We start from the raw sequence: 44,039 nt of genomic DNA on the forward strand, positions 1-44,039 counted from the left end.
ATACGTAGATTTTGTGTGTGGTAACCTAAATCTACTTAAAAGGAGGCCCAAAAGCCTCCTTCTTTTATTTACACTTACTTTTTTCCCCGGACACCTGTGGTTTCAAGTTTCAGGTTAGATCCGCTTTTGGGCTTGATGGGCTTCGCTTTTCCTGCCTTCTACATTTAATATTTTGCATTCAATATTTTACATTCCCGAAGGGAGGCCTACATCATCATCTTCACAACCATTTCCTTTAACAGGGCTTCATCCGTTGCCCTTGCGGCATTAACTCCAATGCTTTTGAGGTTGTACTGGTGTAATAGCAGCAATACCTTTTCAACGCCCTCGTATCCATACATGCGGGATGCCTGGGAATAGCTTTTAAAAAAGAAACTGTTAACCCCAATCTGTTTTGCAATGGCATCTTCCGGACCCGATGCCCCAAAGATCATAAAGACCTTGCTGAAGAAAGCATAAAGAGAGGGCAGCACCAACTGGATGGGCGCCGCTTTGGGGTTATCGCCAAAATACCGGATCACCCGTATCGCTTTGGCCAGGTCTTTTGTTGCCACTGCAGTCTGCAGTTCAAAGATGTTAAAGTCTTTGCTGATTCCCACGAAATTTTCGACATCCTCCTCGGTAATGGCGGTCCGGCCTTTCAGATTGATCAGGATCTTCTGGATTTCATTGCCAATACGCGCCAGGTCATTCCCGATATGATCTACCAGCAACATGGTTGCTTTTGGCGAAATGGTGTATCCCAGTTTGGCAACATAGGTAGTTACCCATTCCGGTAAGGCATTGTCATAAAGCTTCTTTGTACTAAAAAACTCCGATCGTTCTTTTACCAGCTTTGCAAACTTTGTGCGGGAATCCAGCTTTTTTTCTTTGTAGGCAACAATAAAAACAGTAGAGCTCAGCGGCTGGTTAAAATAGGCTTCCAGCTTTTCCATCTCTTTTAGTTGCTGGGCTTCTTTAAGGATCACCACCTGCCGGTCTGAGAACATGGGATATTTCCTGCAGGCGTTTATAATATCTGCCCAGGCAGCATCCTTTCCATAAAAAATAGTCAGGTTAAAAGAAGCCTCGCTTTCGGTAAGTATATTAGTTTCGGCATAATCCACCAGCTGATCTATATAATAGTCTTCCTCTCCCTCCAGCCAATAAATTGGTTTGTAACTCTTTTTCTTCCAATCTCCGAGGATTTTTTCCACGCTCATAATGCGCAAGATAAGTTTTTTAACAATTCGTAAATATTATATAAATGCGTATATGTTTTAGCAAAAAAGTCGTTTGGCATAATTTGTGTTTACAATCATAATTGACACCTGATATATATTTATTTCTTTCATATATATTTGGTTATCTTATTCATACACTATAAAAACTATGTAAAATTTAGATGATTATGGCAAATACGAATTACCCTTCAGCTTCTTCTCAAACAACAGGTTCTTCCTCCGGCGCTCCTAACAGCAATAACACCGGCAGGAATGTTTTAATCGGATTATTGGTTGCAGCATTGCTGGGAACCTGGGGCTATATTTTATGGAGCAAGAATGCTCCCGGCGGCTCTGGTACCACCCAGCCGACCAACACGGAGGTAGCCACTGCAATGTCAGAATCGGATTCTCTGCGGCAGATGTTTAATCTTGCAGAAATGCGCCTGGATTCCATTACCGGGGCAAACAATAGTTTACAAGGTGAGAAGACGGCCCTTCAAAAAGAAATTGACGGTCGTAAATCGGAGATCACCCGCATCCTTAATGATAAAAAGGCAACGGCTGCAGATCTTCAGAGAGCCCGTCATTTAATTGGCGAATTAAATGGCCAGATTGGCCGCCTGGAAGCGCAGGTATCGCAACTGAAAGGCGAAAACATGGAGTTGACCGCAAAGAACACACACCTGACGGCGGAGAAAGACATCCTGAGTCAAAACCTTGACACAAGGAGTAAAGAAAATGACGAACTGGCCAGCACTGTAGATGTGGGCAGCACGTTATCAGCTTCCGGCATGTCTATAACCCCGCTGAAAGAAAAACGGAATGGCAAGGAAAAACAAACCAGCTTTGCCCGTAAGGTGGATATGTTAAAGGTTGCATTTAATGTAGAAAACAGGATTACCACTTCCGGCCCCGCTGATCTTTATGTAGTGGTTACAGACCCCAAAGGAACAGTTGTGCAAAACGTACAGCTATCTTCCGGCTCTATGACTACCCGCCAGGACGGCGACCGAAATTTTACTGCAAAAGTACCTGTAGAGTATGAGCAGGGAACACGCAAAGGAGTAGCGTTTCCGATCCGTAACCCCGATGGGTTCACACATGGTGATTATAAAATTGAAGTATATCACAACGGTTTCAAAATTGGTGAAGGGATCCGTAACCTTAGAAAAGGGATCTTTGGTTAATTATTACCCCACCCGCCAAGATCGTAAAAAGCTGTCCGGTTCCCGGGCAGCTTTTTGCATTAAAGATTATACCCCAGGCTGATATAATACAACCCGCCTACCATCGGGTTTCCAAAAGCACTGGAGTAGTATTTGTTCAGCAAATTGGATGCCCCCAGCTTGATACTTGTGTTGATCCGGCTCATTTTATAGGAAACCTGCCCATCCAGCGTGCCGTATGCCGGTACGGGCCCCGACCCGAAAGTGCCTTCCCAATTAACCTTGTCCTGCCAGCGGTACACCAGGTTAAATCCTGTATTCTTTACCACATTTTCATTAGCCAGACTTATATTAAACCGGTATTTGGGCGTATTGAAGAAAGAGATAAACCCTGCGGGCACATCCTCTAACAGGTCGCTCGAAAGATTTCCGCCAAATACATATCCGCCCCTAAAACGATACTCCAGTCCTAACCCCCAGCCATAGGAAGTTACGGCCACATCCGTATTGGTTACAAAAGAATAATTAGTAGAAGTAAAGGGACTGGCCAGATCCACAGCCGCCCTGGCCGGATCGCCGCTGCTTCCTCTTGCTACAGCCACCCGGGCAATAAAGTCCTTAAACGCGCTCCGGTATCCGTACACATCAATCAATAACTCTTTGGTCAGCAATCCCCGGTATCCCAGCTCAAAAGAGCTCATCCGTTCAGGTTTAACGGAGGTAAACTGTGCTGTTTTTAACAAAGCCGGGTTGGGCGTTCCTGCCGCTATAGAGCTGCGGTACGCAGCCACGCTTTCCGAGGTATAAACCGGGTTGGTATCAAAATGGAAATAATTTACAAAGCCCGGATCGCCGCCAATAAGCCGGCTGCCGGGCGTGTTCAGGTTAATCCACTGATCCTGGGTTGAAGGAAACCGGTAGGCCGTTTGGAAAGAAAGACGGATATTATTATCCCTTGCTACCCGTATTACCGCACTGGCCCTGGGCGTAAACCGCTCCTTATAACCATCCCGTTTATCAAAGCGTACCGAACCTGTAAGTTTGAGCACTTCGTTGAATAAACGCTTTTGTAACTGTACATAGCCGCCATATTCGTTTATTTTTATACGGCCGGTTGTATCCGCAAAAATGGTTCCGGCAGAATTGAGCGAATATACCCGGTAGGAAGCGCCCAGTATGGTTTCTACAAATTTTACCTGGTCCGAAAGGTTCAGCTGGCCTTCATAATAAAACAGGTCCGATTTATCGGCAAACCGGGCGCCGCCATCTTTAATGCTGGTGTTTTTTGCCCTTACCAGCGCGCTGTCATAGGCCGGTGTGCCGGGCAGGTACCTGCCGGCATCCGCAGCTGTTCTTGCCGCAGCGTGGGCCGCCTCCTCCGAAGCGCCCTGCAGCCGTGCGGCGGAATAGGTTCCGGAATACAATCCAAACCAATCGGCATCGGAGCGCCATTGGCGGTTCAGATACAGGGCTGCCGTTGTTGCCGTATATGAGTCACCGGAATTTTCCTGGGTGGTGTACGCCTTCAGGAACCAGTTTTTCCCTTTTATTTCTGCCTTATACTGCCCTATCTTAAAATTTAGCAGGGAATAACGATCGGCCCCGGTATATACCGTGGTACCAAGCCCCCAATACCCCAGCAGGGAGGCTTCAATATTATCGGTTATCTTATAATACAGTCCGCCCGATGTTTTAAAACTATATGCGCCATAGTTTACGAGATCTTTTTCATCATAACCCGTGCGGCTCACCAGCTGCCCGCCATAGTATCCTTGTGTAAGACCGTTTGCAAAAATATAGAGGGGGCCGGCAGCCTGGTTGCCGGCATAGTAAGAAAGGATTTCTGCCTGGGTGGGCGGGCGGCCATATTGAGCTGCCAATGCCGTCTGAACGGCTTCCAGTGTGGAGTTAGCCGGCCCAAAGATTGCGGCTTGCGCTATACCTGCCATGCTGGCGCTGGCTTCATCGCCAAAAACGTTTACCCCGTCATAATTAGGATCATTGAGTCGTGTGCCGTTGGGTTTTAAAGAGCTGATCACGTTATTCCGGTTCAGATCGCGGGTATCATTCGCTATCCAGTCCTGTGCTTTCATATACGAGGCCGATAATTTATAGGCAAACTTTTGCCCAAGCTGTTGTCCCCACCGGAGCGACCAGTCGTAAAACGGCCGGGCCTTGCTTTGGGGATCAGCCACGTGCATAACCCCCTGTTTGATGTTTACGCTGAGCCCCTGGTATTTGAACGGGCTTTTACTCGTCATTAGCAAGGTGCCGTTCATACCGCCCGAGCCATATAATGCCGAAGAGGCTCCCGACAGCAATTCGAGGTTATCCACATCCATCTCCGTCATCCCCACCACATTGCCCACGGAAAAGTTCAACGCGGGGGCCTGGTTGTCCATACCATCAACCAGCTGGTTAAACCGCAGGTTTCCGCTACCGTTAAACCCTCTTGTACTTACGGTTTTAAATGTCAGACTCGAAGTGGTCAGATCAACGCCTTTTATGCCTGATAAGGCATCGTAAAAATTGGGGGCAGCCATGCTCTTAATGGCCGCACTGTTGACCCGGTCGATGGTAACCGGCGATTCCAGCATACGCTCTGCCACCCGGCTCGCCGCCACCGCCACCTCCTGCCCCAGGTCGTTTCCGGGCGCCAGAGAAATGGCCACCGGGCCCGCTACAGTAACGGTAACTTCCTGTGTTGTGTAGCCAACGGAAGAAATAACCAGCGTAACCGGATAGCCGGCAACCTTTAGTTCAAAAAAGCCATTGGGTTTGGAATAGGTACCGGTGGAGGTGCCGGATACAAGCACCGAAGCAGCATTTACGGCTTCACCGGTCTCGCTGTTTTTAATGGTGCCGGACACTATTGGTGCTGTTTGGGCAAAACTCCCCGCTGCGCACAGGAAAAGCAGGGACACCGTAGTGAACAGGTAATTCGTAAGTCGCATAAAATTCGAGGTTTTAGAAATTCCAACTCTAAAATAACACTTGTTAGTTGAAAATAAAAATTTAATTTCCGCAGCCACGGGGCTGCCTGGAATTTTTTCTCACCAGCTGGTTGTTCATAACCAAAGGCGAAGTATTTTCGCAGCATGTCAAACTTTAGTTTTCCCGGTCAAACCGCTTTTTATAAGGGTAAAGTAAGAGATGTATATACCATTGATGATGACCGGCTGGTCATGATTGCCTCGGATCGTATTTCTGCTTTTGATGTAATCCTCCCCCGCCCCATCCCCTATAAAGGGCAGGTGCTGAACCAGATTGCAGCATTTATGCTGAATGCAACGCGCGACATCTGTAATAACTGGCTGCAGCAGGTACCCGCTCCCAATGCATCAATAGGCGTTAAATGCATCCCTTTTAAAATTGAAATGGTGGTACGGGGTCATTTAACCGGTCATGCCTGGCGCACGTACGCATCCGGAAAACGGGAGTTGTGCGGCGTAGCTTTGCCGGAAGGCATGCAGGAGAACGAGGCCTTTCCCACGCCCATCATCACCCCCAGCACCAAGGCCGATGAAGGGCATGATGAAGATATAAGCAAGGAAGCAATCATTGCCCAGGAACTGGCCACCGAAACAGAGTGGAGCGAACTGGAACGACTGGCCCTGGCGCTTTTTGCACGCGGCCAGGAACTGGCGGCCCGCCAGGGTCTTATCCTGGTAGACACCAAGTATGAATTTGGGAAAAAAGACGGGGCTATCATCCTCATGGATGAGATTCATACCCCCGACAGTTCCCGCTATTTTTATGCTGATGGTTTTAAAGAACGGCTTGCGGCCGGTGAAAGACAGCAGCAGCTTAGTAAGGAATTTGTGAGGGAATGGCTGATCGCCAACGATTTTATGGGCAAAGAGGGCCAAACCGTTCCGGAAATGAGCGATGAATGGATCGGCACCATTTCTGACCGGTACATTGAGCTGTACGAAAAAGTGATTGGCGCTCCCTTTAAACCCGAGCCGGTGAGTGATGAGGAACTTTACAACCGTATTGCAGCAGCTTTGGCATCATAACCGGATACCGTTTGCCACTGAAACGCAGAAACACAAATGCTTTTAATGCTATAGCCCGTTGTAGTTTATTTCGCGCGGAGACGCAACGGAGCAGAGACGCAGTGTTCCTTTCAACCCCTTCGTGTTTCTTTGAGCCTCCGGGTCTTTGTGGCCTTAATGATTTATTTCAGCCGGAGGCGCTTAACCGCAAGGTTCGCTAAGATTTTAAACCTTTGCGGTTCATGGCGCGCTTTGCGGTTGAGTTTTGCCGCCCGTTGTAGTTTATTTCGCGCGGAGGCGCAACGGCGCAGTGTCCCTTTCAACCTCTTCGTGTTTCTTCGGGTCTTTGTGGCCCCAATGATTTATTTGATTAAAACAGGATGGTTTCTTCGCCGGTATGGATCTCCAGCGCTTGTTTATCATTGGCTTCCACCCTTCCGATCACCCGGGCATCCACACCCAGCGCTGTGGCCACGCCAATAATAGCGTCTGCATCTTTTTCGCTGGTATAGATCTCCAGCCGGGTTCCCATATTAAATACCTGGTACATTTCCCGGGCGTCGGCACCGCTGGCTTTTTGAATGATATCAAAAATTACGGGAGGCGTAAACAGGTTGTCCTTTACAATCTTTACATCATCGGGCACATATTTCATACACTTGGTTTGGCCACCGCCGCTGCAATGGATCAACCCGTTAATAGCCTCAAAATGCTCCTCCAGCAATACTTTCAGCACCGGTGCAAAGGTACGGGTAGGGCTCAGCAGCAGTTTCCCGATCGTTGTTACGGCTCCATCCACCTCAATGGTATCAGTCATTCCATGGGGGCCAATGTATACCACTTCATCCGCCAGGCCCGGCTCAAAGGTTTCGGGATATTTTTTCCCGTATTCCTTCTTCAATACATCATGGCGGGCACTGGTAAGCCCATTGCTGGCCAGCCCGCTGTTATATTCCTGCTCATAGTTTGTTTTACCAAAAGAAGCCAATCCCACGATCACATTTCCTGGTTTTATTTTTTCGTTGGTAACCAGTTTTTTACGGGGCCAGCGCGCTGTCATGGTACCGTTTACGGCAATGGTGCGCACCACATCGCCCACATCGGCCGTCTCGCCTCCCATGTAGGTAATATTAATCCCAAACCCCCGCATGGTATCAAAAAAAGCCTGGCTTCCGTTAATGACTTCCGATAAAACTTCCGCCGGGATAACGGTTTTATTGCGATCGATGGTAGAGGAAAAAGCCAGCTGGTCATAGATTCCCACGCACAAGAGATCGTCCAGGTTCATCACGATGGCATCCTGGGCAATACCGCGCCAAACACTGGCATCGCCCGTTTCCTTCCAGTACAGGTAGGCCAGTATGCTCTTGGTACCGGCTCCATCGGCATGCATTACGTTTGCCCAGGCCGCATCCCCAACCAGTACATCGGGATAAATTTTACAAAATGCTTTTTCGTAAAGGCCTTTATCCAGTTTTTGGGTGGCGGCATGTACTTCTTCTTTTTGCGCAGAAACACCTCTTTTGGAATATAACGACATCAGTTGCTCTTATTTTGTTAAGGCCGCTAAGATAAGACAGGATTTGCTATTTGAGGTTTGAACTTTGGGCTTTGACCGCTAAATTTGTACTTTATGCAAATTCACAGGAATATTGAGGCATTGCCCGGGTTTAAGAATGCCGTTATCACCATTGGAACCTTTGACGGCGTACATGAAGGCCACCGGAAAGTGATCCGGCAGCTGACCGCCAGGGCCCGCGAGGTAAACGGCGAATCGGTGATCATCACTTTTCATCCCCACCCCCGCAAGGTGGTCAACTCTTCCATTCTCGGGCTCCGGCTGATCAATACTCTTGATGAGCGCATTGAGCTGCTGGAGGCGCTTGATGTGGACCACCTGGTCATTATCCCCTTTACCGAGGTGTTTGCCAACCAGCTGCCCGAAGATTATTTGTGCAATTTCCTTATTGAAAAATTCAAACCGCATACGATCATCATCGGTTATGACCACCGGTTTGGGCGCGATCGCATGGGCGACTATAAACTGCTGGAACAGCTTCAGCAAAAATACCAATATGCGCTGCAGGAAATACCCAAACATATTCTTGATAATATTTCCATCAGCTCCACCAAGATCCGCGAAGCCATCCTGAAGGGCGATACAACAACTACCAACCACCTGCTGGGCTACGATTTCTTTTTTGAAGGCGAAGTGGTCCATGGCGATAAGCTGGGTCGCGAGCTGGGTTATCCTACCGCCAACCTAAAAATCATGGATGAAGAAAAGATCATCCCGGGCAATGGTATTTATGCGGTGTATGCCGCCCTTGCAGACAATACCCGGCGTTTTAAGGGGATGATGAGTATTGGATTGCGCCCTACCGTAAATGGCACCAGGCGAACCGTAGAGGTCAATATCTTTGATTTTGATGCCACTATTTACGGGCAATCCCTGCGGGTATATGTAAAACAATTCCTCCGGGAAGAAGTTAAATTCGATTCCCTGGAGGCGATGGTAAAACAGATCGACCAGGACAAGATGGATAGCCTGGCGGTGCTATAGCCCAAGAGAGAAGTTCCAGGTTTAATGTTCAATGTTCCAGGTCAGATCGGGAAACCTTGAATGCCGAACGCATGTATCACGTTTAAAGTTTCAGCCTTTCCGGCCGTCCTCAACCACATTAAACCAATTGAAACCCCTTTTGAAAATTGGACACCAGGTGTGGAAACAGGACCCAACCACAAATCACAAACATCAAACGTCAGACTTAAACCTGAAACCCGAAACGCACCTCTGGTAAGCGCTGGTTTTATCAGAAGAAAATGCTGGCGCCAAACAGCGCACCAACGCCGTTTTCATGATACCTTACCTGCTGTCTCCGATTATCCTTTAACCGGTTATTTGCATATTGCAAACCCAGGTCCAGTGATACGTTCTTATTCACAAAAAAGGATACCCCGGCTTTTCCATTCAGGGTAAGCCCCTGCAGGTCCGCATCCCCGTCAAACACCCACAGATATCCCGCGCCAATACCCAATGTGGGCTTAACCAGGCCGGAAACCGGGATGAAATAGGTAACTGCAGGCAGCACACCTGCAGACCAGGAATGTAAATAACCGGGGGTAGTGCCCGCGGGTGTTAATGTACGATCATACTGAAAGCTGCCGCTGACACCAATGGCCAGATCGTTGGCAACAAAATAGGCAACTGAAGGGTTTGCGTTAAAGCTCCTCGCCTTCACTTCACCGGTTTTTACACTATCCGTAAGCGTTTTGGTGTTGACGGCCAGGAAACTCAGGTTGGTGTTTCCGGAAATGGCAAACCGTCCCTTTTCGGTTTGGGCACGGGCGGGCAAAAGAGCCGCGGCAAGCAGCACAGATAATAAGATCTTTTTCATGATTCAACTTTTTTTTAATGCCGGATAAAAATACATATCTACAAACCACCCGCAAAATATTGACGGGCGCTTCTTTGTTGGTAGCCGGCGTTTATCAGGCCGATGGAAAAAATGCCGCTAAAAAACATCGAAATCAAATCCGGCCCTCTTTGCAGAACGTTTGGCCACCTCCAGCACATAGGAGGCTTTATTGAATGGATGAACCGGAACCGGGGTAACGCGCTTCAGGTCTTCCAGGATCTGTTCCCGCTCCTGCCGGGTCAGTTTTTCGCAGGCCTCATACATACCGCCCTGCTCCTCTTCCAGTATATCATGCTGTTCCATAATATGACGGATCATTTCGATCACCTGCGGGGCGGGAAAACAAACCAGTAAGGATGTAAGGGCGCCATGATCCAATCGTAGTTTTGCCTGCAGGGGAAGCGGCGCTCCGCCGTTTGCTTGCTGGGCAGCTGCAAAAAGGATCTTTTCCTCCATCTTTATATGGGTCAGTAAGCCCACTCTGAACTCATGATACTTTTCCAGGTCAACATTGTTTGTATCCTTTATCGCCTCGGAAAAGATCTTTTCAATACGTCTGTGGTCTGCTGTAAAAAAATCGTAGAGCGGTGCCTGCTGCTTCATATTTCAGTTTCTTACTTTTACCACCCGCACTTTCCAGGTCTCAGGACCTTTCTCAAGATATTCCCACCGGAACGGCTCTTTACTTTCAGCCTCCATCTGATAATACAGGGGTTTGGGATCATGATCATTGATGAATTCAAAAGCTTCGCCCGGCCGGATGTCCGCAAAGGCCTTATAAAACAACTCATGTCTTTCTGCCGGGGGAAACGGCCGCAGATCAAATTCATTCACTACCGAAAAGCCCTCATCCCCCAACCCGCTATCATCCTGTTTGGTGATATGAACCACAAACACGCCCTCTTCTTTCTTTTTATAGATCCATTTGTGCCGGCCTTCAAACTTTTGAATGAAAATATGATGCACTTCAACCGGATCTTCGCTGGCGATCAGTTCCATAGTCGTGTTTTGTTCCATCATCCCATACCGGTGAAAAACAATTTGCTTCCACTCCTTCCTGTCGGCTTTTCTTAAATCAAGCAGGGTCGAAATACCCTCAAATTCCACGCTGCCGGACGCTTCCAGGCGGGTTACCTTCACTTTCCATTCCCTTCCGCCGCGGTTTAGGTAATCCCAACCTACCACATCCCCGTATATGGAACGGAGCTCGTAAAATAACGGCAACGGGTCATGGTCGTTTATAAAAATAAAGCTATCATCCACCGGCAGCTCCTTGAACAGCCGGATCAATAATTCGTGTCTTTTGATCGGGACCAAGACCCTTACATCCATGTCTCCGTCCGCGTTTTTCTCTATTGTCATTTTATAAAATTTATTATATAATATGCTGTAATCCGGGCCTAACCAATCAGGTGGGCCAACCCGTTGGAGACCGCATGACAAAGAAGCCGGACCTTTCTTTCCCGGAAGATCTTTTCCATCAGCTCCCTTGCGATCTTATATTCGTTGTGGATCGGACAGGGATGGGATGCCGAGCATTTGCTCAGTCCCAGCCCGCATTCCTTAAAGATCCCGGCGCCCTCTATTGCTTCCACAATATGAATAACGGGCTGTTCCTGTTGCGCTTCATTCAAATAAAACCCTCCGCCGGGCCCCTTGAGGCTATTGATTATTTTATTCCGGGCCAGCAGCTGCAATATTTTTCCAACAGTGTGTTCACTGGCATTAATATGATCGGATATTTCTCTGATATTGGCTTTTTCGTCTTCTTCGCTTTTGCCCGATAGATAGATGACCGCTTTGATCGCCGTTTTGCAAGTTAAGCTCAGCATATTGATTCTTTTAGTTTAATAAGTTTACCTTCCTAAAAACTCCCTTCCTTCAGGAGAAATCATGTTCCAATTCCAGGGTGGATCAAATGTCAGATTGAGGGTTATTTCCCAATCCGGAAATGCCCGGTTCAGTGAGCTGCGCGTATCTGCTGTAATTGCATCTCCCATGGGGCAAAACTGGGTGGTCAGGGTCATGAGGCATGTCAGGCCTTTGCCTGCTTCATCAAAATACAATTGGTAAACAAGTCCCAGATCCACAATATTCAACCCGATCTCAGGATCATATACATTGTACAGATCCTGTAATGCATACGTACATTTTTCATCATTATTTGTGTGAATGTTCATATCTGTTTTGATTTATGACCGGTGGTGATCAGTACATTATAAACATATAACAGGGCGGCAATCAGCAAAAGCAGGGCGCCTGCTTTTAAGGCAATCTGGCTAAGAAAAACCATGCCCGGGATAAAGACCATAAACCCTCCAAGATAACTATATAACATGATCTTGTAAACGGAATCATTGAAAAGGTCTTTAGGAGCTGGCGTCCGTCCTTTATGAGCTTTGCTGTGGTAAACCTTGTTCCAGACGATAAAAGGCATGGTCTTAAAAGTCATGCCCAGGATGATAGCCGTGATCCAGCCAAAGAAAATACAGAAACCATAGATCATCGCCATCCCCGGAAATTTCCCCTGGGGCAAAAGAGCCAGGGCGATGATCAGCGCTACGAACGGCAGCAGCATTTGGGCTACAGAAATCAGTGAGGTTTGCATTTGCTGGTCTACGCTCTTCCTGAGCCTGACCTTATAAGCCTTATAGCAATGCCTGCCAAAGAATACAACAGCGGTCAATCCGATACCAACCGGGATATAATACCATAATGCTGAAAGGCCCGCAAGATACAATATTGAAAAGCTGATCAGCGCACCATTCAGCAATACAAAAATCAACCACAACACCCTATCATTGGTATATTTGGAAATCAGGAACATGGGGATCAGTCTTGCCCCCACACCCATCACCATCATTACAAACCAGCCAACAATTCCCAGATGCGCATGGATCGATAAATAATCCACCGAATTGCGGGGGAAGATGGGTATGCTGAAATTCAGCACGAGCAACAATCCAAAAATTGTGGTTGCCAATAACCATAAAGTAGCGGCAATCACGTACCAGGCATGCACATTTCGCCGGCTGCTTTTAAAGGAACTGGTCAGGACATTGGCCAGGTAACAGATCAAACCAATATTAATAAGTACAGCACCCGTTTGCAGGGGCCAGCCTGTATTAAACAGGTAGAAACCATAGATCAAAAGAGGAATACCTGCTGCCGTAAAGCCAAAGGTCAGGTAAGCCAACCGGTCACTGGCCAGCTCACCCTCCACCAGCACCGGCAGCAGCTGATGGCTTGCTCCCAGGATAATCATCGTGCCCCATGCCAATGCCATAGTATGCGTAATAGCCAGTATATGCGGGTTGAAATAGTGTGCTTCAATAGCATCCGTGCTGCATAACAGCAGGATCGTACCAAAGAGAAACCCCAGGGAAGCATAGATATAAAATGGCAGCACCACTTTATAATTGGTTGTCTTCTGCAATCCGCCAACTGTTGGAGTTACCATAGCCAATCTATTTACTTTTAAATATTAACAGGTATACCTCACCCTCCTGAATCTCTTTTATCCGGTAATCGAACGCTCTTTCCTTCAATTCCGTAAGGAGGAATACCGGGATTCTTTTGTGATGAACATACAGGGCCTTCCCTTCGGGCAGGATTTCCAGGTTTTCCAGAATCGTCATCATTGGCGCAGGCATTTCCAAATGACGGACATCTATCGTCACCAGCTTATCTTCATATTGCTTCAGCAGGATCTCCCAATCTCCCGCTGTAGCAGGCGCTTCCACCCCCGCACTGGCCTCCTGTGCCGGAGCCTCCCCTGTAACTGTTTTGTAAAAATAGGTTTCGATCGTATCTGCATTGATGTAATGCACATAAGTCTGAAAGCCTTGTTTTTCTAATAATTTTATCAGCGGAACGGGTTCAAAATTGTTGGTAATCACCAAAACCTCTCCGGGGTTTAATGATTTCACCTTTTGCTGTATGGCTTTCAGCGGGTCATTTCCCTCAGCCAGCATGGCCCTTACATCAAAACTGATCTGCTGACCGGGTTGCAGATGCTGCAGGTATTCCGGCCGGGGTTTGTTTTCCGGTGCCGGATCATCCGGAGATGCCTGTAGCGAATGGTCCGTTTCAAAACCAAGGGGCGCCAGGGCCCTGAAAAAATCTTCGGGCTTGCAACCCCCGATTTTTGAGGCCATGGCGATTGTTGTTCTTCCCGCCATTAATGCCCTTAAAACGGGGTTTCTCAGTTTTTTAAAATCAGGACTGAGCCTCACAATGGTTTCCAATGCATCAGGATGCTGTTTCAGCAGTGCCGCGATTTTTGTTCGTTCATTGATCAACATAGTCATTCAACTAAATGTTACCGGTTGGTTCCTTGATCTCCGCATCTCTTTTACTGACCCGGATGTTCCACCACTGCGGGCCCTGCTGCAGATATTCCCAGGTAAAGATGTCGCCATGCATTGCCTGCAGCTGATAATAAACAGGTTTGGGATCATGGTTGTTATGTATGATAAACGCCTCCCCGGGGCTCAGCGTTTCAAACACTTTAAAGATCAGCGCATGTTTTTGCTGGGGTTCAACAGCTGGGATATTCAGGATGATGTCATCTTCACTTTCTGTTGGGATAATGGGCACCTGCCGGGTCACCTTAATATCCCACCACTCCGGCCCCTTTTGCAAATACTCCCAGGAAAAAATATTTCCGCGCATGTTCATCAGTTGATAATAAACCGGCATCGGATCGTGATTGTTATGAATGATCAAATGTTCCCCCTCCCTTAAAGTATTGAACACATCAAATATCGTTTGATGCCTCAACCGGGGTTCGAGCTCCTGAACATTAATGATGGTTGCTGTTTCCATGCGTATAAATTTTAAAAGATTCCTAATCCGGAACAAAGATAATACTAAAACTCAAATAAAAGCATTTAAGTACTTTTATTCTTTTATATCGATCCGGCGTTTTTTCCTATTATAAAATCGAGCGTTATCATATTGAGAACGGGCCGGTCATCAGGATGGGCAAGCGACAGGCTGCATGGTCAGTTTGATGCTGATCATTTATTGTTTAATAAGATATAGTTCTAGTGCTATCCTCCTCATCCCATCTTTTTTCTCAGCCATCTGCGAACCGGCTCATCATACCATTTCAAACAGGCATAGGCCAAAATAATACTACCCATCAGGATCAGCAAGGCATAGGGCCAGGCCTGTACGATGGTAACGCCTTTATGATTGCTGATCCAGGCTGTGTAAATATATACCCATGGAAAATGCACCAGGTATAGCGGATAAGAGATATCCCCCAGGAATTTACAGATCCTGCCTTCCGTGCGGGTATGTATTACGCCGCTGGCCCCCAGGTAAACAATAAGCGGAAAAATAAGGATGATACATACCGATTCATAAACCCCATTCATCCAAAGATGTTCAGCACCGCCAATGCGCGGCATGTACAAAACGAGGGCGACCAGGAGGCTGCACCACAAAACGGCATTCCGGATGCGGGCAGGTTTTGCGATCCGCGAAAGCAGCAAGCCTGCAAAAAAAGGATACATCGTCCGGGTAATACCCACACGTACCTGTTCCCCGTTTAGTGTCCATCCCCCGCTGACATCCCCGTTGGTAATAGCCAGATGAGCGAGTGCTATGGCTGCAATCAGCACCAAGATGCCCAACGCTGTTTTTGAGAACTTCCGGATGCCGATGGCGTAAAGGATATTGGCAATGTATTCGAAGAACAACGACCAGCCTACGCCGTTAAGCGGATGCATTTCTTCCCAGCCCCGGATATCCATCGACACGGGAACGGGCAGTACCGTATAACCGATCAGCATCACCAGCAGCATTTTCCAGATGGGAACGGTGTGGACAAGCGGCCAGATGGCAGAATCGGTGAAATAAAACCCGATGGCCCCAAGGGTCATCCCCAATACTACCATCGGTTGAAGCCGCTCGATCCGGCGCTTAAAAAAAGTACCGGTGCTCATTTTCTGCCAGCGGTCGTCATAAGCATAGCCGATCACAAAGCCGGACAACAGGAAGAAAAAGTCGACCGCCAGGTAGCCGTGATTGACCAGGATATCCAGGTGCCCGGTTCCCAGCGGCTCGGCCAGGTGAAAGGTTACTACAATAATGGCTGCAACACCACGTAACCCATCCAATATCGGGTAGTGTGGTTTTGAGGAAAGGCTATTATTATTCATAGGGCCGTAAAATTAGATAAATGTCTTATTAAATTCAACCTCCCGAACAGGGGTTGAAAAAGGAATGATATGTAGTTTAAGGGATTGAGCATTTAGTATTTTTATACCGGGTTATTCTGAGAAGCTGTTTAAAAATAGAATGATTAAAAACCATTAAGGCATTAAGAATAGTTTAGTAGCCGCAATTCTTAATGGTTTTTGAAGGCCTTAATGTCTGTTATACGGAATTTTAATTGTGAAAATTTAAACAGCATCTTACAATCCGGAACTATATTAAAATCCAAACCTCAGTCCTCCAGCTCCATCAGTTTTGTAAAAATGGCTTCGTAATTTTTTTCCAGCTGCTGATTTTCTTTGGCAGCGGATGCATAATCCTGCTCCGTTTTTACAAACCGTATCCTGTCCGAATAGATCTGCGGATCTGCCAGATCCTTTTCCAGCTGCGCCATCCGGGCTTTATTCTTATTCAATGCCTCTTCGGCTTGCTGAAACAATTTTTGCTGACGCTGGATTTCTTTTTTCAGTTCTTTATTAATAGGGGTGTTGACCACCGGCGGCGGGGCAGGTGCTTCCACGGCTGCCGGTTTTGCTTTTTGTGCAGCGGCCCCCTGTTTTTCGGCAGCACTGTTCTTGCGCATCCGCTCGTTCCAGGCAACCCATTCATCATAAGGACCCTTAAACTCCTTGATCTTCCCGTCTGCGATCTCCCATATTTTATTTGCGGCCTTGGATATAAAATGGCGGTCGTGGCTCACCAGGATCAGCGTACCTTCATACCGGTTCAGCGCACTGATCAGCAGATCCACACTGTGCATATCAAGGTGGTTGGTGGGCTCATCCAGCATCAGGAAATTGGCCTTGCTCACAATGGTTTTGGCCAGCGCCACCCGGGCTTTTTCGCCCCCGCTCAGGATCCGGATTTTTTTATCGGTATCATCTCCGCTGAATAAGAAACAGCCCAGCAACGCCCTGAGTTCCATATCTGTCATCTGGCTTCCGCAGCCCCGCATTTCGTCCAGTATCGTGTTATCAAGGGCCAGGGCCTCCAGCTGGTGCTGCGCGTAAAAACTCTCTTCTACATTATGCCCCCATTTGCGGTTCCCGGTATAGGGTTCGGCATCGGCGATGATCCGCAGGAGGGTCGATTTTCCTTTACCATTGGCGCCAATCAGCGCAATCTTATCGCCCCGCTCAATCTCCGCTTTGGCGTTGCTCAGGATCACATTATCGCCAAAGGCTTTTGAAAGATGATCCAGCTCTACCAATACCCGCCCGGGCACTTTGTCTACCCGGAAATTGATCCGCAGGTCGGGCCGTTCGATGGCAACGTCTTCAATACGTTCCAGCTTATCCAGTTTCTTCATAATGCTCTGGGCCATTGCGGCCTTGCTGGCCTTGGCCCTGAAACGCTCTACCAGCCGTTCATTCTGCCGGATATAGTCTTGCTGGTTCTCGTAGGCTTTTTGCTGCATCTCGATCCTTACGGCTTTTTCCTTTTCATAAAATTCATAATTGCCATTATACATATGAAGCTCCCGCTGATAAAGCTCTACGATCTTCGTTACCATGCGGTTCAGGAAAAACTTATCGTGACTAACAATCACTACCGCCCCCTGGTAATGCTGCAGGTATTTCTCCAGCCATTCGATGGATGGAAGATCGAGGTGGTTGGTAGGCTCATCCAGCAATAACAGATCCGGTTTGGCCAGGATCATTTTTGCCAGCAGTACGCGCATCCGCCATCCGCCGCTGAACTCCTTGTACGGACGGTTGAGATCGGAATTGGAAAATCCCAATCCCTGTAATACTTCCTCCGTTTTATGCTGAATATTGTAGCCACCAAGCAATTCCATTTCGTGCAGCTTGTCGGTATATTCGAGCAATGTTTTCTCATCGCCGGTTTGCTCCAGTTCCTTTCCCAGGGCTTCTATTTCTTTTTCGAGCCGGATCACCTTCTCAAAAGCGCTCATCGCCACTTCAAGGATAGAATCGTTGGTATCAAAGCTCAGCAGGTCCTGGTGCAGGTAGCCGATCGTTGTTTCGCGGCCCCGCTCCACCGTGCCCTCCGAAGGGCTGTACTGGTTTACAAATAGTTTTAACAGGGTAGATTTACCGGTACCATTATAGCCAATAAGCCCAATGCGTTCATTGGGTTGTATATGCCAGGTGGCATCTTCTACAATCACTCTTGCGCCAAATTCAAACGTAACATTCTGTAAGCCGATTAACATATCTTCTGCTGATTTTATCCTTCAGTTTAAATAATTGATTGTTTATCAGTATTTTTGTTTTCCTGAAACCTGCAAATTTAGTTAATACAAACGAGTAAATAACATTATAGGTCCGGTATGAAAAAGCTTTTAGTAGTCGTTGTGGTAGTGATCGCTGCCTTCCTGGTTTACAAGTTGATAAAAAAAGATAAACCGCCCCGGGAAAAGCCCGCGCCTATTGCGGTTAGCAAGCACAGTGATGTATTCAATCATTCGGTGGATGCGGTGCTGGCCAGCTATTATGTGCTGGCCGATGGATTTGTAAACTGGGATACTTCAGCCGTAAGTAAAGCGGCACTTACCCTTCAGACAGCCCTTGCAGATTTTAAAGTGGAGGAGCTCAAACAGGACAGCGCCATTTATCAAACAGCCGGGTACCCGCTGGAAATGGCAAAAACCAATACCGGCATTATTGTAAACGCGCAGGACTGGACAGAAAAAAGACATGCATTGAATGATCTTTCGGATGCGTTGCGCATGCTGCTGCTGACAGTAAAATATGATCAGGCATTGGTATACTGGCAGGAATGCCCCATGGCTTTTGGCGAAGGACAATCGGCCAACTGGCTGAGCGGGAAGAATGAAATTGTTAATCCCTATCTCGGAACCAAAGACCCGAAATATGGGCAAACGATGTTGAATTGCGGTGAAAATAAAATGATCATCGATTTTACCAAGCCTGATTCCGTGCAGGCAAAATAAATCACTTATATTTGCAGCCCGGATAAAAAAAGCGATCCTGTTCCGGCCCGCAGCGCTTCCGGCAGCGGCGGTAAGGATGGCAAAAAATGACTCCTTAGCTCAGTTGGTAGAGCTACTGACTCTTAATCAGTAGGCCCAGGGTTCGAGTCCCTGAGGGGTCACAAAAAAATAAAAAGCCTTCAAGTTCGATGAACTTGAAGGCTTTTTTGTGTTCGATCAATAAATTATTATCTCTTAATTGGTAGATAGAATGTCCATTAGTCTGTAATTGACAAAGTATGTTGTCCGGCCCATTTTCTGTGGTTTTAAAATGTCTGCTTCCACCAGTTTTTTCAGCCAGGTTGATGCCGTTTGGCGATGAGCTATGTCCTTGTTTTCCAAAAGTTCAATCTTTAAATATGGCAATGCAAACATTAACTGTAACAAGTCATAGTTGAACGAGGAGCCCAACGCCTGCTTCATATTTTTCTCAATATCTTCTTTCAGGGAAAGTGTATTTCGTATTTTTTTCGTACTTAACTGTGCCGTCTCGATAATGGCAGTAAGCATATACATTACCCAATCATGCCAGTTATTTTCTTCCGTTACACCACGTAATGACCGGTAGTATTCTGTTTTGTATTTTACAATATAAGAACTTAGATATAACACTGGTTGGGTCAAAAGTTGTTGTTGCACCAGGTATAAAGCATTTATAATACGCCCGGTTCTTCCATTGCCATCAGCAAATGGATGAATGGCTTCAAATTGATAATGGATAAAAGCCATTTTGATCAACGGATCTAATGGCGAGGCCTCGGGGTCATTAATGAATCTTTCTAATGATGTTAATTTCTCTCTCAGCACATCTTCGCAACATGGCGGACTATAAATTATTTCGCCATTAATTGCATTTTTTAATGCGGTTCCGGGAACATTCCTGATCCCGGAATTATTTTGCTTAATGGTCTGAACAATTTCAATCATTGTATTGGTCAGCAATAAATTTTTTTGCGCCTGCATTTTTTTCAACCCTATATAGAGGGCTTCACGGTAAATCAACACTTCTTTTGCAGCATGGCTGGCAGTCCCTTCTTCAGCTGCAGCTTTGTATAGTTCGTCCTGTGTTGTTACGATGTTTTCGATAGCAGAACTGTCCTTACTTTCCTGCAAGACTATTGTATTGATCAGCAACTGTGGATCGGGTAAGGAAGCACAAAGGCCATTTAGTTCTCCTAAATACCTGGATGCTTTCGCCAAGTGCCTGAATATGTCCTGAGACTCTTGAAAATCAATAGGAGGTAAATCTGGCAATTTATTAAAGGGTTCATTTTTATTGAAGGCCATGATGCTGAAATTTTGTTTAATTTCCACTATTATCTTTTGTTCATGTTGTCGTATTCAACTCAAATAAAGCTAAATGGTGAAATTATTGATAATTTTCGACATTATTTTATACTCATGTCGAATTGATCAACATTAAATGAGATAGATGTCGAAAAAACATAGCTATTTTGGCTTCATCCGGTTTAGTAATCGCAAATCTTCCAGTAAAGAGTTCGAGTACCAAAAGGATTGAAAGCTGAGCGAATAATATAAGATAGGAAATAGAAGCCAATTGTACGCAGATAAAATCAGATATAGTTTTTATTGCATTTTAAGCAATAGAAAACCGCCAATGCTCCCTATAAGTATAATAGCCAATCTGCCCTAATTTCCTGGCAATGCTGTCAACACCTTGTTCTGTATGTTTTGTCTGCATAGTAAGGGCTAAAATTGAACGATTAAAAATACAACATAGCGGATTGCTCCTTTTTAGAGCCTTGTAGCAATTGACTGAGCAGCGACAACAGCGCCTTCCATATAGCCCGAATATTCGGTTGCCGTTTCCGTTGCGGCAAAGAATAATTTACCGTTCAAATAACTTTCTTGTAATAATGGATGCCCATTATTTTGATGCGGGCGGTGGATAACCTGACTGCCATCCAGTATAAACTCGTCCGTCCGGATCTTGTCAAAATACGCTGTTGGTTTTAATGCCTTTTCTCCCATTAATTCAGTCAACTGACGAAGTACAAACTCCTTTCTTACGTCCGGTGTATAGGATGCAGCAGCACCATTTAGAAACCCCGTAAAGCCAAACTTATTTTTTTCAAAATTGGTATGATCATACACCTCAGTTACTATCCCTGCATGGCTATACAACATTCCCGAATAACCTTCGTTACGCCAAAATGGAGTATCGTATTCGAGCGTAAACTTTATGGCGCCTCCCATCCATGTTTGTACGTTTGGCAAAACGGCATTAATACCATCGGGCAGCTTAGGCGTAAAAGCAATCTGTCTGGCCACCAGTTGAGGCGGAATACAGACAATAACTTTATCGGCTTCCCTTGCTTTGCCTCCGGTTGTTTCCAAAACAATACCGTTTGTCTCTTCCTTTACAGCAGTGACCCTTGTGTTCAGAAACACTGTGTCCTGTGGTAGTTTTTGAAACAGCGTGTCAATCAGCATTTGTGTTCCTCCAACCACTCTATATGACGGCATTTCAGCTTCGGGAACAAAAAATTTTTGCGGTGGCTCAAACGATTTTGTCTGAAACAACGATATTCCTTTTGAAAACTGTGGATATTTCCTTAGCCCCAACTCTTCAATTAAAGCCAGCAGATTGGGGTGCATATCTGAGAACCAGGTTGCGCCCAACTCCAAAGGTGTTTCGATAACGCCCTTAATCGTGTGTATTCTGCCTCCCAATCTTGGCGAGGCTTCCAGTATGGTGGTTTTGATATTCTCTTTTAATAATAAATAAGCTAAAGTAAGCCCGCTCAATCCACCTCCTATTATCACAATCCTTTCATTTACTCTCATCCTAATAATACTGATATTGATTTTAAGGCACGAAATTCTCTCTTTACACCCTTGTTTTTGATGGACGAATGAGAGAATTTATGGTACTTATGCGCAGAAGATGGTTGATGCACCTGTTAACACTGCCAACCTCCGCCTTGAACTTTGTAAATTAGCAGGCTAGTAAATTAGTGATAATGGACAGCTATGGCAAAAAAGAAAAACAGTGAAATAAACGAGTATCATTTGAACAGGAATCAGCCGGACAGGCCGCAATTGGCAGTTATTGATTTAAAGAGCCACCTTAAAACAAATCAATGCCGGGTAAGCCAACCACACATGCACAGTTTTTACCAGATAATATGGTTTAAGAAAGGAAAAGGAACACATTTTATTGATTTCAAGACATACGATGTATTTGATAACGCTATTTTCTTTGTAGCCAAAAATCAGGTGCATTATTTTGATAATAACACTAACTACGAAGGGGTTCTAATTCATTTTAACGAACTTTTTTTGCTGCAAGACCAAAGTCCGAACGAATTTTTCCTGAATTGCAACCTGTTCAACAATCCTTACCAGCAACCATCCTGTTGTGTTGGTACAGGCATTGATGGTATACTGAACGAATATATTGCACAGATAAAAGACGAGCTGAACAATGATGAGATGTTCGGTAAAGAAATGTTGTTAAGGAACTTGCTTAAATCATTTCTGATACAGATACAACGCAGGAAATGTGAGTTTGAAAAATCTTTCAACCAGCTACCGCAATTGATGAATGAAAAAAGGCTTCAATTGATTAAATTTATTACCCTCATCAATGAAAATTATAACAAAGGTCTTACCATATCAGAATACGCCCGCCAACTTAATATGTCTTCAAGGAGTTTGTCGGAACTAACCCATCAGCTATTGAACAAAACACCATCGCAGATGATACAGGAACGTATCATTTTGGAGGCACAGCGATTGTTGTTGTATTCCGAACTGAACATTAACCAGGTGGGCTATCGCTTAGGGTTTGATGATGCTTCTTATTTTGTGAAGTATTTTAAAAAATATACCAATCTTTCTCCGTCCGAGTTCCGAAAATCCGTTTCTTAAAGACAAAAAGAATATTGAATTAACCTTGTTTGCGAGAAACATAGAGGGTTTGGCAGAAAAAACTCCTAATGCCAACATCATCAAAGGCGATGTACTGCGCAAGCCCCATCTTTACAATGCTGCCAAAGGCAGGGTATTGTTTATGCCAATCTTTCCGGTCCGGTTGATAAAATGGCAGGCCTGGGAGGCAGCAGACGCCTTCAGCTGCATTTAAAATTAAGAAATAAAAAATATACGGTGAATCTATTTATATCGGAATTAACTTATATTCGTTGTAATTAAATTTCTTCACTAAAACCCGAATCAAATGAAAAAAGTTCTGGCCATGATTGCCATTGCTGCGTTTGCTTTTGCGCTGCCATCCTGTAAAGGAAAAAGCGATGCAGACATTAAAACAGAAGTAGATGCGAAGTTAGCTACCAACCCTGATTTTGCACAACTCACTTCTGATGTTAAGGATGGAGCTGTTACGATTTCCGGTAACGTCAAAGATGATGCTACTAAAACAGCGGTAGACCCTGCCGTGAAAGAGGTAAAAGGTGTAAAATCTGTTGTAAATAATTCAACCGTTCCACCTCCTCCCCCGCCTCCAACCATCAATCCTGACGACCTGTTAAACACAGCCATTAAGGATGCGATCAAGGATCATCCCGGTGTAAAGGCTGAGGTAAAAGAGGGCGTTGTAACACTCACCGGCGACATTAAAAAGGCAGACCTGGCCACATTAATGCAGAAAGTAAACGCAATTCATCCCAAAAAAGTGGAACAAAAATTAACCGTAAAATAAAAGGAGGACCCCATTATGGCACTGGAAGAAAAATACAAAGCATTAATTGATGCGGCTAATACCGCAGGAGTTGCCAACCTCGCAGTAAGAGAACAGGATGGCGTTTTATATATTGATGGCGATGCCCCCAGCGGCGCTGTAAAAGATCAGCTCTGGAGCGTCTATGATCAAATTGATCCCAATTATACCAGCGGGGACCTGATCTTAAACGTCAACGCCAAAGCCGAAGCGGGCTCCAAAGTACGGGTAGCCACCCAGGAAACGGCGCTGAACATCCGCAAAGGACCGGGTACCGATCAGCCGATCGTAGGCAAGGCCCAGAAGGATGAAATCATTACATTGATCAGCCAGGCAAACGACCAATGGTCGTCTGTTCGTACGGACGATGGTACCGAAGGGTATGCCTACTCTCAATACCTGGAACCCGTAGCATAAGCCCGGCGTTCCAGATCTTCTTAAACCGTTCCCTAACCGGAACGGTTTTTTTATGCAGCAATCATTCCCGCAGATTTCGCAAATACAAAATAGAAAAATCAATGAAGATCAGCGGGAAAAATATGTCCAATGATCTACCCCAGAAAATCAAAAAGAATCTGTGTAAATCCGTGTCATCTGTGAGCAAAAAGCTGTATTGAACACAACACAAGTCCCCCCAAAAACATCGGCAAAATCAACGCTAAAATCTGCGCAAATCCGCGGGAACACAAGCGCATACATTATGAAAAATGTCCCCTAACCTCCCCCACTAAAAAGATACTGCCGCAAACCAGGATCAGATCATCGGTATGCGCCTGAGCCATGGCAGCATTCAACCCAACATTGACATTCGGCCAGATAGTACCGGTTAGTTGAAATACGGCGGCCTTTGCTGCCAGCTCCCCCGCGGGCAGGGCCCTTGGCAAATTTGCCTGGGTAAAGTAATACATTGCTGTAGCGGGCAATAGCGATAATACCTTATCCACGTCCTTATCCTTCACCATTCCCAGTACCAGGTGCAGCTTCCGGTAAGGAGTCAGTTCCAGCTGGCTCAGCACCTGCCGCATCCCATCCTCATTGTGGGCTACATCCAAAACAATGCGCGGGTTCCGGTGTATGGTTTCCCAGCGGCCATGAAGGCCAGTTAATCTTTTTGTATGGGCAATCCCCTTTGATATGGAAGACTCATCAAGCGCAATACCGCATTGCCGCAGCTGCCGGCAGGATTCCAGCACCGTCAGCAGGTTCTTTACCTGGTAGGCGCCGGCAAGTTCGGGCTGATAACGGTAATGGTCCACTGCTGTATTTTTCGACACTTCTGCCACCAGCATTTCATCCTGGTAGTACCAGCCTTCCAGATGAAATTCCTGGTCGGCAAAATAGATCGGAGCATTTTGCTCCCGGGCTTTATCAATAAATACTGGCGCCGTAGCCGCCTGCGTTTCCCCGATCACTACAGGAATTCCTTTTTTAATGATACCTGCTTTTTCTGCAGCGATCTTTGGCAACGTATCTCCCAGCAATTGTACATGATCCAGGCCAATATTGGTAATCACGGAAAGCAGGGGATATATGATATTCGTGCTGTCGAGCCGTCCGCCTAACCCCGTCTCAATCACAGCAATATCGACAGCGTGCGTTGCAAAATGATCAAAGGCCAGCGCCACGGTAATTTCAAAAAAGCTGGGTTGCAGCTGCTCTGTAACCGGTCGTATTTTTTCGATGAAATCAACAACGGCCTGTTCGCTGATCATCTGCCCATTGATCTTTACCCGCTCGCGAAAGTCGGTAAGATGCGGAGAAGTATACAAACCCGTTTTATATCCCTGAACCTGCAATGCGGAGGCCAGCATGTGACTTACGGACCCCTTACCGTTTGTACCCGCAATGTGAACAAACCGGGTTTTAGTATGAGGGTCTCCTAAAACTTTACAGAGGGCATAAATATTATCAAAACCGCTTTTGATGGCCGATGCCCCCACCCGGCTAAACATCGGGAGCTGTTCATATATAAAATCGAGGGTCTGCTGGTATGTCATTGTTTTTAAAAACACAAAGATAAGAAGCGCATGTACTTGACCATGACTGTTTGCCATTTCACCTTATTTGGAAAATTTGCTGCTGATATTTGTCGGATAAATGAAGTCTTTTACCTATTTTCGCAATCCTTCAGCGGGATACCCTCAAAGGGGTTACTGCTAAGTGTAACAGTTCTTTATATCAAAAGGCAACATCCGTTCCCTTTTATATTGCCCGGGTGGCGAAATTGGTAGACGCACCACCTTGAGGTGGTGGCGCTGGTAACTCGGCGTGCTGGTTCGAATCCAGTCTCGGGCACATTTCAAAGGTTGTAAGTAATTGACTTACAACCTTTTTTGTTTTTTCTTGTGTCCAAAAAGTGCCGCTTGTTTCCACCATTTACGACACATAAATGACACACGGGATTTTCCGGATTCTAACCGGCACGCACAGTGCCATCCGGAGACTACAAGACAGCCGCCTTTGCACATGAACTGCTGCATTGATAACGGTAATTATGCTACCTATTGTTGTGACAGTTGTGGGAGTTATGAGCATTTATTTAACCTGGATTCTCTTACCTGCCGGGGACTATTATGCCTCCGGCTTAAACTAAATAGATGAAGCATTGTTTTCCATTTTTCTTGCTGCCGCTCCTCTTCTTGTTGCCCTACAGAGGGAGTTGTGAATCCAATACTGCGATATTGCCATTTGCTGGTAATAAAAATTCAGAAGTGGTGTTCTTCTTCAATGTTGCCAAGGGAAAAGTACAAAGATTTTATTTCTTCGACGAGTTCGGCTCCATGCGGCAATTTATTTTAGACAATAAAAATAAGTCGAAAGATACAGTTATACAGAAAAAGGTAAGTACAAATGGACTTTTAGAGGTATACTATACTTATAAGGAGAAAGTGCCTTTTTTGTTTGAGGCTGGTGATACCATATTGATATCCGGAGGAGATTCGATACTGTCCGTCAGCTCTCAGGTGAGATCCAATGTTGCAAATTCCTTTTTTCTTCAGCTCAGAAAATCTGGTGGATCCATTTTTGAATATGAAGGCCAGATGTTAACGATAAAGATCAAAGACAGGCTTCCCTACTTAGATAGTTTGTACAGAAATTCGATGTATTTTTTGACCCTGCACAAGGATTCTATGTCAGAAAGTATCTACAAGGGATATTTCTACATGATCCTGTATGAATACTTGCAGCGTAAACTGGTTAGATTGAGCGTTGACAATGATCCTGCTTTGCCCGGTTTGATGGATAGTGTTACTGGTCTTATAAGATCAGAAGAATGCGCCTTTTTAAATGGGTATCGTTTTTTAATTGATACTTATGGAATGAATAAATGGGGAAGGGATTTCAAAAGTCCAACGTATCATACAGCGAGGTACGATAGCATTGCGTCTTTTTTTAGTGGGTATACCAAAAATCGAGCCTTGTTTTTCGCTTTGATAGGAATTAAAAACCGCGTTCCCGAATATTTCGCTGCATACCGAAAAAAATTTTATGCAGATTGCAGTGATAGCGCGCTCAGGAATTATATCCGCGAAAATTTTGAAACGAAAGTTGTAGGTACAAAGCTTTTGAACCAATCCGATATGGATTTCATCTGGGAGGATGTTTTGAAAAAGAATAATGGCAAGGTGGTTTATATTGACTTTTGGGCAAGCTGGTGCCTACCCTGCAGGGCGGAAATGTCCAATGCAAAAAGCCTGATCAATGAATTTCAATCTAAACCGTTTACTTATGTTTTTATTTCGACTGATCGTACAAAGACTAATTGGATAAACGCCATTAAAGACGATGGCATTACGGGGGTTGCGGAAAATTACATCATTACAAATTTTGCCGGATCGGCTTTGGAAAAGCAATTTGAAATATTCAGTCTTCCACGTTATCTCTTAATTGATGCGGAAGGGAAAATAGTGGATCCCAATGCGCCTCCTCCCCACAATACGAATCTTCGAAGAAAAATTGAAGATTTGATAAATCAGTAGCCTTTCAAAGTTTTTCTTAATCCGCTTTATTCTATGCAACTGCCTGGTTATAGCTGACTTTCTTAAATATAGTATTGCCCGGGCTAAGGAGAAAAACCGTGATGTGCTTTTGAAAGGAGTGAACTGGTTTCAGGATGCTATTTTTTTTGAGGATTCCTTATTTCAGGTTCCTATGTTCTCAGGCACCCCTCTGCCGGACCAGGTAGCACTCTGCAACCCGGTACGGAAATGCCGCTATGAAGCAGCAAAAAAATAAATGACCAGCAAGGTTACTTTTTTTGCAGACTCATTTACGGGTACATGCGGTAGGTTACCGTCAAAATACAGGGAGTCGCCGGTACTTAGCTTTAGCACATTTTTTTCGAGGTGATAGCTGATCGGGCCGTTCAGGATATAAACAAATTCGAATGCATCGGTAGTCACCTGTTTTCGTTTAGCCCCGGGCTCCAGCTCTAAAACGGATATCTGGAACGATCCGCTGCTCATTCCCTGTTCCAGAACGGAAAAATAATTAAATCCCGTTGCTTTCTCCTCCTTTACATAGGGCTTATAGGTGTTTTTGGGGATAAAGATATAGCCCGGAAAATCATCTGCCGCCGATAATTCTAAAAAAAATTCGTTGATCGGCACCTGCAGCTGGCCAACAATGGCAAATAAGGTAGGAATAGTGGGGATCATCCGCCCGTTTTCTATTTTCGAGAGCAATGCAGCTCCGATATTGGCCCGCGCCGCAAGATCAATAAGCTTTAATCTTTTTTCCTTGCGGTAATTCCTTATAGCTTCTCCGATCTTATGGTAAGACAGGTTACCGGCCTGCATTACGGTTTTTGCCTTTGTCATACCAGACGAAAATAATTCTTTTCAGTTTAATATCCATACGGCCGGCATCGGCGGCGCCCGGCATACATACAGATAGCCGCTGCGCATCACCGCCCGGCGGTTAACCGGAAAAAAGCAGCAGGCGGCAAGGCAAAATAAAAACGCAACCTTGCCTGAAAAATTATTTTTTTCTTAATAAGAAAAAATATATCCTTAAAGGAAATTTTGTGTACTTTTATATTCTTGTCAGGAAAAAAAACTTTTTAAGCAATGCCCATGGCGAACTTAATGGTATTTAACGGTCCCGGTCTGCCACTGGAACAACGATCACTGCCGCTCCCGCTCCTGAAGCCGGGCGAAGTGCTTATCAAAAACAAATTCACTACCATTTGCGGCAGCGACCTGCATACCTATTGCGGAAAGCGCACCGAACCCTGTCCCAGCATACTTGGCCATGAGATCGTTGGTGAAATAGTTGCGATAGATGCCCGGCATTGCGGATCGGATCAGCAAGGCCATCCATTGAAGACCGGCGACAGGGTCACCTGGTCCATTTTTTCAAGCAATCCGGAGTCCTATTACGCACAACAGGGTATGCCCCAGAAAGGCGAAGCGCTTTTTAAATATGGCCATGCCTTAGTAAAGGAAGCCGATGCGTTTCACGGCGGGTTATCGGAATATTGTGTGCTAAAACCCGGCACTTCAATCCTGAAGATCCCTGATTCCCTGCCGGTTCCTATTGCTGCCACGATCAACTGTGCCATTGCCACGGTGGCCGGGGCCTTGCGTGTAGGCGGTGAGCTGAAAAATAAAAATGTATTGATCCTGGGCATGGGCCTGCTGGGACTCACCTGCGCAGCTATGTGTAAAGACGCCGGTGCTGCCTGGGTAGGCACCGCCGATATTGAACCGGCCCGGCTGGATGAGTCAAAACATTTTGGCGCATCGGACACTTTTTTATTAACAGCAGATCATGCAGCCATCACGCATACAATAAAAGAAAAATTTGCCCGTTCCGGCGTTGATATCGTATTTGATATGAGCGGGTCCCCGGAAGCGATGGAAGCCGGGCTGGACCTGCTGGCCGTTGGCGGTATTGCGGTATGGATCGGCGCCGTATTTAAAACAAGAAGCGTGCAGGTCGATGCCGAAAAGATTATCCGCGGGCTGATCACCATTAAGGGGTTGCATAATTATAATTACGATGACTTTGCCTATGCGCTGGATTTTATCAGCCGCAACTGGAACCAGTATGCTTTTGATAAGGTGGTAGCCAAAACATTTAGCCTTGCAGAAGCCAATGAAGCGTTTGAATATGCGTTACAACACAAACCATTACGGGTAGGTATCCGTATGTAAACCTGAGCGCAGGATCAACACGAACAAACAAATCGGCATGAAAAAAAATCGGTCGGACCAACCCTTTCCCGGAAAAACGGTTTCCTCCTCCTCGCCTCCCACCCCTGCGGCCAAAGGTACCTCCTTCCGCAAACAGCAATGGAAGATGCTGCTTGCCTGTATGTTCTGCTACATGTTCTTTTATACGGGGCGGCATAATTTTGGCTGGGCCGCAAAAGCCCTGGCTGCCGATCTCGGGGTTCGTTTCTCTGCCATTGGTCTTATCAGCTCATCGATGCTTATTGGCTATGCTATCGGGCAGCTGGTCAATGGCAACCTGGCCGACCGGTTCAGCCCGCGTAAGATGGTTTTTATGGGGGCCCTGTTCTCCGTGACCTGTAATTTTGCGATCAGTTTTTCGCACAGCTACACACAGATCCTGATCCTGTGGATGCTCAACGGTTATTTTCAATCGCTGGCCTGGGCGCCCGGGAGCCGTATTATTTCCAACTGGTGGGGGCCGAAGGAGCGGGGAAAAGCATTTGGCTTTTATACGATGGCAGCGGGCAGCTCATCGGTTGTCACCTTTCTGATTTCTATACTTATTGTGCAGCAAAATACAACCTGGCAGTATTTGTTTCGTTTGCCGGTATTGTTCTTATTGGTTGCCGTTATTATTTTTTACCTGGTTGTACGCAATAAACCATCAGATACCGGGTTTAACAACCTGTCCGGCGATACACTGAAGGCAGCGGAAACCCATTGGACAGAACGATATAAGGCCGTTTTTGGCAATCGCCGTTTTATGATCGCATCCCTTGCGCTGGGCTTTGAAAATATGGCGCGGTACGGGCTGATCGTATGGGTGCCGGTGCACTATCTTGGCGGCAACTGGAAAGATAGCCCGCCGTACCTGTGGGTTACCGTACTGATGCCATTGGGCATGGCCCTGGGCGCCTTTTCATTTGGTACCATTTCCGATAAATTCTTTAACCGCAACCGGCCGGCATCCATACGCACGGGCATGCTCATCAGTGCGCTGCTGGCGCTGCTGATCTTTGCAGTTCCGGTCCATAACCTGGTTCTCAGCAGTGTGCTTATGTTTGCCGCCGGCTTTTTCGTATATGGGCCACAGGCCAATTTCTGGCCCATGAGCCCTGATCTGCTGGGAGAAAAATATGTGGGAACCGGTGTGGGTATTATGAATATGTTCGCTTATATTTTTGCAGCCCTGGGCGAACCATTGCTGGGATGGATCATTGATAAAACCGGCAACAGCGCCAATGTCTTTATTGCCATTATGATCATCTGCCTCATCTGTGCCGGAATCATATCACTGGTACATTACAGGACAAAAGAAGCAACCGGAGCACATTAAAAGCGCCGTTCATTTTGAGTCAACAAACCTATTTATGATTAAAATAAAAACGATGAACATTTCAAAACTTCTTTTATCTGCAGCAGTCCTGCTGATCGCCCTTGCCGGACCGGCGCAAAAACGGGTAGTCCTGATCGGGCTGGACGGCTTTAGTGCAGAGGGCTACAACAGCATCAGGCATCCGAATATTGACAAACTGGTATCCGAAGGTGTGTTATCGACCACCACAAGACCGGTAATGCCCTCCGTTACACTGCCCAACTGGACCAGTCATCTTACCGGCTCCGGGCCGGAAGAACATGGCGTTACCGGTAACGACTGGACAGTGACCAGGCATCCGCTGGAAGCCATTGATAAAGATGCGGCGGGCTACTATCCCTCGATCTTTAAAGTACTGAAAGAAAAAGTTCCGGGCGTAAAAACCGCTTTCTATTACAACTGGGCCGAGCTCATCAACTCCATGAACAAGCAATATATGGACGAGGTATCCTTCCAGTACAACGACCGGTACGACAGCAATTATGCAAAAGCCTTTGATTTTATTGCCGCCAATAAAAACAAGCCCTCCCTTACTTTTTTATACAGCGTGCATACAGACCATGCCGGTCATGGTTATGGCTGGATGTCGCCACAATACATATCCGCTGTTGAAGCGGCAGACAGCGCCATTGGCGCATTCCTGGACCGGCTAAAAGCTGCCAACCTGTATAAGGACACCTACTTTTTTCTGATCACCGATCACGGTGGCAAAGCAAAAGGGCACGGAGGCACTTCCATGCAGGAAATGCAGGTGCCCTGGGCGGTTACAGGCCCCCGTATTAAAAAAACCGGGTTGAGCCGGCTGTATAACAGTAATAAGAACACATCGCTGGTGATCGCAAAGATCTTTGGCCTGAGACAAAAGGACCTGCCCAAAAGCTGGACGGGTACCCTGCCGGAAGGAATTTTTAAATAGTCCGGAACCTGGCGCAAAGCGCCCGGGTCTTTCAGCAACCGGCAACGCAGGATTTTATAAAAACAACGATTCAATAAACAGTAAAAACATACAGATACGATGAGTACCATTTCCACACAATCCTTTACCGCTAACGGCATTACCTATAACCCACCCCCAAAACCCGTTGTAGTGATCTGCATGGACGGCTCGGCGGACGAATATTACAATGCGGCCATTGCAAGGGACCGCATGCCCAATCTAAAAAAAATGAGCGTTCAGGGGTACAGGGGTTCTGTAAGAGGCGCCCTGCCCTCTTTTACCAACGTAAACAATACTTCCATTGTAACCGGGGTACCCCCATCGGTACATGGTATCTGCGGCAATTTTTTCTATGATGAAACAAAGGATGAAGAAGTTATGATGAACTCCTCCTCCTATCTGCGGGCAGAAACCCTGCTTGCGGCGGCTGCCCGTGCCGGCCGCAGGCTGGCGGTGGTTACGGCCAAAGAAAAGCTGCGGGATATTCTTTCCTGCAAAATGAAGGGCATTGCCATCTCCGCTGAAAAAGCCAGCCAGGCAACGGCAGCCACCCATGGAATCGATCATGCAGAAGTGGTAGTAGGTCATAAAACACCGCCGATATACAGTGCGGATGCCAGCCTGTTCGTACTGCGCGCCGGCGTTGCTTTTTTGCAAAAGGGCCTGGCCGATTTTCTTTATCTGTCGTTGACCGATTACATGCAGCACACCTACGCACCCGAGGCCGAAGAATCCCTGGCGTTTTATGAAGCAATCGATACGGAGCTTGGCCATTTGCTGGCAACCGGCGCTATAATTGGCGCTACGCCCGATCATGGCATGAATGCCAAGATAAAAGAAGACGGAACGCCCAACGTGCTATTTGTGGAAGCGATACTGGAGCAACAGTTCGGCAGTGGTTTCCGCGTGATCTGCCCCATTACCGATCCCTATGTAAAGCACCACGGGGCGCTCGGCTCCTATGTGGTGGTGCACATAAACGATAAGAACAAAATCCCGGAAGTGCAAAAATGGCTGAGCCGGCAGCCCGGCATTACGGAAGTGTACGACCGGCAAACCGCCGCAACCTTACTGGAACAACCCGCAGACCGTATCGGCGACCTGGTGGTACTTTCCGGCAAAGACGTTGTAGTAGGACGCAGACCACAGTACCATGACCTCTCCGCACTGGATGGTACGTTGCGTTCGCATGGAGGACGGTATGAGGAAATGGTATCCATGATCCTGTCACACCCGTTAAACCAGGCTTATGCGGTAAAAGCCGCCCGCGACCCACGTAATTTCAACATCTTTGATTTTGTGGTAAACGGGACGGTAGCTCAATAAGAATAAAAAACAATGCAAACACAACCCATAAGAGCAACCAGCTATATAGCCGGAGAACCGGTACAAAACAATCGCCTGCTGGAAGTAAAAAGCCCCTACGACGGGCGCCTGGTTGGAACCGTAACAACCGCAGGTGCCGCCGATGTGGAAAAAGCAATAACCCGGGCCCTGGCAACAGGAACTAAATTAACGCGCTACGAACGGTACCAGATCCTTGAAAAAACGCGGCAGTTGCTGAGCGAACACCGCAAAGAAATAGCAGACCTCATCAGCGCAGAATCGGGGCTGGCCATACGCGAAGCCGTTTATGAAACAGGACGCGCGCATGATGTGCTCATGTTTGCCGCCATTGAATGCCTGAAGGATGACGGGCAAATCTTTTCCTGCGACATATCGCCCGCCGGAAAAGCAAGAAAAATATTTACACTACGGGAGCCCTTAAACCTGGGCGTTGCCATCACTCCTTTTAATCATCCGCTTAACCAGGTAGCCCATAAGATAGCCCCGGCTATTGCAGCCGGCTGTCCGGTTATTTTAAAACCATCGGAAAAAACTCCGCTTACGGCAATCCGCCTCACGGAGCTCCTCTACGAAGCGGGGTTGCCCAAAAATATGCTGAGTGTGCTTTTGGGGCCAACCAATGAAGTGGCCGAGCCACTGGTAAAAGATCACCGGGTAGACATTGTCTCTTTCACCGGAAGCGTGCCGGTGGGCAAGCACATTGCCGCCGCCGCCGGTTATAAAAAAGTAATACTGGAGTTGGGCGGTAATGACCCGGTTATTATCATGGAAGATGCCGATCTTGACAAAGCCGTGCTGCTGGCAGCCGAGGGCGCTTTCCGCAACAGCGGGCAACGCTGCACCGCCGTAAAACGGATACTGATCCATCAAAAAATAAAAGACGCCTTTGTAGAAAAGTTTGTCAAAAAAGCCGGGGAATATACCTGTGGTGATCCGGCGGACCCCGAAACCCTTGTAGGAACCGTAATTGATGAAGCCGCAGCCATCTGCCTGGAAAACATGGTCAATAAAGCTGTAGCTCAGGGCGCCCGGGTGTTGCTCGGCGGCAGGCGCCGTGGCGCACTTATGGAGCCTACGGTAATCGATGATGTACCGCGCCATGCAGACATCGTTGTGCACGAGGCCTTTGGTCCCCTGGCCCCGATCCTTACATTTAAGGATATAGATGATGCGATCGCCCTGAGCAATTCCACGGCTTACGGCCTTTCCAGCGGTATTGTAACCAATAATATGGATGATGCGCTCCGCTTTGTAAAAGAGCTAAAAGTAGGCACGGTAAACATCAACGAAGTACCGGGTTACCGGATCGAGAGCTCGCCGTTTGGGGGTATTAAAGATTCCGGCCTGGGAATAAAAGAAGGCGTCATTGAAGCGATTAAATGCTTCACTTTTGTAAAAACCTTCTCACTGCCGTGGTGATGCCATGCCCGGAAAAGATGGCCGGGAGTTTTTGACTGTAATTGAGCCGGCAGCAACTATGCTTATTGCCCGGTGGATATGTGCCTGAAAATGGACGGAACCCGGCAGCGGCCGATGGCGCTGACTCCCTGAATGTATTGGGAAGGACCCTGGATCCCCGCTTTAAGCAAACCGTTTGGGCCCCGGACCGCAGGCCTTTTAACCAGATCCCGGGTCGCGGAGGAGACGGTGTTCCCTTCAGGTATCCCCTGGTAGCACCGGCCGGCTCTTATACCGAAGGCATTACCGCTACAGGTTACCGTAATTTTAAAGGAGCTGTTTTAGCGCAGGGAGCAATGTAGACCGGTTCGCAGGCGGCAGCATAAACCCCTGGTTTAAAACAGCCGATTTCAAACCGGGAGGCCGGGGCTTATCACCGGTGCGGTACTTTTCAAATACACAGAGGCAACCAGCCAGATGGGATATAATGAGCCCGTTACCGGCTATCAAAACACGACCGTTACAATTACCTCCAATGTGGTGGACCGCAGCAATGCCACCATTACTATTGTGGCCTCAAAAGTCTTTCATTTGTCATGCCGTCCCGATGGCGATCCTATCGTGTCAGGTTAAGGGGATGTAAGCATGCCGGCAAATCTGCGCTATTAAAGGCTTTGAGGGGCATAGCCCCGGATAGATTTTAGAACGGGAAGGTCGTGCTTCAGCGCGACGTTAGCAGCCAAAAGACAGATGTGAGTGCCATAGGCACGGCAGATGTTTCGGGCTGACGGCTCTCAACCCTTCGTCCGGATGGTAGGAGGGGTTAAAACCCGCTCTTACACTATTCATCACCGCTATGCGGCGGGTACAGTTTGCCTGCTAACCTGACGCGTATGCGATCGGGATTGTTTCGGCATCTGAAGATGATGGTTCGTTGATAGATGCTGAACCGAGAATAGATCCCGGGTCAAGCCCGGGATGACATCTTCGGTCCCGGGATGACATCTTCGGCCCCGGGATGACATCATCGGCCCGGGGATGACATCATCAGAACAACATCATGCGGTAAAGCGACTTTTGAGACAACCCCTTCCTTCATTAAGCAAATGTATACGGGAAGAAACGGCATCCCCATTCCGTCCATCTACTACCGGAAAGGAACGGAGAATGGCTCCAAAATGCCAAAACTAATGGACTACTTGTATTATCCTGCGGCGGTAGCAGGAATGATTGTTTGCAAAATCATTCCTGCTAAATGAAGGGCAATCAGTCGAACCTGATGAAACAGGCAGCACCTCCTGAATCAATTCCATTTTAAGCGATCTGCTCCCGGGACCGGTCCCTTTATTTTTTTTCAACGATTGCAAGCTGTTTCTCATCAGGCATAAGTTAAAAATCATAAAATTTAATAATTTTTCACCATTTTATTAATAGCTTTGTGCCGTTGAAATATTTAATGCGCAATATTAGTCTGTTACTGTTATTTGGATTGGGATTGTTTGCCATCCCAAAGGAAAGTTATTCCTGTTCAAAAAGTAAAGCGATAAAAACAGCGCATCCTACCTGCGAAAAAAAACAAGTTCAGACAACGGAAAAGAAAAGCTGTTGCAAAACAGAAACCTGTAAGAAAAACGTAAATCATGAGGGGCATAATTGTAATGGCGGCTGCAATCACAGTTCCTGTCAATGCAGTACCTCTACTACATCGGTAAGTCTGCCTTTTTCTGTTGAATTAAGCGCAAAAGATCTTTTTGCAAGTTCCGAAAAGAAGAAATTCTCCTTTATGAAAGCCTGCTACTCTTCGGGCTTTTTGTCCATTTGGCTACCGCCTAAAATAAGCTGAAACGAGGGCTGTACAGCCATAGATATATCTTGCCGGGAGCAATTTACTGCATCCGGGGTCTCCTATTTTCCGTAATTCTTTAAAAAAAATATAATGAAATCAATGTTAATAATGTTGATGGTAATCGCTGTATTACTGTCGGGAACAACCAGCTTCGCACAAATCAGCAATCCAAAAACAGAAACCGTAAAGATCTACGGTAATTGCGATATGTGTAAAACCAATATTGAAAAAGCAGGGAATGTAAAAAAAGTAGCCGGCGTGGTATGGAACAAGGACACAAAAATGGCTACCCTTACCTATGATAGCGGGAAAACAAACCCTGACGAAATTTTGAAACGTATTGCCCTGGCCGGCTACGATAGTGATAGATTTCTCGCTCCGGATGACGTATATGCAAAGCTGCCCGGATGTTGCCGCTATGACAGAACAGCAAAGCCAGTTGCCAAAAATAAGGAGGCCGGAATGGATATGAAAGACGGTCACGGCAATCAAACCCATAGCGAAAAGGCCCCATCGGCCACTTCACAAAATGCGTCACAGTTAAAGGCGGTATTTGATGGTTATTTCGCTTTAAAAGACGCGCTGGTAAAAGCTGAGGGTGCCGCAGCGTCCCTAAAGGCTGCTGAACTGGCTGCAGCTGTTAAGGCGGTGGATATGAATAAACTCTCCGCAGAAGAACATACTGCCTGGATGAAAGTACTTAATAGCCTGACGGCTAATGCAGAAAGTATTTCAAAATCAAAGGATGTCAGCAGGCAAAGAGGCGCTTTTGCAACACTTTCCGGTAATATCTATGAATTGGCCAGGGTGTCGAAACGGGATGGGCCTGTTTATTACCAGCATTGCCCCATGTACAATAACGGTAAGGGCGCAAACTGGCTAAGTAAAGAGAATATAATTAAGAATCCATACTATGGTTCGCAAATGCTGACCTGTGGCAGCACTGTTGAAACCCTGAATTAAGAGGGGTGTTTAAATCAAAAACAGTGCAGACTATGACAAAATATACCTGCCCCATGCCCCCGCAGGTGCTAAAGGACGAACCGGGCAAATGTCCGCTTTGCGGTATGGCATTGGTTCCCTTGAGTAATTCATCAGCCGCTCATGAACATAATGCCGCCCGTGAGCATCCTGGTGATACAAGTCTTTTAAAAATCAACAAAAAATAAAAATGAAAAATATTATATTATCAATCGTAACTGTTGTCATGATCATTACAGCAATATCCTGCAATCAGTTGTCCGGTAAAAATAGTGAACAACCTGCAAACGATACACCGACTGTTCCCGAATTACCGGCGGCTTCTCAACTAAAGAAAAACGATACCGTTGCGGCAGTTTCCGGAGATCCATTAAACAGTAAGGATGTAAAACCGACAGTACAAGAAGAGACAAAAGGCCTTTTGATTGCTCCGATAGTAAGCGACTATCTGACATTGAAAAATGCATTGGTGGCAGATAACGGTAAATCGGCCGCAGATGCGGGTAAAAAATTATTGGCAACGCTCAAAGCTGTTGATATGAAACGCATACCCGCCGATAAACATAAGGAATACATGGATATCGCAGACGATGCTATGGAAAACGCGGAACATATTGGCGATAATGCCGGAAAAATTGAGCACCAGAGAGAGCACCTGGCTTCATTAAGTAAAGATATAAATGATCTTATAGCGATGTTTGGCGCCCCACAAAAATTATATCAGGACAAATGCCCCATGTTTAATGATGGCAGGGGGGCAATCTGGATCAGTGAAACAAAGGAGATAAAGAATCCTTATTACGGCAGCAAGATGATCACCTGCGGCTCTGTAAAAAAAGAATATAAGGATGAAAAAAAAGATTAGGATAGGATTCCTGGTTTTATTGTTCCTTTTTATCGCTATTCAGTTTTATCGGCCGGCAAGGAATGTTAGTAAAGGACAGGCTGAGGCCCCGGATATCGCAAAATCCTTTAATGTGCCTGCTGACGTCAAAGCCATACTACAAAGCTCCTGCTATGACTGCCATAGTAATCATACCAATTACGTATGGTACGACTATATTCAGCCTGCAGGAATGATTGTGGAGAATCACATTCGAAACGGTAAAAATGTGCTTAATTTTAATGACTGGGGAAACTATTCCAACCGAAAAAAGAGCCGGTTATTAAATTCAATGAAAAAGCAAATAGAAACAAAGGAGATGCCGCTTCCTTCATACACAATGTTTCATAGAAAAGCAGGGCTTGATCAGAACGAATTTCAAACAATAATTTCATGGTTAAACCGACAGATCGATAACAATGACTAAAAGAATTTTAAAATGGATATACAGAACATTTTTTCAAAAAAGTTGCTGCCGTTAACAGCTTTAATAATGGCGTCGTCAGCTGTAATGGCACAAAAGGTAGTGCGTTATGATTTATATGTAAAGGATAGTATTGTAAACTACGCCGGAAAATCCAAAAGGGCCATCGCCGTAAACGGGCAAATCCCAATGCCTACCCTTACATTTACAGAGGGGGATACAGCAGAAATAGTGGTGCATAATCAACTGAAAGAGGGAACCTCCCTGCATTGGCATGGTGTATTCCTGCCCAATAAGGAAGACGGGGTGCCTTATCTGACTCAAAAGCCAATAAAACCGGGAGCGGTCTATACGTACCGGTTCCCCATCATTCAAAACGGTACCCACTGGTACCACTCGCATTCGGGCTTGCAGGAGCAGATTGGCATGTATGGCAGCTTTGTCATGAAAAAGCGCACCGGTGACAAGACTTTTAGAAAGGGTATTGACGATTTGCCCGCCGTACCCATTATTTTAAGTGAATGGACCAACCTCAATCCGGACAACATAAATAGAATGTTGCACAATGCGAATGATTGGTCCGCTATTAAAAAAAATGCTACACAGTCCTATACGGAAGCAATAAAAGAGGGCAAACTGAGAACCAAGCTCACGAATGAGTGGAAGAGGATGCTGGCAATGGATGTAAGCGATGTATATTATGACAGGATCCTGATCAACGGTCATCCTGCTTCGGACCTCCATTCAGTTGAGGGCAAGGTTTTAGGGGCAGGCGATAAAGTGAGACTTCGGATCTCCAACGGCGGGGCGTCCTCCTATTTCTGGCTCCGGTATGCGGGTGGCAAAATGACGGTCGTTGCCAATGATGGCAATGATGTTGAACCGGTGGATGTGGACCGGCTGATCATAGCTGTTTCAGAAACGTACGATGTTGTTGTTACCATTCCAGACGATGGCGTTGCCTACGAGTTTTTGGCTACTACCGAAGACCGTACCCAATCTGCAAGTTATTTTGTGGGCAATGGGATCAAACAACTGATATCCCCGCTTCCCCGGTTAAAGTACTTTGAAGGGATGAAGATGATGAATGACATGATGAAGATGAACGGCGACCTGGATGATATGGGAATGAAAATGAGCCTGAACCAGATGGATATGAACGTGGTCATGTACCCGGAGATAACGGGTGATGGACTTAAAAAAAAGGATCACAGTCAGCATAACATGAACATGGATAGTGACCCCAACCGATATAACGCAAATGCTCTGGGAGATATTACTACGTTGAACTATGCGATGCTGCAATCGCCTCACAACACTACACTTCCAAAAGATGCCCCGGTTAAAGAGCTGAAGTTTACGCTTACAGGAAATATGAACCGTTATGTATGGAGCATGGATAATAAAATACTGTCAGAAACAGATAAAATACCGGTGAAGAAGGGCGAAATCCTGCGCGTTACAATTCATAATAATTCGATGATGCGCCACCCGATGCACCTGCATGGCTTTGATTTCAGGGTGATTAACGGCAAGGGCGAAAAGTCGCCTCTTAAGAACGTGCTGGATATTATGCCGATGGAAACGGACACCATTGAGTTTTTGGCAAATGAAGAAGGCGACTGGTTTTTTCACTGCCATATCCTGTACCACATGATGTCAGGTATGAACCGGGTATTTGCCGTAGGTGATTACAAGAACCCGTATTTGCCAGACAAAAAACAGGCGTATAAAGCCTTACAAAGAGAAAGCAATATGGCGCATTTTATGATACAGAATGATTTTGCTACAAATGGGAATGATGGAGGGGCAATGTTACAAAATGCCCGATGGTCTTTGGGAACGGAATGGCGTTTGGGCTACAACAGTATGCATGGTTATGAAGCAGAAACCCATTTGGGAAGATACATAGGTAAAATGCAGTGGTTTATGCCGTTTATCGGTTTTGACTGGCGGTATCGCAAAATGGGAATGGATGAACATGAAAAGAATCTGTTTGGGCAAAAGAACGAAAAGGATACCCGGCGCCAAATAAGTCTGGGTTTTATGTATACACTGCCCATGCTCGTCAATTTTCAGGCGGAGGTTTATCATGATGGTATTGTACGGTTACAACTGATGCGGGAAGACATTCCCGTCTCAAAAAGGTTGCGGGCGGGTTTTATGGTTAATACTGATCTGGAGTATATGGCAGACCTGCAATACATCATTACAAGAAATATTGGTGTGCGTGCTCATTATGACAGTGATATGGGATTTGGAGCCGGGCTCTCCGTCAGTTATTAGGATTGCCCAGGATTCAGCCGACAGGTAAAAGAGATTTCTGACGGGGAGTCTGACAAATATAATTCAAACCGGGCATCCTTATCAACCATCGCCACACCCTTATTTCATCAGCGGCCCTATTTATACTTGTGAGAATAATGACCCGGTTTTTATTTTTTTAGTATTGTAACCGATCAATAGGCGGCAAAAAGCTGAATGGCCGGCGGTCCGGCTGAATGTGTAATCTTCAGCCGGAATCGCCTGCTGCCCGGGCGGGATGTTAACCGGTAAATGAATTTATGTCCTATGGCGCTTCCGGAAAACAGGGTCTGCCATTTATGATTCCGGAAAGTTTGTATTTCAAAGGCCCTCACACGTTGTCCTTTTGCAAGCTCCTCCTCCATGACCAAATACGCGGGCGTTTTACCATCAGGTATATCCAGGTATACTATTTGCTGATCCTTTTTTTGGGCGATCGCCAGGGGGGTCCCGAAAAGTTCTTTTATTTTTTTACCAAAAGCGGTTAGCGTATCCACATCCTGATGATCCAGCAGCCCCGCGGGGTTTGGCGTAAGCCCCAGTATCAACGTGGAATTGTGCCCCACCGAATTGCAATACATAGCTACCAGTTCCTGTACCGGATAGATATGAGCTGTATCGCCGGGCTCCCAGAACCATTCGTGGCGGCCGTTGTAGCCCCGAAGCGGCGCATCCGACATTGCCGGCATATAATAGTTGCCGTGCTCATCTCCTTCTTTTAATAACCGTTTATTATTGCTGAAAACGCTGTCCGTATTTTTTGCATGCGAAAAAGGGAACGGATAGGTAGACCAGCAGGGATAGGGCACCGTACCGGATTCGGAGCCGCCCCATCTGAAATCAGCGCGTTGTGCATTATGATAAAACAAGCATCCCGGCTGATTCTTTTCCACAATGGGCAATACATCGGCGCCATAGGTTTTGGGGTCGGATGCGCCGCCATCGAACCAGATCATAAAAAGATCGCCGTAGCGGGTGGTTAGCTCCTCCACCATCCCCTCGCACATCCGTTTATAGGCCGCCTGCCGGTTTTTTGCAAAAAGGTCGTCTCCCGCCACTTTAAAGTCGTGTATTCCCAAAAATGCATTCCACCGGATGCCTACATAAATGCCCGGTTTTAAGCCATACCGGCGGCAGGAATTTACAAAATCACGTACCAGGTCGCCCTTGCCGTTTCTCCATTTTAAGGCCTTAAGGCAATAAGGATTTACATCGCTTTGATAAAGGGCAAATCCCGTTTCATGGGTTGCCGTTAATATGGCAAACGTGGCGCCGGCGGCCTTGGCGGAGGCCACCCATTGATCGGTATTCAACCGGGAAGGAGCAAAAATATTATAGTCCTTAACCGGAACAATCCGGTTATTGGTCTGGTTGTATTTTTCGCCATCAAATACATGCAGGTCATAGTGAAACACAACCCCAAATTCGGCCTGCTGCCAGGCCATCTGCGCTGTTGTGGGCAGAGGAACCTGTGCATTGCCTGCAAAAAAACACAGGAACAAAAGCATGCCTTTCAGAAATCTGATTATATTCATCTGCCAGGGATTATTCTTTCTACTTTTTCATCGTTTAAAACTTATTAGTGTATTCAATATCATTAAATCAGCTAATTACTAATCCATTGGCAGATTAAAAAACTGCTTTACAATTAGCGGCACATCAAATAAATGGTTCCTGTTTTTTAAGTTGTTTAAAACTCCTTCCTCATTTTCGACATCATTCATCTCTCTTATAACTTGATCTTGAATGTATTTTGACAAGTACATTGTACGATCATCGTTATTCATTGTATGATCCAAATCCAATAAATTCTTAATAAAAGACTCCTCATTACGGTTGTCATTACTAGATCCAAGCCGGTTGACAATATGAAACCATTTCTCAGTGCCTATTTTTTTAATAATATATCCAAAATTAATATAGAATTGATTGCCGTAAAACGCCTTTTGGAGAAAAACTTTCTTAATCAGTTCCGGCTCCTCCTTAAACCATCTTTTCCCCTTCTTTTTGAATCCTTGTGGGGTCAATTCTCTATCCAAAATGAACTCAATAATGTTTCCCTCCATTTTAAATGATTATCTTCACAAATCTAATATGTATCTAAATAAATCTGGAAATTTTCACCAAATTGAATGTTTGTCACCTGCTTTCTTCTGATTCCAGCTCACTACAAACATCATTGCTCTTGGCTAATGATACTACTGCATCGCTCATTCGGGCCTACACCCTACAGCTGATGAACATGCCTGGCACAACAATAAAGGAGTTCGCACAAAGCAGCGTTGTGAATTGCTTTCAACTTTCGGATTAACTTTGGTCTTTGACAACAGGAGAAGCTGCAAGGCCCAGTTACGTGGAGTTGTGAATTGCTTTCAACTTTCGGATTAACTTTGATCTTTGACAACTCGCCCAGAAATCGGTCGCTGAGTCTACCAGTTGTGAATTGCTTTCAACTTTCGGATTAACTTTGATCTTTGACAACTCCAGCAGGATAAATTGCCGGAAAATGTTGGTTGTGAATTGCTTTCAACTTTCGGATTAACTTTGATCTTTGACAACAAAGAACATCTGATCAAACAGGTAATTGAGTTGTGAATTGCTTTCAACTTTCGGATTAACTTTGATCTTTGACAACAACATTCTGTGTTTTGGTGCCGTTGCTAATGTTGTGAATTGCTTTCAACTTTCGGATTAACT

The 44,039-nt window shown here is 46.1% G+C and carries 41 protein-coding genes and 2 tRNA genes; 24 read left to right on the forward strand and 19 right to left on the reverse strand.

The genetic code is table 11. From position 1 onward, the window contains the following. Positions 1–206: 206 nt before the first annotated feature. Positions 207–1,202 (reverse strand): DNA polymerase III subunit delta, encoded by a 996-nt coding sequence (gene holA, locus GGU45_RS00005; protein ID WP_435220835.1) that lies wholly within the window; start codon positions 1,200–1,202, stop codon positions 207–209. 188 nt (positions 1,203–1,390) lie between these two features. Between holA and GGU45_RS00010 the strand changes: the two genes are divergently transcribed. After that, on the forward strand, positions 1,391–2,392 hold the full coding sequence (locus tag GGU45_RS00010) for a DUF8428 domain-containing protein (protein WP_435220836.1): 1,002 nt from the start codon (positions 1,391–1,393) through the stop codon (positions 2,390–2,392). A gap of 59 nt (positions 2,393–2,451) precedes the next feature. Here the strand turns inward: GGU45_RS00010 and GGU45_RS00015 are convergent, their stop codons facing one another. Further along, complete coding sequence (locus GGU45_RS00015) at positions 2,452–5,325, reverse strand: TonB-dependent receptor domain-containing protein (protein WP_435220838.1); 2,874 nt, start codon at positions 5,323–5,325, stop codon at positions 2,452–2,454. Positions 5,326–5,469: 144 nt separating this feature from the next. On the opposite strand from GGU45_RS00015, the gene GGU45_RS00020 reads away from it, so the two are divergent. Next, the gene (locus GGU45_RS00020) at positions 5,470–6,390 is read left to right on the forward strand and encodes a phosphoribosylaminoimidazolesuccinocarboxamide synthase (RefSeq protein WP_435220840.1); all 921 of its coding nucleotides are present in this window, start codon (positions 5,470–5,472) and stop codon (positions 6,388–6,390) included. 349 nt (positions 6,391–6,739) lie between these two features. Here the strand turns inward: GGU45_RS00020 and GGU45_RS00025 are convergent, their stop codons facing one another. Then, complete coding sequence (locus tag GGU45_RS00025; RefSeq protein ID WP_435220842.1) at positions 6,740–7,909, reverse strand: AIR synthase related protein; 1,170 nt, start codon at positions 7,907–7,909, stop codon at positions 6,740–6,742. Between the two features lie 93 nt (positions 7,910–8,002). On the opposite strand from GGU45_RS00025, the gene GGU45_RS00030 reads away from it, so the two are divergent. After that, a complete protein-coding gene (locus GGU45_RS00030) occupies positions 8,003–8,932 on the forward strand; it encodes a bifunctional riboflavin kinase/FAD synthetase (RefSeq protein WP_435220844.1) in 930 nt (309 codons plus the stop codon). A 250-nt stretch (positions 8,933–9,182) separates the two neighbouring features. Here GGU45_RS00030 and GGU45_RS00035 read toward each other — a convergent pair whose 3' ends face one another. From GGU45_RS00035 to GGU45_RS00080, 10 genes are all read right to left on the reverse strand, one after another. Continuing rightward, positions 9,183–9,767: an outer membrane beta-barrel protein gene (locus GGU45_RS00035; protein ID WP_435220846.1), complete on the reverse strand. Its 585-nt coding sequence runs from the start codon at positions 9,765–9,767 to the stop codon at positions 9,183–9,185. 117 nt (positions 9,768–9,884) lie between these two features. Further along, positions 9,885–10,391, reverse strand: a complete 507-nt coding sequence (locus tag GGU45_RS00040) for a hypothetical protein (protein ID WP_435220847.1) — start codon at positions 10,389–10,391, stop codon at positions 9,885–9,887. Between the two features lie 3 nt (positions 10,392–10,394). Then, on the reverse strand, positions 10,395–11,150 hold the full coding sequence (locus GGU45_RS00045; RefSeq protein ID WP_435220849.1) for a DUF2249 domain-containing protein: 756 nt from the start codon (positions 11,148–11,150) through the stop codon (positions 10,395–10,397). A 38-nt stretch (positions 11,151–11,188) separates the two neighbouring features. After that, positions 11,189–11,620: an RrF2 family transcriptional regulator gene (locus tag GGU45_RS00050; protein WP_435220851.1), complete on the reverse strand. Its 432-nt coding sequence runs from the start codon at positions 11,618–11,620 to the stop codon at positions 11,189–11,191. A gap of 24 nt (positions 11,621–11,644) precedes the next feature. Then, a complete protein-coding gene (locus GGU45_RS00055; RefSeq protein WP_435220852.1) occupies positions 11,645–11,968 on the reverse strand; it encodes a metal-sulfur cluster assembly factor in 324 nt (107 codons plus the stop codon). Next, entirely contained in the window at positions 11,965–13,248 is a 1,284-nt protein-coding gene (locus GGU45_RS00060; protein WP_435220854.1) for a cytochrome C oxidase subunit I, read from the reverse strand. The genes GGU45_RS00055 and GGU45_RS00060 overlap by 4 nt, the downstream gene beginning before the upstream one ends. A 7-nt stretch (positions 13,249–13,255) precedes the next feature. Then, entirely contained in the window at positions 13,256–14,098 is an 843-nt protein-coding gene (locus tag GGU45_RS00065) for a DUF2249 domain-containing protein (protein WP_435220856.1), read from the reverse strand. Positions 14,099–14,102: 4 nt separating this feature from the next. Then, complete coding sequence (locus GGU45_RS00070; RefSeq protein ID WP_435220858.1) at positions 14,103–14,615, reverse strand: DUF2249 domain-containing protein; 513 nt, start codon at positions 14,613–14,615, stop codon at positions 14,103–14,105. Between the two features lie 236 nt (positions 14,616–14,851). Next, entirely contained in the window at positions 14,852–15,958 is a 1,107-nt protein-coding gene (locus GGU45_RS00075; RefSeq protein WP_435220859.1) for an acyltransferase family protein, read from the reverse strand. A 287-nt stretch (positions 15,959–16,245) separates the two neighbouring features. Continuing rightward, the gene (locus tag GGU45_RS00080) at positions 16,246–18,189 is read right to left on the reverse strand and encodes an ABC-F family ATP-binding cassette domain-containing protein (protein WP_435220861.1); all 1,944 of its coding nucleotides are present in this window, start codon (positions 18,187–18,189) and stop codon (positions 16,246–16,248) included. Positions 18,190–18,306: 117 nt separating this feature from the next. Between GGU45_RS00080 and GGU45_RS00085 the strand changes: the two genes are divergently transcribed. Then, on the forward strand, positions 18,307–18,930 hold the full coding sequence (locus GGU45_RS00085) for a DUF3347 domain-containing protein (RefSeq protein ID WP_435220863.1): 624 nt from the start codon (positions 18,307–18,309) through the stop codon (positions 18,928–18,930). An 88-nt stretch (positions 18,931–19,018) separates the two neighbouring features. After that, positions 19,019–19,091, forward strand: a tRNA-Lys gene (locus GGU45_RS00090). 73 nt (positions 19,092–19,164) lie between these two features. Here the strand turns inward: GGU45_RS00090 and GGU45_RS00095 are convergent. Next, positions 19,165–20,256 (reverse strand): Fic family protein, encoded by a 1,092-nt coding sequence (locus tag GGU45_RS00095; protein WP_435220865.1) that lies wholly within the window; start codon positions 20,254–20,256, stop codon positions 19,165–19,167. 468 nt (positions 20,257–20,724) lie between these two features. Then, complete coding sequence (locus GGU45_RS00100; protein WP_435220867.1) at positions 20,725–21,777, reverse strand: flavin monoamine oxidase family protein; 1,053 nt, start codon at positions 21,775–21,777, stop codon at positions 20,725–20,727. 186 nt (positions 21,778–21,963) lie between these two features. Here GGU45_RS00100 and GGU45_RS00105 point away from each other — a divergent pair, with 186 nt between their 5' ends. The 4 genes from GGU45_RS00105 (at position 21,964) to GGU45_RS00120 (ending at position 24,085) form a co-directional block, all read left to right on the forward strand. Continuing rightward, complete coding sequence (locus GGU45_RS00105) at positions 21,964–22,863, forward strand: helix-turn-helix domain-containing protein (protein ID WP_435220869.1); 900 nt, start codon at positions 21,964–21,966, stop codon at positions 22,861–22,863. A gap of 49 nt (positions 22,864–22,912) precedes the next feature. Then, positions 22,913–23,077 carry a hypothetical protein gene (locus GGU45_RS00110; RefSeq protein WP_435220871.1) on the forward strand — a complete coding sequence of 55 codons (165 nt, stop codon included), beginning with the start codon at positions 22,913–22,915 and terminating at the stop codon, positions 23,075–23,077. A gap of 93 nt (positions 23,078–23,170) precedes the next feature. Then, entirely contained in the window at positions 23,171–23,650 is a 480-nt protein-coding gene (locus GGU45_RS00115; RefSeq protein WP_435220873.1) for a BON domain-containing protein, read from the forward strand. Between the two features lie 15 nt (positions 23,651–23,665). Continuing rightward, the gene (locus tag GGU45_RS00120) at positions 23,666–24,085 is read left to right on the forward strand and encodes an SH3 domain-containing protein (protein ID WP_435220874.1); all 420 of its coding nucleotides are present in this window, start codon (positions 23,666–23,668) and stop codon (positions 24,083–24,085) included. A gap of 281 nt (positions 24,086–24,366) precedes the next feature. Here GGU45_RS00120 and GGU45_RS00125 read toward each other — a convergent pair whose 3' ends face one another. Next, positions 24,367–25,665, reverse strand: a complete 1,299-nt coding sequence (locus GGU45_RS00125; protein ID WP_435220876.1) for a bifunctional folylpolyglutamate synthase/dihydrofolate synthase — start codon at positions 25,663–25,665, stop codon at positions 24,367–24,369. A gap of 212 nt (positions 25,666–25,877) precedes the next feature. On the opposite strand from GGU45_RS00125, the gene GGU45_RS00130 reads away from it, so the two are divergent. Continuing rightward, a tRNA-Leu gene (locus GGU45_RS00130) sits at positions 25,878–25,963 on the forward strand. Between the two features lie 302 nt (positions 25,964–26,265). Continuing rightward, the gene (locus GGU45_RS00135) at positions 26,266–27,648 is read left to right on the forward strand and encodes a TlpA family protein disulfide reductase (protein WP_435220878.1); all 1,383 of its coding nucleotides are present in this window, start codon (positions 26,266–26,268) and stop codon (positions 27,646–27,648) included. 234 nt (positions 27,649–27,882) lie between these two features. On the opposite strand, the gene GGU45_RS00140 is transcribed toward GGU45_RS00135, so the two are convergent. Beyond that, positions 27,883–28,488 carry a helix-turn-helix domain-containing protein gene (locus GGU45_RS00140; RefSeq protein WP_435220880.1) on the reverse strand — a complete coding sequence of 202 codons (606 nt, stop codon included), beginning with the start codon at positions 28,486–28,488 and terminating at the stop codon, positions 27,883–27,885. Between the two features lie 249 nt (positions 28,489–28,737). Between GGU45_RS00140 and GGU45_RS00145 the strand changes: the two genes are divergently transcribed. The 13 genes from GGU45_RS00145 to GGU45_RS00205 all read left to right on the forward strand — a co-directional run bounded on the left by GGU45_RS00145 (position 28,738) and on the right by GGU45_RS00205 (position 41,324). After that, the gene (locus tag GGU45_RS00145) at positions 28,738–29,826 is read left to right on the forward strand and encodes a zinc-binding dehydrogenase (RefSeq protein WP_435220882.1); all 1,089 of its coding nucleotides are present in this window, start codon (positions 28,738–28,740) and stop codon (positions 29,824–29,826) included. A gap of 37 nt (positions 29,827–29,863) precedes the next feature. Further along, positions 29,864–31,183 (forward strand): MFS transporter, encoded by a 1,320-nt coding sequence (locus GGU45_RS00150; RefSeq protein ID WP_435220884.1) that lies wholly within the window; start codon positions 29,864–29,866, stop codon positions 31,181–31,183. 52 nt (positions 31,184–31,235) lie between these two features. Then, complete coding sequence (locus GGU45_RS00155; protein ID WP_435220886.1) at positions 31,236–32,138, forward strand: alkaline phosphatase family protein; 903 nt, start codon at positions 31,236–31,238, stop codon at positions 32,136–32,138. 99 nt (positions 32,139–32,237) lie between these two features. Further along, the gene (gene phnA / locus GGU45_RS00160) at positions 32,238–33,485 is read left to right on the forward strand and encodes a phosphonoacetate hydrolase (RefSeq protein WP_435220888.1); all 1,248 of its coding nucleotides are present in this window, start codon (positions 32,238–32,240) and stop codon (positions 33,483–33,485) included. 12 nt (positions 33,486–33,497) lie between these two features. Next, on the forward strand, positions 33,498–34,925 hold the full coding sequence (phnY, locus tag GGU45_RS00165) for a phosphonoacetaldehyde dehydrogenase (protein WP_435220890.1): 1,428 nt from the start codon (positions 33,498–33,500) through the stop codon (positions 34,923–34,925). An 80-nt stretch (positions 34,926–35,005) separates the two neighbouring features. After that, positions 35,006–35,266, forward strand: a complete 261-nt coding sequence (locus tag GGU45_RS00170) for a hypothetical protein (RefSeq protein WP_435220892.1) — start codon at positions 35,006–35,008, stop codon at positions 35,264–35,266. Between the two features lie 115 nt (positions 35,267–35,381). Continuing rightward, complete coding sequence (locus GGU45_RS00175; RefSeq protein WP_435220894.1) at positions 35,382–35,537, forward strand: hypothetical protein; 156 nt, start codon at positions 35,382–35,384, stop codon at positions 35,535–35,537. A gap of 473 nt (positions 35,538–36,010) precedes the next feature. Further along, positions 36,011–36,163, forward strand: a complete 153-nt coding sequence (locus GGU45_RS00180; protein ID WP_435220895.1) for a hypothetical protein — start codon at positions 36,011–36,013, stop codon at positions 36,161–36,163. A gap of 677 nt (positions 36,164–36,840) precedes the next feature. Beyond that, on the forward strand, positions 36,841–37,713 hold the full coding sequence (locus GGU45_RS00185; protein WP_435220897.1) for a DUF3347 domain-containing protein: 873 nt from the start codon (positions 36,841–36,843) through the stop codon (positions 37,711–37,713). Between the two features lie 32 nt (positions 37,714–37,745). Next, positions 37,746–37,919 carry a heavy metal-binding domain-containing protein gene (locus GGU45_RS00190; protein ID WP_435220899.1) on the forward strand — a complete coding sequence of 58 codons (174 nt, stop codon included), beginning with the start codon at positions 37,746–37,748 and terminating at the stop codon, positions 37,917–37,919. 2 nt (positions 37,920–37,921) lie between these two features. Continuing rightward, a complete protein-coding gene (locus tag GGU45_RS00195; RefSeq protein WP_435220901.1) occupies positions 37,922–38,596 on the forward strand; it encodes a DUF3347 domain-containing protein in 675 nt (224 codons plus the stop codon). Then, a complete protein-coding gene (locus GGU45_RS00200) occupies positions 38,580–39,041 on the forward strand; it encodes a heme-binding domain-containing protein (protein WP_435220902.1) in 462 nt (153 codons plus the stop codon). Before GGU45_RS00195 ends, GGU45_RS00200 begins: the two co-directional genes overlap by 17 nt. A gap of 66 nt (positions 39,042–39,107) precedes the next feature. Further along, a complete protein-coding gene (locus GGU45_RS00205) occupies positions 39,108–41,324 on the forward strand; it encodes a multicopper oxidase domain-containing protein (protein WP_435220903.1) in 2,217 nt (738 codons plus the stop codon). A 173-nt stretch (positions 41,325–41,497) separates the two neighbouring features. Here GGU45_RS00205 and GGU45_RS00210 read toward each other — a convergent pair whose 3' ends face one another. Together GGU45_RS00210 and GGU45_RS00215 are read right to left on the reverse strand one after the other, a co-directional pair. After that, complete coding sequence (locus GGU45_RS00210) at positions 41,498–42,877, reverse strand: alpha-L-fucosidase (protein WP_435220905.1); 1,380 nt, start codon at positions 42,875–42,877, stop codon at positions 41,498–41,500. 78 nt (positions 42,878–42,955) lie between these two features. Beyond that, positions 42,956–43,408: a DUF4304 domain-containing protein gene (locus GGU45_RS00215; protein ID WP_435220907.1), complete on the reverse strand. Its 453-nt coding sequence runs from the start codon at positions 43,406–43,408 to the stop codon at positions 42,956–42,958. Positions 43,409–44,039 lie beyond the last annotated feature (631 nt).

Origin of the sequence: Niabella hirudinis (assembly GCF_051201075.1) — a bacterium.
GTDB classification, from domain to species: domain Bacteria; phylum Bacteroidota; class Bacteroidia; order Chitinophagales; family Chitinophagaceae; genus Niabella; species Niabella hirudinis.

Excerpts from the sequence above, each read along its gene's own strand:
- holA (WP_435220835.1), bottom strand. The coding sequence starts at position 1,202 with ATGAGCGTGGAAAAAATCCTCGGAGATTGGAAGAAAAAGAGTTACAAA.
- GGU45_RS00010 (WP_435220836.1), top strand. The coding sequence starts at position 1,391 with ATGGCAAATACGAATTACCCTTCAGCTTCTTCTCAAACAACAGGTTCT.
- GGU45_RS00015 (WP_435220838.1), bottom strand. The coding sequence starts at position 5,325 with ATGCGACTTACGAATTACCTGTTCACTACGGTGTCCCTGCTTTTCCTG.
- GGU45_RS00020 (WP_435220840.1), top strand. The coding sequence starts at position 5,470 with ATGTCAAACTTTAGTTTTCCCGGTCAAACCGCTTTTTATAAGGGTAAA.
- GGU45_RS00025 (WP_435220842.1), bottom strand. The coding sequence starts at position 7,909 with ATGTCGTTATATTCCAAAAGAGGTGTTTCTGCGCAAAAAGAAGAAGTA.
- GGU45_RS00030 (WP_435220844.1), top strand. The coding sequence starts at position 8,003 with ATGCAAATTCACAGGAATATTGAGGCATTGCCCGGGTTTAAGAATGCC.
- GGU45_RS00035 (WP_435220846.1), bottom strand. The coding sequence starts at position 9,767 with ATGAAAAAGATCTTATTATCTGTGCTGCTTGCCGCGGCTCTTTTGCCC.
- GGU45_RS00040 (WP_435220847.1), bottom strand. The coding sequence starts at position 10,391 with ATGAAGCAGCAGGCACCGCTCTACGATTTTTTTACAGCAGACCACAGA.
- GGU45_RS00045 (WP_435220849.1), bottom strand. The coding sequence starts at position 11,150 with ATGACAATAGAGAAAAACGCGGACGGAGACATGGATGTAAGGGTCTTG.
- GGU45_RS00050 (WP_435220851.1), bottom strand. The coding sequence starts at position 11,620 with ATGCTGAGCTTAACTTGCAAAACGGCGATCAAAGCGGTCATCTATCTA.
- GGU45_RS00055 (WP_435220852.1), bottom strand. The coding sequence starts at position 11,968 with ATGAACATTCACACAAATAATGATGAAAAATGTACGTATGCATTACAG.
- GGU45_RS00060 (WP_435220854.1), bottom strand. The coding sequence starts at position 13,248 with ATGGTAACTCCAACAGTTGGCGGATTGCAGAAGACAACCAATTATAAA.
- GGU45_RS00065 (WP_435220856.1), bottom strand. The coding sequence starts at position 14,098 with ATGACTATGTTGATCAATGAACGAACAAAAATCGCGGCACTGCTGAAA.
- GGU45_RS00070 (WP_435220858.1), bottom strand. The coding sequence starts at position 14,615 with ATGGAAACAGCAACCATCATTAATGTTCAGGAGCTCGAACCCCGGTTG.
- GGU45_RS00075 (WP_435220859.1), bottom strand. The coding sequence starts at position 15,958 with ATGAATAATAATAGCCTTTCCTCAAAACCACACTACCCGATATTGGAT.
- GGU45_RS00080 (WP_435220861.1), bottom strand. The coding sequence starts at position 18,189 with ATGTTAATCGGCTTACAGAATGTTACGTTTGAATTTGGCGCAAGAGTG.
- GGU45_RS00085 (WP_435220863.1), top strand. The coding sequence starts at position 18,307 with ATGAAAAAGCTTTTAGTAGTCGTTGTGGTAGTGATCGCTGCCTTCCTG.
- GGU45_RS00095 (WP_435220865.1), bottom strand. The coding sequence starts at position 20,256 with ATGGCCTTCAATAAAAATGAACCCTTTAATAAATTGCCAGATTTACCT.
- GGU45_RS00100 (WP_435220867.1), bottom strand. The coding sequence starts at position 21,777 with ATGAGAGTAAATGAAAGGATTGTGATAATAGGAGGTGGATTGAGCGGG.
- GGU45_RS00105 (WP_435220869.1), top strand. The coding sequence starts at position 21,964 with ATGGCAAAAAAGAAAAACAGTGAAATAAACGAGTATCATTTGAACAGG.
- GGU45_RS00115 (WP_435220873.1), top strand. The coding sequence starts at position 23,171 with ATGAAAAAAGTTCTGGCCATGATTGCCATTGCTGCGTTTGCTTTTGCG.
- GGU45_RS00120 (WP_435220874.1), top strand. The coding sequence starts at position 23,666 with ATGGCACTGGAAGAAAAATACAAAGCATTAATTGATGCGGCTAATACC.
- GGU45_RS00125 (WP_435220876.1), bottom strand. The coding sequence starts at position 25,665 with ATGACATACCAGCAGACCCTCGATTTTATATATGAACAGCTCCCGATG.
- GGU45_RS00135 (WP_435220878.1), top strand. The coding sequence starts at position 26,266 with ATGAAGCATTGTTTTCCATTTTTCTTGCTGCCGCTCCTCTTCTTGTTG.
- GGU45_RS00140 (WP_435220880.1), bottom strand. The coding sequence starts at position 28,488 with ATGACAAAGGCAAAAACCGTAATGCAGGCCGGTAACCTGTCTTACCAT.
- GGU45_RS00145 (WP_435220882.1), top strand. The coding sequence starts at position 28,738 with ATGCCCATGGCGAACTTAATGGTATTTAACGGTCCCGGTCTGCCACTG.
- GGU45_RS00150 (WP_435220884.1), top strand. The coding sequence starts at position 29,864 with ATGAAAAAAAATCGGTCGGACCAACCCTTTCCCGGAAAAACGGTTTCC.
- GGU45_RS00155 (WP_435220886.1), top strand. The coding sequence starts at position 31,236 with ATGAACATTTCAAAACTTCTTTTATCTGCAGCAGTCCTGCTGATCGCC.
- phnA (WP_435220888.1), top strand. The coding sequence starts at position 32,238 with ATGAGTACCATTTCCACACAATCCTTTACCGCTAACGGCATTACCTAT.
- phnY (WP_435220890.1), top strand. The coding sequence starts at position 33,498 with ATGCAAACACAACCCATAAGAGCAACCAGCTATATAGCCGGAGAACCG.
- GGU45_RS00175 (WP_435220894.1), top strand. The coding sequence starts at position 35,382 with ATGGGATATAATGAGCCCGTTACCGGCTATCAAAACACGACCGTTACA.
- GGU45_RS00180 (WP_435220895.1), top strand. The coding sequence starts at position 36,011 with ATGTATACGGGAAGAAACGGCATCCCCATTCCGTCCATCTACTACCGG.
- GGU45_RS00185 (WP_435220897.1), top strand. The coding sequence starts at position 36,841 with ATGAAATCAATGTTAATAATGTTGATGGTAATCGCTGTATTACTGTCG.
- GGU45_RS00190 (WP_435220899.1), top strand. The coding sequence starts at position 37,746 with ATGACAAAATATACCTGCCCCATGCCCCCGCAGGTGCTAAAGGACGAA.
- GGU45_RS00195 (WP_435220901.1), top strand. The coding sequence starts at position 37,922 with ATGAAAAATATTATATTATCAATCGTAACTGTTGTCATGATCATTACA.
- GGU45_RS00200 (WP_435220902.1), top strand. The coding sequence starts at position 38,580 with ATGAAAAAAAAGATTAGGATAGGATTCCTGGTTTTATTGTTCCTTTTT.
- GGU45_RS00205 (WP_435220903.1), top strand. The coding sequence starts at position 39,108 with ATGGCGTCGTCAGCTGTAATGGCACAAAAGGTAGTGCGTTATGATTTA.
- GGU45_RS00210 (WP_435220905.1), bottom strand. The coding sequence starts at position 42,877 with ATGAATATAATCAGATTTCTGAAAGGCATGCTTTTGTTCCTGTGTTTT.
- GGU45_RS00215 (WP_435220907.1), bottom strand. The coding sequence starts at position 43,408 with ATGGAGGGAAACATTATTGAGTTCATTTTGGATAGAGAATTGACCCCA.